We start from the raw sequence: 54645 nt of genomic DNA, 5'->3' as shown, positions 1-54645 counted from the left end.
CCGCCGCCCCGTCTGCGCCCTCTCCCCCCCCCCCCCGTCCCGCCCCCCCCCCCCCCCCCCCCCCCCCCCCCCCCCCCCGACCCAGCACGTAGAAATACCGAGCCATGACCCGCTGTTGCTGTTGCTGTTGCTGTTGCTGTTGCTGTTGCTGTTGCTGTTGATCTTGATGTTGATCTGTAAGCAGTCGCGGCCGCAGGCCGCGCGGACACCTCACAGGTGCCGCAACTCCTGCTTCAGCGTCGCCACGCAGCGGCGGCTGACTTCCAGCGGTTGCTTGCCATGGCGCAACATCGCCTGCACCTGCCCACCCGTGCCACGACGCAGCTCCACCAGCTCATGGCGCGCCACCAGGCAGTTGCGATGGATGCGGATGAAGCGGCTGGCGAACTCTTCCTCCAGCGACTTCAACGATTCCTCGATCAGGTCCTCGCCGCGCGCGTGGTGCACCACCACGTACTTCTCTTCGGCCTGCAGGTAATGGATGTCGTCCAACGGAATCAAGCGCAGGCTGCCGCGCAGGCGCGCGCACAGCATGCTGCGCGCCTGCTGCCCGCGGTGGTCCTGTGGCTGGCCATCGCGGCCGGCCAGGAACGTGCGCGCGCGCGCGATGGCCGCGGCCAGACGCTCGGCACGTACCGGCTTCATCAGGTAATCAATCGCGGCCGCCTCGAACGCCGACAGCGCATGCGCATCGTAAGCGGTGCAGAACACCACCGCCGGCCGTGGCTCGAAGCTGGCCAGGTGGCGGGCGGCTTCCAGGCCATCCAGCCCGGGCATGGCGATATCCAGCAGGACCAGGTCCGGCTGCAGCTCCGCGCACGCGTGCAGGGCCTGCTCGCCGTTGCCGGCTTCGGCCACCACATCCACGCCGTCCTGCGCGGCCAACAGGCTGCGCAGGCGCTCACGCGCCAGCGGTTCGTCATCGGCGATGACTACCCTCACGATCGCTCCCTCACTGGATCGGCACTGTCACCTGGCAGGCATAGTAGCCCTCGCTCCAGCCAGCCGTCATCCGCGCGGCGCTGCCGAAGCGCCAGGCCAGCCGATGGCCGATGCTGTGCTGGGCATGGCCGGCACCGCGCGCCAGGGCCAGCCCGGGGGCCTGCGGGTCGGGCGCCGGATTGCGCACGCAGATCTGCAGTTCATTGCCCTGGCGCATCAGCTGCAGCTCGATGGTGCCACCCTCGGGCAGCCGCGAGATGCCATGCAGCACGGCGTTCTCCACCAGTGGCTGCAGTACCAGGCGAGGCAGGGGAAGATCCCAGGGCAGCGGTTCGTCGCGCTGCCAGCGCACCTGCAGGCGCTCGCCCAGGCGCAGTGATTCGATCGACAGGTAGCGCTCGGCCAGCTCGCATTCGTCACGCAGGGTGGAATCACCCTCGCCCGCCCCCAGCGCGGCACGGAACAGATCGGACAGGTCCAGCACCGCACGCTCGGCCACGACCGGGTCGCGATGCAGCAGGCTGGCGATCAGGTTCATGCTGTTGAACAGGAAATGCGGGCGGATCCGCGCCTGCAGGGCATCGGCCTGTGCGCGTGCGTTGGCCTGTACCTGCGCGGCCCAGCGATCACTCACATAGAAGTAGCGCAGGGCCAAGGCTGTGATCAGCGCCGTCGTCGCCGCGCTGCCCAGCGTGAAGCGCCAGAAGCTGATGCCGCGGGCGAAGCTGTCGCCAAGCACCGCGTACAGGGCATGCACGATGCCCGCGCAGACCACCGCGATCAGTGTCGCCAATGCAATCGCCGCTGCCGCGCCCAGCATCTGCGGCAGCTTCGACAGCGCCTGCCGCAGCAGGCACAGGCTGGCCGTTACGGCCAGCGCCAGCCACAACGCGAAACCACTGGCCGACAGCAGTTCGCCCACGGTCCAGTGGCGGCTGCCATCCGGGGCCAGGGCCAGCACCACCACCACCAGTTCGGCCAGGCCGAGTATCGCCGCCAGCCGCGGCAGGCGGCACAGTTCCGGCATCCAGGGCGGGGCGCTGGCCGGCGGCATGGGTCAGGCAGCGCCCAGGCGTTCCTGCAACCAGTCACCGAGCGCCTGGATCTCTTCGGCGCAGACCTGGTGGGCCATCGGGTAACTGTGCCATTCCACCTCCAGGCCCAGCGCCTGCAGTGCCTGCGCACTGTGTGCGGCCACCGCCTGCGGAATCACCGGATCGCTGCTGCCATGGGCCATGAACACCGGCACCTGCACGGCGCCTTCAGCGCGCTTTGCGCCGTCGGCTTCGGGCAGGTAGGTGGACAGCGCGATCAGGCCGGCCAGCGGCGCAGTGCGTGACAGCGCGGCGGTCAGAATGATCGCGCCCCCCTGCGAGAAACCGGCCAGGAAGATCTTCTCCGGCGCGATGCCACGCTCGATCTCGCGCGCGATCAGCGCATCCAGCTGCACCACCGATTCCTGCACGCCCACCATGTCGGCGCGCGATCGGAAATCCATGCCGACGATGTCGTACCAGCCGCGCATCGGCACGCCGTTGTTGATCGTGATCGGCCGCACCGGTGCATGCGGGAACACGAAGCGCAGCGCCGGCCAATGCGGACGCACCAGCTCCGGCACGATCGGCGCGAAGTCGTGGCCATCGGCACCGAGGCCGTGCAGCCAGATCACCGACCACTGCGGCGAGGCGCCGGTCTCCTGTTCCACCGTTTGCAGCATGATGCGGCTCCTTCAAGTTCGAGCCGCATTATGCCGCTGCCGCGGGACGATCAGTACAGCGGCGGTTGTTCGGCCGCTTCCCGGCGCAGCTGCGCGGCGCGTACCAGCACCGGCGGCGGGATGTTCTCCTCGGGGATATCAAGCAGGCCAAGACGGTGCAGGAAGGCACCGGGGCCACGCGAAGACGTCAGTGCCACCACCGGTACCGCCAGCACCATGCCGATCACCACCGGCGCCATCCACGCGGCCAGCGATGGCGACACCGCCCAGGCCAGCATGCCCATGAAGGCGCCGAACACCCCCAGCCCACCGTAGCCACGGATCAGCGCCAGCCACGAAATGCCACCATCGTCACGCTGCTGCGCGTCCCACCCCGAATCGCGGCCGGACAGCACTTCGGCCACGCCGCGCGACTGCACGTACATCACCACCGGCGCCATCAGCGCGGCCAATACGGTTTCCACCAGCATCGAGACGAACGCGCGCAGGGCACCGCCACACCCCCGGCGGTCGACCGGGTCCAGCAGCATCGCCAGGTAACCCAGCACCTTGGGCAGCAGCAGCACCGCCATGGTCGCCGCGAACAGGCGCACCACCTGTTCCTCGTCCTGGGCCCGCCAGTACACGCTGGGCGACAGGTGCAGCAGCGCGTTGAAATCGATGCCTTCCTGGAACAGCGGGATGGCGATGCCGATCAGCATCAGCATCGCCCACATCGGCGCGGTGAAGTAATGACCGATGCCGATCAGCATGTGCATGCGGCTGATCCAGTGCAGGCCACGGCTGCCGACCACCTTGCCGTGCTGCAGGTTGCCCTGGCACCAGCGGCGGTCGCGCACCAGCAGGTCGGTCAGGGTCGGCGGACCTTCTTCATAGCTGCCGCCCAGGTACGGCACCATGTGCGCGGCCCAGCCCCCCCGACGCATCAGCGCCGCTTCGACGAAGTCATGACTGAGCACGTGGCCACCGAACGGCTTGCGCCCCGGCAGCGCCGGCAGCCCGGCCTGATCGGCGAAGGCGCGGGTGCGGATGATGGCATTGTGGCCCCAGTAATTGCTCTCGGCACCGTGCCACCAGGCCACGCCACGGGCGATCACCGGACCGTACACACGGCCGCCGAACTGCTGCATGCGCGCGAACAGGGTGCGCCCGCCGATCACCGACGGCAGGGTCTGGATCAGGCCGACGTCGGCGTTGTGCTCCATGCCCGCGACCAGGCGCACGATGCTGTCGCCGGTCATCAGGCTGTCGGCGTCGAGGATCAGCATCTGCGGGTAGGCGCCGCCGAAGCGGCGGACCCAGTCGGCGATGTTGCCGGCCTTGCGCCCGCTGTTGTCGCCACGGCGGCGGTAGAACAGCCGCGCCTGGCCATCGGGCACGCGCTCGCGCAGTTCGGCGAACACCTGCTCCTCGGCCCGCGCGATGTCTTCGCGCCGGGTATCACTGAGCACGAAGAAGTCGAACCGGTCGAGCTGGCCGGTGGCGGCCACCGACTCGTAGATCGCCTGCAGGCCGGCCAGCAGCCGGCGCGGATCTTCGTTGTAGGTCGGCATCAGCAGCGCGGTGCGGCTGTGCACCGTCGGCAGTGGCTTGTCCGGGTCGATGCCGAGGCGATACCCCCGGTCGAACACGGCAGTCAGGAAGCCGGCCACGGCGCTGGCGAAAGACAGCGCGATCCAGGCGAACAGGCCGACAAACAGCACCAGCAGGCAGGCCTCGAGCACGCTGATGCCATTGGCCGACAGCACCCGCCACATCATCCGGGTAGCGATGGCGGTCATCGCCAGCGTGCCGCCGAAGATATAGAACCGGCGCAGGCCGATCAGCCGCGGCGAGGTGCGGTGGCGGCGAACCTTCAGCTGGCCTTCGCGCAGGGTCTGCTCAGGCATCTGCAACGGCGATTCGGCCGGCAGCAGCGTCCAGCCGGCATCAAGCCGGGACGTATCTGCTTCCGCATGGATGGTCTGCACCTCCATTGCCGCCTACTCCGCGCAGTCGGCACGGCCGGCCATCCCGGCCGGGCTGCATGCACCAAGGTTCCCGGCGCGCTTTCCCGGCGCCCGCACTTGTCCTGGCTGCGTCGGCGTCACGCCACGCAGTCGCTGTCTGTCACTACCGGAACCCACACGATCTCCAACGGGGCGGAATCGAAAATGCGGCTCAGTCTAGGGCGCCGGATGTAAGCCGAGTGCGAAGGTCTACGCCGGGATTTATCCCCATTCAGCAAACAGCAGGCGAGTGCCGGGGCAGGGGAACGGATGTCACTTGGTCGCCCCAGGTACTGGATCGTAACAAACGCGAACGGTTATCATTTCATTAACCAGGCAGGTCACCGTCTTCCGCACGGCCGAGACCCACCCAGCTGCGCCGGTTCCAACCCAGCGCCCAACGACCCATGGAAGGGGGCTGCCTGCTGTCTGCGTGCGCCTGCTGCTTCCACCGGGTCCCCCTCCTCCGATGGAAGCCGTCATGTCCCTGTCGTTCCGTACCCCTTCCGCGCGCCTGCCGCGCACCCGCCTGGCCTGCGCTCTGGCCACCGCCTGCCTGCTGGCCCTGCCCGGCCTGGCCGCCGCAGAGGCCAGCGCCGATGCCTCCACCAAGGATCTGGATACCGTGGTGGTCACCGCCTCGGGCAACCAGCAATGGATCAAGGATGCACCGGCCAGCATCAGCGTGATCAGCCGCGAGGACATCGAGCGCCAGCCGGTGCACGACCTGGCCACCCTGCTCAGCCGCGTGCCGGGCGTGACCGGTGGCCTCAGCGCGGTCGGCGAGCAGTCCAAGATCAAGCTGCGTGGCATGCCGTCCAATTACACGCTGGTGCTGGTGGACGGCAAGCGCATGGGCAGCTCGGCCTCGACCAACTACCGGCCCGACCTCGGCCGCCAGGATCTGAACTGGATCTCGCCCGACCAGATCGAACGGATCGAGGTGGTGCGCGGACCAATGTCGTCGCTGTACGGCTCCGACGCCATGGGCGGCGTGATCAACATCATCACCAAGCGCATCGGTGATGACTGGAACGGCAGCGCCACCCACAGCTATACCCGCCCGGGTGATGGCAAGCGCGGTGATACCCAGCAGATCGGTGCGACGTTCTCCGGTCCGCTCGGCGAGCGCTTCGGCCTGCGCATCGGTGCCAACAGCATGCGCCGCGACTCCGACCGCTCCAACGGTGGTGTCTATGGCAATGCCTACGCCGGCGAGAAGGACCGCAATGTCGACGCGCTGCTGCAGTGGAAGCTCAGCGATGCGCAGGAACTGTCGCTGGAAGCCGGCCACGGCGTGCAGCAGGCCTTCATCGACGCGTCGCTGGAAAAGCAGGACGAAGGCGCCTGGGGTGCCAGCGAACTCAAGCGCAGCTCGCTGGCGCTCAACCACGATGGCAAGTGGAGCTTCGGCAACTCGAAGCTCAGCGCCTACTGGACCGAGTACAAGAACGACATCGGCGCCACCGGCCGCTCCGAGGCGACCGATACCATCATCGAAGGCAGCCTGACCACGCCGTTCACCCTGGGCGTTGAACACCAGTTCGCCGTCGGTGGCCAGTGGAAGCGCCAGGAACTGACCAATACCGATACCATCGGCCGCGCGCCGATCGACTATGCCGGCAATGCCGTCAGCGGCTCCAACCTGGAAGTGGATACCTGGGCACTGTTCGTTGAGGACGAACTGAAGCTGCACCGCACGCTGGCGCTGACCCTGGGCGCACGCCTGGACCACCATGAGAAGTTCGGCAGCCACGTCAGCCCGCGTGCGTACCTGGTCTGGCACCCGGCCGAACAGTGGACGATCCGCGGTGGCGTCTCCAAGGGCTTCCGCGCGCCCAGCCTGACCGAGAATTCGGCCACCGCGGCCACCCAGTCCGGCGGCCGCGGCTGCACCTCGCTGATTCCGCTGGGCTATACCCGTGGCGGCTGCTACATGGCCGGCAACCCGGACCTGGACCCGGAAACCAGCACCAACCGCGAGATCGGCATCAGCTTCGACAACGACCTGCTCGATGCCGGCCTGACCTACTTCCATACCGACTTCAAGAACAAGATCGAATACGCGCCGCTGGGCGAGTTCAACGGCATCTGGTGGACGCGCATGAGCAACGTGCAGCGCGCACGTACCAGCGGCATGGAAGGCAACCTGAACTTCCGCTTCGGCGAGCAGTGGCGCTGGCGCACCTCGGCCACCTGGATGAAGGAAGCCAAGAACCTGACCACCGGCAGGAACCTGATCGATACGCCGGAGTTTTCCGGCTATTCGTCGCTGGACTGGACGCCCAACACGGTGTTTTCCAGCAGCCTGTCGGCGCAGTACACCGGCAAGCAGACCGGTACGGCCACGACCTTCCTCAAGGCCTACACCCTGTATGACCTGACCGCTGCCTGGAACGTCAACGAGGTACTGACCCTGCGCGGCGGCGTCAGCAACCTGGCCGACAAGAAGCTGTATGCCGAAGGCTCCACCGACTATTTCGTGGCCGGGCGCAGCTACTTCATGAGCATGACCGCGCGGTTCTGACCGGCGGCGCGCGCCGCCATCGCGCTGGCAGCACGCCAGCGCGATCGGCGGTGTTGCGGATTACTCGCTTTCCAGCGCGGCCGCGGCCGCGTTCTGCGTAGCGGCCGTGCGTGCACGGTCCATCGCTACCGCCAGTTGCTGGCGTGCGAGCAGTTGTTGTGCCTGCACCACTTCAGGTGTCGGCAGGAGCACCGGTCCCGGTGCGTTTTCCGGTATAGCAGGTGTGGTCATGCAACCTCCATGGACATCCCACCGCCGCCCGGGTTCAGCTGGGGCGGCAGCGGAACTGCGCACCCTATCCTAAAAACAAGGCGGATGGGTGACGGTGCGGCGCCCCGCCGCAGGCCTGCACATGCCGGGCGCGTCACATTTTTGACGGTTGAGGGTAGTTTCCTGAACCGTAGGCCTCGTATCATGTAACCGTTTTCCTACAAGGACGTAATCGTCAATGAACGCCGTCGACCTCTCCCGCTTCAGCCCGAAGTGGCAGTTCCGCTTCAATTTCTTCCAGCAGCACGGCGCTCCGAAGGAGCCGCGCTTCAAGGAAGCCTGGAAGGCGCTGTCCTTCGGCGACCGCCTCAAGATCAACATCAACTTCTTCGCCTTCTTCTTCGGCTTCATCTACCTGTTCATTCTGGGCATGTGGCGCAAGGCGCTGGTGGTGATCGGCATCGGCCTCGTGCTGGGCATCGTGTCCCTGTTCCTGCCGGACATCATCGCGCGCCCGCTGTTCATCGCCATGAACTTCCTGGTTGCCGCCAGCACCAACTACAGCTACTACCTGGAGCAGGTGAAGGGCAAAGCCAGCTGGAATCCCTTCGAAGGCATGTTCTGACGCGATGCTGCCGCCGCACTCCGGCCTGGCATAGCATCAAGCAGACATGAAGACGCCCGGCCTTGGCCGGGCGTCTTCATGTGCGCGCAACAGGATCAGGCCGCGCGGCGGACCGTAGCCACCGGCTCGGCCTGCAGGCGGAAGCGCGAGACCGCCACCGCCAGCTGCTCGGCCTGTTCTTCCATTGCGCGCGCAGCGGCACTGGCTTCTTCCACCAGCGCGGCGTTCTGCTGGGTGGTCTCGTCCATCTGCACCACGGTCTGGTTGACCTGCTCGATGCCCGCCGACTGCTCGCGCGAGGCTGCCGAGATCTCGGCCATGATTTCGTTCACTCGGCCGACCTGGCCGACGATTTCCTGCATGGTGCGGCCCGCGCCGTGCACCAGCTGCGCACCGGCACCGACCTGCGCCACCGAGGCGTCGATCAGCTCCTTGATCTCCTTGGCCGCGCCTGCCGAGCGCTGGGCCAGCGCACGCACTTCGCTGGCGACCACGGCGAATCCGCGGCCCTGTTCGCCGGCACGCGCCGCTTCCACCGCCGCGTTCAGCGCCAGGATGTTGGTCTGGAACGCGATGCCATCGATTACCGAAATGATCTCGGCAATGCGCTGCGAGGAGGCCTCGATCTGTTCCATGGTCTGCACCACCTGGCTGACCACCTGCCCGCCTTCGCTGGCCACGCCCGCTGCGGAGCCGGCCAGGGTGTTGGCCTGCAGCGCGTGGTCGGCATTCTGGCGCACCGTGGAGGTCAGCTCTTCCATCGAGGCCGCGGTCTCTTCCAGGTTCGCCGCCTGCTGCTCGGTGCGGCGCGACAGGTCACTGTTGCCTGCGGCGATCTCACCCGCCGCCAGGCGGATGCTGGCGGCCGACTGCTGGATCTGGCCAACGATCTGGGTCAGCTGCTGCACGGTGCTGTTGGCATCGTCGCGCATCACCGCGAACACGCCGTGGAAGTCGCCCTGCATGCGCGCGCTGAGGTCGCCTGCGGCAATCGCGCGCAGCAGCGTCGACAGCTCGGCCAGGTTGTGGTCGCTGACCTGCATCATGGTGTTGAGGGTTTCCACCATGCGGCGGAAGTCGTGGTCGAAGCGCAGCGTGTCGCCGCGCACCGCGAAATCGCCGGCCGCTGCGGCGGCGGCCAGCTGCTGGATCTGATCGTTGATCGCCGCCAGGTTGCTCTTGGTGGTGGCCATTGCAGCGGTGAACACTGCCTTCTCGCCCGGCAGCGCTTCCATGTCCACGCTCAGGTCACCCACCGCATAGCGCTGCATCACGTCGACCAGGCGCTGGGTGACGGCGTTGCTGGAGGCCACCAGCTGGTTGCTGTCAGCCACCATCCGGCCGTACTCACCCGGGAACGCCGAGGCGTCCATGCGGTAGCTGATTTCACCGGCGTCATGGCGACGCGCCATTTCCGCCTGCGCCGCCATCACCGACTGCAGCTGCCCCCGCATGCCCTGCATCGCGTCCAGCAGGCGGCCCACTTCGTCGTTGCTGCGTGCCGGCAGGGTGCTGTCCAGCTTGCCCGCGGCGACGTCGCCGGCCACGCGCACGGCTTCGGCCAGTGGGCGGATCGCCAACCGGCGCAGCAGCACATAGACACCGGCACTCAGCGTCAGCGCGGCCACCACACCAACCAGCAGGGTCAGCCACAGCAGCTGGCGCGCCTCGGCCACGATCACCGCGTGCGGCATCACCACACCCAGTGCAAAGCGCTGCGGCGCATCGCCCACACGCAGCGGCACGTATACGCGCACGTTGCCGGCGGCATCCGGAGTGAAGGCTTCGAACCGGCGGTCGGCGGCGATGTCTGCCAGCATGCTGCGGGTCAATGCGTCGCCACGCGGCTTGCCGATTTCGGCGGCATTGGCCGAGGCCAGCACCACGCCATTTGGCGAGAGCAGTTCGACGCGCCCGGCGCCCATCGGCTTCAGCGTGGCCAGGTGCTTCTGCAGCGCCGCCAGCGAGAAGTCCACAGTGAATACACCGAGGAACCGGCCGTTTTCGATGATCGGCGTGCTCAGCGTGCTCATCAGCACCTGCTGGCCACCGATGTCGTAGGCGTAGGGCTCGCTTACCTTCGCCAGCTTGTCGCGGCTGGGCACCATGTACCAGTCACCGGAGCCACTGGCCGTCTCGGTGTAGTCGGTCATCGTCGACTGCTGCGGCTTGCCATCGTGCCAGGCCCAGTAGCTCATGTAACGACCGGTGGCATCGTGCGCTTCGGTGTTGACGAACTCGGCATCCTTGCCATCGAAGGCGTCGGCCTCCCACATGGTGCTCTTGCCCAGCCACTCGGGGTGGGTGCGCAGCTGCTCGCCCAGCACGGCAGCCAGGCTGGCACGGTCCGGAACATCGCCGCGCGCGCGCTGGGCGAGCACGGCCTCGACCATGGCGTCGTTGCTGGCAAAGGCGGTGCCCAGATCGGCCGCGACCTGGCGGGCTTCGGCGGTGGCTTCGCTGGCCATGGTCTGGCGCGAGGCGTCGATCAGGCTGGCGCTGGCCTGGCGGTAGATCAGGAACGCAGTCAGGCCGAAGCACAGCAGCGCGATCGCAGCGGTGCCCAGCATCAGCTTGTGGGCGATGCTGCCCGGGCGGCGGGCAGCGGCGGAACGGGGAGAAGGCATGGAAGGGTCCGCATGGCAGTTCAGGACGACCGGCACCGCGAGGGCACCGCGCAGGTGCGCGATCCGTCGCGCAGGCCACCGGCCGCCGGGACACGCCCGGCGCTGGAAGCGCACCGGGTTAGCGGCCGCCTGCGAACGAGGTTGAGGCGGTCCATCTGCACATTCCTGAACCTGCTCAGGGTCGGGTCAGGAACCCGCCCCGCTGCCGCCCTATTCGGCCACGCGGTCCTTGATCCATTCCGCCCGCGGCAGCACCTCGATGCTGCCAACCGCGTACTGCTGCAGCACGTCGTCCGGGCCGAAGCGCGGCTGCCAGCCCAGTGTGCTGCGCATCAGTGCACTGTCGTAGACGCGGTCAATGCTCAGCGGCAGCGGCCAGCCACGGCGCTCGAACTCGGCCAGCAACTGCGGGGCGCGGCGGGCCAGCACCCTGCGGGGCTGGGTCGCCAGTTCCAGGCAATCCTCACGCAGGAACGGCGTCGGTGCGCAGGCAATGTAGCGTGCGAAGGCAGCGCCCTCATCGTGCAGCAGCGCGGCATGTGCGCTGGCCACGTCGCGCGCGTCGATGCCGCGGTGCAGGCGGAACATCGCCATCCGCTCCGGTGGCTCGGGGAAACAGCGGGCCATGCGCAGCACGCGCACGCTGAAGCCCGGCGCCGCAGCGGCTTCAGCCAACGCCTCGGCCTGCAGCTTGCTGCGATGATAGATGGTGCGTGGCAGCGGCTCGGTATCTTCATCGATCCAGCGGCAACCGCCCGCCACCACCGCATGGCCATACAGCGCCGTGGTGCTGGTCAGCACGAAGCGGCGTGCACCGGCCTCGCGGGCAGCCTGCAACAGGTGTGCGGTCGCCTCCACATTGATCTGCTGGAATACCGCATCCGGCACCAGGCCGACATGGGGTGCGTGCAGGGCGGCGGTATGGATCACCGCGTCGACGCCCTGCACTGCCCGGATCACGGCCTGACGATCGGTGACATCGGCAATGATGCGGGTGGTGGCGAATGGGCTGCGATCCAGCCCCACCACTTCGTGGGCCGCCGCCAGCGCGCCGAAGATCGCACGCCCGATCCGCCCGGAACTGCCGGTCAACAGAATCTTCATTGAGTCCATTCACTCGAAGCGCCCGGGAACTACCGGGATGCATCGATTCTAGGCACGCTGCATGTCGTCTGCGATAGGGCGCGGTTGCAATTGTGCGTTCATTCTGGCGATGCCGATCGGGCGAGCAGCTGCCGGGCGACGAACAGCGGATCGTCACCGCCTGCTGCATCAGGCGTGACGCCGGTGCGTTCCCAGTTGGTTCCGGTACGGAGGTTGATCGGCTGCCGGTCGGGAATGCTGATCTGATAGCCATCCGGCAGCAGCACAGGATCATCGAACATATGTGCCGCGCCGCCACTTCGACTACCAACGACACGTGCCCGCCCCTGCGCCTGCAGCGAGTACGCGACGAATTCGGCGGCCGACCCGGTGCGGCGGTCGATCAGCACCACCAGCGGCTTCAGGTACAGCCCCAGGCTCGCCGGTGGCAACGGTACCGGACTGCGCTGGCCACGGCGTTGCAGTGACTGCACCTGGGTGATCTCCGGCGCCAGCAGGGTCCGCACCAGCAGGTCCGCACTGCCGTCATCGCCACCACCGTTCTGGCGCAGGTCCAGCACCAGGCCATCGGTGTCGGCCAGCAGGGTGAAGGCAGCAGCCAGCTTCGGCCGGGCCAGATCGAGCGGATAGAAGGTGCTCAGGCGCAGGTAACCGATGTTGCCTTCCAGCACCCGCACCTCGCGCACGCCCGCACCATTGCTGCGCGCATCCGCGCGCCAGGCCATCAGCCAGTCGTCCTGGCCGGCGCGGGCATCCACCCGCTCGACATGGAAGTGGCCATCGAACACGTCCAGATCCTGGTTCAAGCGTGCGCTGAACGCCTTGGGGTCCGCGCAGCTGTCCACATAGCGCTGCTGGGTGGACCAGCCGCGCACGGCCTCGGCAATGTGCGCGCCTTCGGCCACGTCCAGGTACTGCGCCTGTATCGCCGTGGCCGCCGCCTGCAGCACCGCGTCCTGGGCCGGGCAGGACGCCGCCAGCAGCGCGCCCAGGATCCACGAAACCGCCATGACCGCACCCCATGTTGATGATATGTAAGCGCTTATATATCATCGCCACCATGGATCTCCAACATGCCACCCTGGGAACACTGCTGCGGGCCCTGCTCGACCAGCTGGACCCGGCGGTCGAGCAGGCCTACCGCGACCTGAAACTGGACTACCGGCCGCGCTACACCCCGGTGCTGCGCACGCTGATGGCGCAGGGACCCTGCCGCATCAAGGATCTCGCACTGGCCTGCGGGCTCAGCCATTCGGCGCTCAGCCAGACGGTTTCAGCTATGGTGCGCGACGGCTGGCTGCACGCTGCGGTCGGTGAAGACAGCCGCGAGCGCATCCTGCAGCTGAGCCCGCGCGCGTTGCAGGCGTTGCCGGCGCTGCAGGCGCAGTGGCAGGCCACGGCACGCGCGGCGCGCAGCCTCGATGCCGATCTTGGACAGTCATTGGAGCAGGTGCTGCGCGACGCACTGCAGGCACTTGAACAGCGGCCGTTCGCGCAGCGACTGCGCGGCACGCCCCAACGCTGAGGCGCTTACTGCTCGGCCGCCATCTCGATTTCGCTGAGGAACGTCCAGCTGCCATTGGCCAACCGCAGCTCCAGCGTGCGGCACTGCGCGGCCAGCGGCGCGGCGTTGCCCAGCACGTATTCCTCTTCGGTCGAACCGCTCAGTCCGGCCTGGGTGAATGGCGCCGACAGCACACCGATCTTCACCGCAGCGGCGCCCGGCTCGGCACACATCACCTCCACAGCTGTCGGCGTGACGATGCCCCACGCCGGGCGGGTCATCGTATGCAGGCCGATCCAGTCCACCCGCCGGCGCTGGCCCAGGTCGATGGTGATGCTGGCGTTGCCATGCACGCCTACCCAGCCTGCATCCATCGGGTTGCGCGGATCCCCCACCCGACGATCGAACAGTTCATGCCCGGTGCTGTCGGGATAGTTCGCATCCGGCGTCACGCTGTAGCTGTAGGTGGTCTGCACCGGATCGACGAGGTAGGACGCGCCGAGCCCATACAGCCCGCGATAGGTGTTCATCATCCGCGACGATTCGGCATAGCCCTGGCCGGGGCCGACCACCTCGGACATGTGGTACTGGTTGAGCCAGGCAACGCGCTTGCCGGCCGAACGCGCGCTCCACAACTGCTGGTTGATACGCTGCACCGACGCGGAGCGATAGGCACCGGACAATCCGTTGCCGGTTTCCAGGAACAAGGGACTGCCATGGTTGAACAGTTCGATGTCGGCCCACAGGCCGCTGGCCCCCAGCGCCGCCGACAGCGCCTCGTAATACGCCTCGGTGGAATGACCCGGGCGATCCCACTGGAACAGGCGTGCATGCGAGGCGGCGCCGATGCCGTCCTGCCAGATCTGCACATCCACGCCGGTGGCCGTACGGAACTGTGCAGCAGCCCGGCCCACGCTGGCCGGATCCACGCTGGATGACGCCAGGTAGGGGGCCACCATCACCGGCTGCGAGGGTGTACTGCCTTTGAGCGCCGTCACGATCGCACGGTAGAACGGCGCGCGATCAGCCGGCACCTGTGCTGGCTCGTCGGTGATGTACCAGCCAGCGAACGCCGGATGCGATCCGTACTGTTGGCCCAGCTGGGCCAGCGACTGCGCCGCATCCTGTGCCACGGCCGTTGCGTTCTGCCCCTGCCAGAAGGTGGCGCACTGCCCCGAGCTGTAGGTGGTGCCGACCACGACCTTCATGCCGCGCGCGGCCGCCGCATCGAGCACGGTGCCGAGCTTGCCGGGAAAGCCGGCAATCCATTCGAAATCCTGCACGCCGCTGGCGCAGCCGACGCCGGCACGGGTGGCACGCACCTGACCGAGGATGATCGTGTCGTTGCCCAGGTCCTGCAGTTCATCCAGGAACAGCGGCAACTGCGCAGCCGGCAGTTGTTCGTCGCTGCCCGAGTAGCCAACGTGGACGAAGCTGCCGGACAACAGAGGGCTGGCTGCGTGGACGGGAGCGGTACAGGCCAGCACTGCGATCAATCCAACCCTGTTCATGTTCTACGTCCCTGTCGTGGCCAGGCGAGTGGCGTTGTTGCGCATCCTATCAACAGCAACGGTGGCCCCATCATGATCACCGGTGGATGCACGTGTGCTTCTACGCAACACTCCATCCTCACTGTCTTCCTGCGGCCCTGCTGCCGCAGTTGAGCGAGATCGCCGCAGCGAAGGCAGCGCCCGCCTGAATGGCTGCCTGATCAGCCCCGTGCGCAGGGCGCGTGAAAACCGGGGCGAAGATGGCGACCTGGACTTAGCGTGCGATGGCCAAGCATGGATGCCGTCGTCTACGAAGGCGACGCCCATACCGCAGGAGATTTCACATGACTGAGCAGAACCCGCGCAGCTCCAACCGGGGTTTCGCATCAATGGACCAGGAAAAGCAGCGCGCGATCGCGGCCAAGGGCGGGCGCGCCGCACATGCCTCCGGCAACGCGCATGAATTCAGTCCGGCCGAGGCACGTGTCGCAGGCCGCAAGGGCGGCGAGGCGATCAGCCGCAACCGCCAGCACATGGCCGAGATCGGTCGTGAAGGTGGACACGCTCGCCACGCCAATGCGCGCCAGCAGCAACAACAGCCTCAGGAGATCGAACGCACGGCAGCGGGTCCGCAACGCCAGCAGGGCTGAATGCAGCGCGTCAGGCCGGTGCGCGCTGCCGATACAGCCCGAGCGCCGCAAGCAGGGCCAGCGCACCGGCCACAGCCATCGCCCATCCGAAACCACTGGCCATCGCACTGCGATACCACGTCAGCATCTGCGGCGTGGCGTGCATCGAGCCCGGTTGCAGGATCAGTTCGCGCGCCTGTGCCGCCAGCTCCCGCTGCCCGGCCGCCTGCGCGGACGCGGCGAACTGCTGCACGGCGCGCTGGCCCATCAGGCTGCCCAGCAGCGCGATGCCCAGGCTCATGCCTGCCTGACGTAACGCGTTCATCGTGGCTGAGGCAATACCCGCGCGCTCGACCGGCGCGCTGGCCATGACCGCCATGCCGGTCGCCGGCACTGCCAGCCCCATTCCAATGCCAAGCAGCACCAGCACAGCACTGGAATAGGCGTGCGAAGTAGCCGGTTCGAACGTGGCCATCGCGCACAGCGCCGCCCCGGCCAGGGCATAGCCCAGCACCAGCGCGGCGTGCAGCCCGAGGTGGGCGACCAGACGCCCGAACAACAGCGAGACGGCACCCATCAACAGGAACTGCGAGGCCAACTGGGAGCCTGCCAGCGCAGCGTTGTGCCCCTGCGCCTGCTGGAAGAACAGCGACAGGAAGAACAGGCTGGCATAGGCAGTGAAGCCCAGCACGAACGAGGCCAGGTTGAACATGCCGAAGCGGCGGTCGGCAAACAGGTCCAGCGGCAGCAATGGGCGTGCCACCCGGCGTTCGACGATGCCGAACAGGATCAACCCGGCAGCTGCCACGCCCAGCGCCAGCAGCGTCACTGGGGCCAGCAGGCCATGCGCGCCGATCGCGATCAGGCCATAGCTCAGCGCACCCAGCGCGACGACGCTGAGCAGCTGCCCGGCAGGGTCCAGCGCAGCGTGCTGCGGATGCCGCCGCTCCGGAATTCCCCAGGCGCCCAGCGCCAGTGCGAGCAGGCCCAACGGCAGGTTGATCAGGAAGATGCTGGGCCATCCGACGCGCTGTACCAGCACGCCGCCCAGCAGCGGGCCAAGCACCAGGGCCAGCGCACTGAACGCCGACCAGCCACCGATCGCACGTGCACGTTGGCGCGCGTCGGGAAACGCGTGGCTGAGGATCGGCATTGCGGCGGGAATCAACAAAGCGCCCGCGATGCCCTGCACTGCACGCCCGGCTACCAAGGTCGCAAGATTGCCGGCACAGGCGCACAGCAGCGACCCCAGCGTGAAGGTGGCGACGCTGAGCAGCCACATCCGCCGATGACCGTAACGGTCCCCAAGCGGCCCCGCCGACAGCATCAACGCCGACAGCGCGATTGCATACGCATTGATCACCCACTGCAGGCCGGCCATGTCGGTATTCAACGCCTGCTGCAGGGTCGGCAGGGCGACGTTGACGATGCTGATGTCCAGCGAGGCGAGGAATGTGCCGAGGTAGGCCGCCAGCACCAGGGCCGGCCGCTGGAAACGTCGCATGTACGGCTCCCGGGGGAAGGATGTGTGCGCATCCTAGCCATTGACTGACCGTCGGTCAATGACTGACGGTCAGTCGGTGCCACAGGCCAGCTAGAATGGTTCCCGTCGCACCCGGATCCCTCCCACATGCAGACCCCAGCTGTCGCCAGGCCACGCACCAAACCTGCGGAAACCCGCCAGGAAGAACTGATGGACGCCGCGCAGGCGCTGTTCCTGTCAAAGGGAGTGGATGCCACCACCATCAGCGACATCGTCGCCGCAGCCGACGTTGCCAAGGGCACCTTCTATACCTATTTCGCCTCGCGCACCGAGATTCTGCAGGCGCTGGCGCAGCGCTATACCCGGCGTTTCATGGAAGACGTCGACCGCGCCGTGCAGCATTACCCGGCCAGCGATGGCGTAGCGCGCCTGCGCGCCTGGATCCGCGCCAACATCGAACTTTATGTGCGCACCCATGCACTGCACGACGTGGTGTACGCCAACCATCATCACCACCAGCGTGGCAACGCCGAACGCAATGCGATCCAGCAGCAACTGCTGGGCATCCTCGAAGCAGGCAATGCCGCAGCTCTGTGGCAGCTTCCAGCGCCCAAAGTCACCGCCTCGTTGATCTATGCCGGCGTGCACGGCGCCACCGACGACCTGATCGCCACACCCGCACAGAATGCCGATGCCTTCATCGCCGCCGTGGTGGATGATTGCCTGCGCATGGTCGGCGTGCCACCGACCAGTGCCAAACGGCGCTGACGGACGTTCTGCCGCTCAGGTGTGGGCGAGGATGTTCAACAACCGCCCGAACGGGTCACGGACGAAGAAGCGGCGCACGCCCCAGGGCTCATCGGCCGGGCCATATTCCAGCGGGATGCCGGCCGCGCGCATGCGCTCCAGTACCTGTTGCAGATTGTCCACTTCGATCGACAGGTCCGGCACTGCGGTGCCGGAACCCCCTTCACTGGCAAAACTGACCTGCGCCAGCGCGCTGCCCTCGCCGCCATGGGTGATGATCCAGCCGTGGTCCATCACCACCGGCATGCCCAGCAGCTCGCCATAAAACGCTGCGGCACGCGCAGGGTCAGGCGTGGCGATGTTGGCGACGACACGTTTGACGGCCATGTGCGGCGGCTCCGATGCGATTCCCCATCCTCGCCGCTGCGTGCATGGCCTGCAAGCGGGCGGCGCTGAAACAGAAGAGCCCCGTCAGGGACGGGGCTCGTCATCAATCCTGCATTGCCACTGCTTACACAGCGCCGCAGCGATCCATGATGCAACGATCGTATTCGTACTGGCATTCCATCGCATCAACGCCACCGGACAGACACGCCTGGTAAGCCTTCCAACAGGGAAGATCGCATGGCGGAATCGGCCCAGCCACAGCAACCGAACCGCTGCAGGCCAAGGCGAACACCGCACCCGCGATCATTTTCCTGAAAGTACGCATCGACATCACTCCTTGATAAGCCTGGTGAGCCCAGGCCGGGCCACGGTAGCGAGGCCTCCGGGAGATGGAGTGAACGCCAGCGTCACGCCCAATTAACGTGTTCATAAAATTCCTGCCACATAGCTGGGGGGTATCGCCGTGCCTTGGCGTTAACGGTTTTGTAGTCCGTCATCCAAGGAAGTTGTCCGATGAATCACCCGCTGCACGGCCGTTCGTCCCACTCCCGTTCTCCGATGCATAGCCGCCTCGCACTGGCTGTAGCCAGTTCCCTGCTGCTGGCTGCTACGCCCGCCATCGCCAGCGAATCACTCGACACCTGGCAGCAACAGCGACAATTGCAGGCGGCCTGGGCGCAACCTGCCACGTCGGCGCCCTCTTCCACGCCCCTTCAGTTGCCGGTTGCAGCAGCCGCAGCAGCAGCCAGCACCACTTCGATTCTCGGTAAGCCGGGTGACCCGGCCAGCTGGCGCACGGACGAATTCAATGCCGACTGGGGTCTGGGTGCAATGAATGCCCAATTTGCGTACGCGCGGGGGCTGACCGCCACTGGCGTCCGGCTGGGGGTGTTCGACAGCGGCACCGGCTTGGATCACCCGGAATTCGCCGGCAAGAATCATCGCAGCATCACTATTGCTGATCTGTTGAGCGATGGCAGCCGGTGTACGAACAGGACTGCATTGACGGGTCCGGATGCATGCTTCTCCAGTGCTGGCGATGAGGTGCAGGTTCAGCGGTATACGCTTGATCCCAAGATGCCCAAGTTCATTGCCGATCTGATTCTGCGCGACCCGCAGATTAGCGAGCTCCTGCGAAACGCATCCTATGAGGATCATGGCACCCATGTGGGTGGCACCATCGCTGCCAATCGGGATGGCGCAGGCATGCATGGCGTGGGATTCGGTGCAGATCTGACCGTCGCCAGATTGTTCTTTAACAGCGTCACCGAGATCTATCTCAAAGGACTCGGTCTTGATACGCGGGTTAAGTCCACAGGGCCAGAGAATTCGGCGCTTGTCGATCTATACGATCAGATGAATACCCAGGGCGTGCGTGCGATCAATCACAGCTGGGGATTGGCTGAAGAGCCCAAGTCAGCAGCTGAATTTGATAGCCGATACAGCGATCCCGAATGGCTTGAGAGACTCTCCATCTTCGCGGACGGCGCACGCGCCAGGGGCATGATTCAGGTCTGGGCAGCCGGCAATACTGATGTGGAAATTCCCACGCCTGAGGAAAGTCCGATTGCCGGCATATATGCAACCTTGCCGCGAGCCCTTCCCGACATCGAGCGGTACTGGCTCAGCGTGGTCAACGTCCAGGAGGACTTGACGCTGAGCAATCGATCAAACAAATGTGGCCTGAGCGCCAACTGGTGCATTGCGGCGCCTGGGACAGACATCAACTCAACTACCTACGACCCCTCTGCCCCGCCAACGGCAGATATTCGCACCGATGCGAATGGCAACATCTCGCTTGACGTAACTCAGCGCGTGCCGACGCACGGCTATGGAGAGAAGAGCGGAACGTCCATGGCGGCCCCGCACATTACCGGTGCTCTCGGGCTGCTTTTTGAGCGCTTCCCCTATCTCGATAGCGCACAGGTCCGCGACGTGCTGCTGACCACCGCCCGCGATCTGGGCGATCCGGGCGTCGATGAGATCTACGGCTGGGGCATGGTCGACCTGCGCAAGGCCATCGAAGGCTACGGCTCGCTGCGCGTGGACACCAACGTGGTAATGAACCAGAAGGCCGGTGGCCTGAAGGTGTGGGAAGGCGATGCCTGGGATGACTGGACCAACGACATCGGCGGCCCCGGCAAGCTGACCAAGTCCGGCATCGGCTGGCTGCGCCTGAGTGGTGGCAACACTTTCAACGGCGCAGTGCTGCAGGACGGCACGCTGGAATTGAACGGCACCAACACACTCACGTCAGCGGTCGAGGTCCAGGGTGGCCAGTTCCTGCTCAACGGCTCGCTGGTCTCCACCGCCCTGAACACCACCGGAGGCGTGAGCACGGTCAGCAGCAGCGGCCTGCTGAAGGACAGCAACCTGACGGTCAACGGTGGCGTGGTGTCCTTCAACGGCACGCAGACCGGCGGCACCACCACGGTCGGTGCCAACGGCCTGCTGAAGGGCATCGGCACGCTGGGCAACACCCGTGTGGACGGCATCATCGCGCCCGGCAATTCGATCGGCACGCTGACCATCAACGGCAACTACGTGCAGGGCGCAACCGGCGTCTATGCCGCCGAACTTGCCCCGGGCGGCCGCAGTGACCAGTTGCACGTAACCGGCACCGCCACTCTCGGCGGCACCCTGGTCGCACTGCCGGAGCCGGGTACCTACTACCTCGGCGAGCAGTTCAATTTCATCCGCGCCGACGGCGGTGTCAGCGGCCAGTTCGCGAAAACCGACTTCAGCGCGTTCTCGCCGTTCCTGCAGTTCAGCCTGGCCTACGGCGCCAATGGCACCCGCATCGACGTGACCCGGGGTGCCTCGCTCGCCAGCGCCGCCACCACGCCGAACCAGCGTGCGGCCGCGGCGGTGGCCGATGGACTGGCGATCAACCAGGGCCTGCCCAAGCCGCTGACCCAACTGTTCCCGCAACAGGTGGGTGGCGTGCTCGATGGCCTCAGCGGCGAGCTGCATCCGGCCACGGCGCTGGCCCTGGTCGAGGGCAGCCGCTATGTGCGCGATGCCGCACTGTCACGTCGTGCCGGTGCCACCGCACCCGGTGCCGATGCGGGTGATGCCACCGGCGCCTGGGTGCAGGCACTGGGCGGCAACAGCAAGCTGGATGGCAACAGCAACACCGCGCGCACCGACGCCAACAGCAACGGCCTGCTGGTCGGCATCGACCGCGAGTTCGGTGGCTGGCAGATCGGCGTGCTGGCCGGTACAGGCCGCACCGACGTGAAGCAGCAGGAGCGTCGTGCCAAGTCGAAGATCGACAACACGCACTTCGGCGCCTATGCCAGCCACACCTGGGGCGGGTTCGGCCTGCGTGGTGGCGTGGCATGGAGCCGCAACGAAGTGAAGAGCACGCGTGATGTTGCCTTCGCCGGCTTCAGCGACAGCCTCAGCGCGCGCTACAACGCACGTACGCGCCAGGCCTTCATCGAAGCGGGCTACCGCTTCGGCAATGCGGAAGGCGGGCTGGAGCCGTACCTGCAGGTCGCCCGCGTGGAAGTGGACCTGAAGCAGATCAACGAGCGTGGCGGCGCGGCCGCACTGCACGGCAAGGTGGACGACACCGGCACCACCATCGCCACCGCTGGCCTGCGCTTCGACAAGGGCCTGAAGGCCTCGTTCCAGCAGGACAGCTGGCTGCACCTGCGCGGTGGCGTGGGCTATCGCCGCGCCTCTGGCGACCGCAGCCAGGTGGCCAACCTGGCTTTCGCCAACAGCAGCAGCACCTTCGCGGTCGAGGGCGCACCAATTGCCGACAACGCCGTGGTGGCCGAGCTGGGCCTGTCGGCATGGCTGACCCCGCGGCAGCAGCTGGAGCTGGGCTACAGCGGCCAGTTCGGCAGTGAAAGCCGCGACCATGGCGCCACCGCACGCTGGTCTGTGCGCTTCTAAACACGTGCTCTCTTGACGGGTTGGGGCGGCCTTGCGGCCGCCCCCTTTTTTGCCCGCCACCCAGCGTTATGCGCGATGCCGCAGCGCGGCGGCACCTGCCAGGCTGGCAAGTGGCAACAGCAACCCATAGGCCACCAGCGGCCACACGGTGTCGCCGGGCAGCACGAGGGTAACCAGCGTGCCGATGCCTGCCACGATCAGGCTCTGCACGGCGTAGTACAGGGCCACCGCCGTACCTGACGCATCGGCGAAATCACGCAGCGCGCCGCTTGCAGCCACCGAAACCACCATCACCAGCCCCACCGCGATGCCCCACATGGGCAGCACCACTCCGACGAACGAGGGAGGCCACGCTGCGGCCAACGCCATCAGCAGTACGCCGGCCACCATCACCCACAGGCCACGCAGGAAGGTACCGCGCACGTTCCAGCGGGCAATGCACACGTTCGCCATCCACGCCGTGACGATCATCACCAGCGCCACCGTGGCGAAGGCCAGGCTGAACGACAGCGGCGAGTACTGCATGCGCCCGACCAGCAGCCGGGGCGCGACCGAGAAGAACACGAAGAACGTGCCCATGCCCGCACTGAAGCCCAGTGTGTAGACCCAGAACGCGCCGTTGCCGAGGATGCGTCGTAGCGCGGGTCGCGACGCGTCCCGGCACTGCGGGCGGGTTTCCTGCCAATGCCGTACCGCGCGCATACCGGCGATCATGCCCAGTACGCCAAGCAGAACGAAGATCGCGCGCCAGCCGAAGGCGCCTGCCAGCAGGGCGCCGAGGATCGGTCCCAGCGCCGGCACGAAGGCCAGCATCGAGGCAAACAGCCCGTACAGCGACGCGCCTTCGGCTGTATCAGCATACACATCACGCACTGTGGCAAAGGTCGCCACCAGTGCCGCCGACGCCCCCACCGCCTGTACGGTTCGCCAGGCCAGGAATGCCGCGCCACTGCTGGACATGGCCAGCGCGAACGACGAAAGCGCGAACAGCAACGCCCCCAGCAACAGGACCGGCCGCCGCCCGATGCGGTCGGACAACGGACCGAACAGCAACTGGCCCAGGCCGAGCACCAGCAGATAGATGCTCAGCGTGAGCTGCACCACCGCTGGTGATGTCTGCAATGCCTGCGGCATCACCGGTACCACGGGAAGATAGATATCCATGGCCAGCGAGGCCAGGAGGTCGAACGGCGCCATCAGCGCAATGGCCGATGGCAGGGTATGGGCCCAACGCGGGGCCTGACGATTGAACATGGGGAGTCTCCGCCCAGAGTGAATCCGGCGGTGATCCATCCAATTCGCGTGCATCGCAGGGATGATCACCGCAACAACGTCTGCATCGTTGTTGCGGCTCAGCGAACTGTCTGCGGACCGTTCCCGTTGTTCATGGTGTCCATCAAATGCGAATGCAGGTGGCACCAGTGTAGCAATCGTCCACCTGCCGCGCGGCGCTCAGGCCAGGGGCAACATGTCGATGCGCCTGCACGGTGTCTCCTTCACCTGCTCGATCAGCCGCCGCACCACTGGCGAAGTCTCTGCCCGCCGGTACTGCACAGCGATGGTCGAGACGATGGTGGGGCCCGCCAGTGGCAGATAGATCATTCCGGGCAGCACCAGCGTGCGTTGCAGTACCGATGGCACGATCGCCACCGAACCAACGCCGACCGACACCTCGGCCAACACCGCCGCCAGATGCCCGGGCTGGGAACGGATACGTGGAATGAACCCGCCGCGGCGCCCGACTTCCATTGCGCCCACCGGCTGCTCCGGCATGACGAAACCCTCCCGGGCCAATGACGCCGGCTGCACCGGCGACCGGGCCTGCGCCAGCGGATGGGTTTCCGGCAGGGCCACGCAGAACTGGTCTTCGACCAGGGTGTGTTCGCCGAAACTGTCGGGCACATCCATCGGAGGCCGGCAGAACACCACATCCACCCGTCCTTCCTGCAGCAGCTGCGGGAGCTCGCCCATCGGCCATTCGCTCACCTGCAGTTCCACGCCCGGGTAGCGGCTGCGGAACCGGCTGAGCTGATCCTGCAATGCTCCGGCATACAGCGCCGAGCCGACGTAGCCGATCTCGATCTTGCCGATCTCACCCCGCCCCGCGCGCCGGCCCAGGGTTTCGGCCTGTTCGAACCGGCGCAGCACATCGCGGGCTTCCGCGAGGAACACCTCGCCTGCCGAGGTCAGCAGCACCTCGCGCCGGCCGCGGTCGAACAGGCGCGTGCCGAGCCGACGCTCGATGTCTTGGATCTGCACGCTCAGCGTGGGAGTGGCAATTCCCAGGCGCAGGGCCGCACGACCGAAGTGCAGCTCCTCGGCCAGAGTGACGAAGTACTCCAGGTGACGGCGTTCCATGGGCGGCATTTCGTTAGGTTCAAGCTAACGTAACCAGAAAACACCGAGAATGAAACAAACACCGATCATTGATGGAATGGCCGTCCTCCCCTTCCTGCGAGTGACCGGTGCCGCCCTCTCCTCCCCCTTCGCCTGCACGGCACACGCTGCCTGACGCGGTCCTGCTGGTGGCCTCGCTGGGCTGCACGATGACCGTGCTGGAGACCAATGCCGTCGCGGTCGCATTGCCCAGCATCGCACGTGACCTGCACGCCGGATTCGCGGATATCGAGTGGGTGATCAGTGCCTACATCCTGTCCTTCACCTCACTTCTGCTGCCCGCCGGTGCGGTCGCCGACCGCTACGGCCGCCGCCGGGTGCTGCTGATCGGCATCAGCCTGTTCGCCCTCACCTCTCTGCTCTGCGCACTGGCGCCCGGTGCTGCCCTGCTCTACCTGGCGCGGGCTCTGCAGGGCATTGGTGCAGCCTTTCTGCTGGCACCCTCGCTGTCGATCATCGGCCACACGTACCACGAGGGGGCCGCCAAGGACACTGCATGGGCGTTCTGGGGCACAGCCATGGGCGTGATGATGGTGCTCTCACCGCTGATCGGCGGCGTGCTGTCCGCACTCTGGGGCTGGCGCGCGGTGTTCGTCGCGATCCTGCCGTTCCTGGGCCTGCTCGGCTACGGCACGCTGCGCTGGATACCCGAGTCGTCAGACAGCGTGGTCCGCCCGCTCGATCCGCCCGGCATCATCACGTTCAGCGCTGCCATCTTCGGCATCGTGTTCTTCCTGGTGGAAGGACTGGCAGAAGGATGGACATCGGCCCCGGCGCTGATTGGGCTGGGCCTGGCCATCATCATGGCTGTTGCCTTCGTCATCGTTGAACGGGCACGGTCACATCCCATGGTCGATCTCGGGCTGCTGGCCAGTCCGCGTTTCGTCGGCGCACTCATTGCCATGGTCGGCTATTCGGTCAGCGCACAGGTGATGGCATCGATGCTGCCGCAGTACCTGCAGAACGGCATCGGCCTGAGCGTACTGGCTGCCGGTGCTGGCATGCTTCCGTTCGCTGCGGCGATGCTGCTGTTTCCCAGCGTGGGCCGGCGGCTCGGTCGCCATCTGACCAGTCCGGCGGTGCTGGCGATCGGGCTGTCGGTCACCGCCGCGGGCAATGCCGTGGCCGGACTGGCCGCGTGGCAGCACCTGCCTTGGCTGGCACTCGTCGCAATGGTGGTGATCGGTGCCGGCGGCGGCATCCTCAATGGCGAGACATCCAAAGCCATCATCGGCGCGGCGCCGCGCGAGCGCGCCGGCATGGCCTCCGGCATCAGCGCGACCACGCGCTTTGTCGGCATCCTGCTCGGATTCACCGTACTGTCCAGTGCCTTGAGCCTGGGCATCCGCAGCGCACTGTCCGCGGCGGTTCCCGCGCGCAACGTACTGCCCATGGCCGATGCGATCGCTACCGGCACCTTCGCCGATGCGCGCACCGCCGCCTTCGCACAGGCGATCTACAGCCATGGATTTGCCAGTGCACTGTGGACGTCGGCCATCGCCGCGCTGCTGGCCAGCCTTGCGGTGTTGCTGCTGGGCCGTAGCACCACGCGGCGATGATGTTGGAGCGCTGGTTGCAAAGATGGCCGGGGCAGCCACGCTGCCCCGACCGTGGCGGCCCCGGGGAGAAGGCCGCCGATGATCGTCAGGCCGCCTTCATGGCGTGCTTGCGCGCACGCATCACGTTATGGCACTCCTGCACTTCAGGCAGAAGCTGGGTGACTTCCTGGCGCACGGCCGGCGGCAGTTCGTTATCCTTCAGCACGTCCTTGAACGCGCCAAGCAGCCGGTCTTCGGACTCTTCCAGCTCGGCCACGTAACCATAGTTGGTGTCGCCGAATGCAGCGCGGACCTTGCCATAGAACTGCTGCATCGAACCGACCACGGTGCCGTGCTCGGCCGGCTTGCCACCGCTGGCAGCAACGGAGCCACTCAGTGCGGCGACGATGCGGCCCTTGACGCCGGCAATACGAGTGAACAGGGCCGACAGTTCGGCATCCTTCACCTTGGTCGCAGCTTCCTCGTAGAACGACTTTCCGTCGCGGGCGATCTCGATCAGGTCGTTGAGGCGGTGTTCGATGGTGGACTGGGTGCTCATGGAATCGCTCCTGTGTGCTCGATGGTCTATGGAGAATGACAGCGCGAGTGCGTTGCCTTCGGGACCACTGTGGAGGTTTGAATGTGCCGAGTGGGTGAGTACGAATTGATGCATGCATCACCACCCTCAACGCGCCCTGACTCCTTCATCCCGTCGCATTTCCGCGTTCACGGTACCTGAGCAGAACGCCGACGATTCACCATGGCGCGATGACGATGATCAGCGTCACCAACAGTGCGATGGCAAGCACCAGCAACAGCACATGCCACTGCTTCCACGTGGGTCTTGGTTTGCCGGGGGTATTCATCGGATGTCTCCTGGAGTCTGTCATCAGCCCGCAGCCAGACTGAAGCAGAGCACCCTTGGTGCGCGTCGCGGTTTCGTGCATGGCCTGTGCATGAACGCTGTATCCGGCGCGCGACGATAACGCGTCCATAACGTAATCGAGTTGTAAACGGAGTGTTAGGTTCCTTCCGATTCCGCACAGCGGGATTTCAGATCGGTTTCCACGCAGCGATGCGGAAACCCATTCAACTGGATTTGGAGAGAGCCAAATGCACTACAAGTACACCCTGCTTTCCCTGGCAGTGGGCACGGCCTTGGCCGCTGCCTGGTCACCGGCCGCGCATGCGCAGGATGACAGCGATAAAACACCGAAGAACCTCGATCGCATCCAGGTTACCGGTTCGGCCATCCGCAGCGTGGATATCGAAACGCAGCAGCCGATCATCGCCATCACCCGCGCGATGATCGAGCAGCAGGGCTTCACCACCATCGCCGACCTGCTGCAGAACCTGACCTCCACCGGCGCGCCGACCATTTCGCGTGCGCGCGCGTTGGCGTCCGGCGAGAACGTTGGCGGCTACTACGTCAACATCCGCAATCTGGGTGCCACGCGCACCCTGGTTCTGGTCAACGGCAAGCGGCTCGGCGCCACCACCAGCGGCCTGCAGGATCTCAGCCAGATTCCGATGAGCGCGGTGGAACGCATCGACGTGCTGAAGGACGGCGCCTCCTCGCTGTACGGCTCGGATGCAATCGCTGGCGTGGTCAACATCATCACCCGCAAGAACTACGAAGGCCTGGAAGTGTCCATGCAGCGCGGGCAGTTCAGCCAGGGCGATGGCAAGGACAGCACGTTCTCGCTGGTCACCGGCGCCCGTGGGGAGCGTGGCGGGTACACGCTCGCACTGGAATACCAGAAGTCAGACCCGGTGTTTGCCCGCGACCGCGAGTTCTCCCGGTACGGTGGCGCCGGCCCCAACTACCCGGGCGCGGACTGGAGCAACATCAGCCAGAACGGTTCCTGGTGCGACCCGGCGCTCTACAAGTGCAATACCGGTGATGCCGTATTCAAGACCCTCAATCGTGGCGGCGATCCGAAGAACCCGAACGACTACCACCCGATCACGCCGGCCGAGTTCGCCAACGGCAACGACCAGATGCACCTGCAGACCGGCATCGAGCGCCGCTCGCTGTTCCTGAGCACGGACTACGCCCTGACCGACCAGATCAAGTTCACTGCCGACATCGGCTACAACGAGCGCACCACCGACCAGCAGATCGCGGGCTACCCGTACCAGTCGACCAAGTTCGGCACGCCCCTGGACGCGGCCAGCGTATTCAACCCGCTCGACCACGGCATCGCGTTCAATCGCCGCCTGTGGGAAGTGCCGCGCACGACCGAAAGCAAGCTGAAGTCGCTGCGGGTTGCACCCAGTCTGTCCGGCTACTTCGAGCTGGGGACCAAGACGTACGACTGGGAAGTCGGCGCGTTGTTCAACCGCAATGAAGTTACAAAAACAGGCCGTGGCGACATGAGCCTGATCGCTTCCCGGCAGGCATTGGGGCCCTCCTACCTCGATGCCAACGGTGTGGCCCGGTGTGGCACGGCGGCATCGCCGGTCTCGGGTTGCCTGGCCTGGAATCCTTTGCTGCCGTTCGGGGTCGCGGGGGCTGGCTCTCTCTCCGATCCCGAACTGCAGCGCTTCTTGTTCCCGACGTTCAACGATACCGGCATCACCAAGACCCGCAGCTACTTCGCCAACATCTCCGGCCCGGTGATCGAACTGCCTGCCGGTGACCTGTCCGTCGCCCTGGGGTATCAGTACCGCAAGGAAGAAGGCCGCTTCGTGCCCGATGCCTTCGCCCAGTCGCGCCAGAGCACTGCACTGGGCGCATCCACCACCGCCGGCGACTACAGCCTCAACGAGTTCTTCGCCGAAGTGAACGTGCCGATCCTGCGCGACCTGCCGTTCGCCAAGGAACTGACCGTGAACCTGGCTACGCGCTACTCCGACTACAGCAACTTCGGCAGCACCACCAACTCCAAGGCGAGCTTCGCCTGGCGTCCGATCGAAGAGCTCATGATCCGTGGCACCTTCGCCGAAGGCTTCCGCGCACCGAGCATCTCCGATCTGTATGGCGGCCTGGGCACCAGCTTCGAAACCTATGTCGACCCGTGCGGCATCGGCGCCACCAACAGCGTCAACGGCAATGCCGCCTGCAACGCCGCCGGCGTCCCGCTGGGCTACCAGCAGCTGAACCAGAGCCTGAAGCCCTGCGCCAGCTATCCGTGCGCCACGCCTGACGAGTTCACCACCGGCTCCGATCCGAAGCTGCGCCCGGAAGAGTCCAAGAGCAAGACCGTGGGCGTGGTCTGGAGCCCGCGCTGGGTGGACGGGCTGGACATCAACCTCGACTGGTACAGCTACAAGATCACCAACATGATCATCCAGGACAGCGTCGATCGCATCCTGCGTGACTGCTACGTGCTCGGCAACGCTTCGCGTTGTGGCAGCGTCAAGCGCGCTGGCGATGGCCACATCACCAGCATGTTCTACGGTCTGGCCAATCTGGGCTCTATGGAAACCGAAGGCTGGGACCTGGGTATCCGCTACCGCCTGCCCGAGTTCTCGTTCGGCCGCTTCACCATCGACCTGCAGAACAGCTATGTCTCCAAGTACGACGAGGAGAACCAGAACTCGGCCGGCGATACGATCATGATGGGCCGGATCGGCCAGCCGGGAATTTCCCGCCTGCGCTCGAACCTGGGTGTGAACTGGCAGCTCGGCAACTTCAGCACGCAGTACACCGTGCGCTACTACTCCGGCATGGTTGAAAACTGCGTACCGAACCGTCCGTGCACCCTGCCCGACCGCTACGCCTACGGTGAGCCGGATGCCCTGCGCAAGGTCGGTTCCAATGCCTTCCACGATATCCAGGTCAGCTACAAGCTGCCGTGGGACGGCACCGTGGCGCTGGGTTCGAACAACGTGTTCAACCACCAGGGCCCGATCATGTTCTCCAAGCCGTCCAGCTCCTTCCCCTATTACGGCGGCTTCGATATCGGCCGCACCGTGTACGTGAAGTACTCGCAGCGCTTCTGACGGGCAGGTCCGTGCTCGTGGCCGGCGGAAGGGGAGTCCGCCGGCCACGATGCACACCGCCTCCACCCAATCTCCATCGTTTTTCGACGGAATCTCCAAGGTTCCCGGCAACACTTGATGTCATGACGGCTAAGGAGCAGGACCGCATGGATCGCCACGCGCCCCGACACTGCACACCCGTCTCCAGGTTCACCACTGAATGTGACGGTGTGGCCGGGTTCCGATCTTCCGGACATGCCGCCGCAAGGGAAGTACGAGATGACGACGGCAGTTCGCACCGGCCTGACCGACCTGGTCGCTGACGCGCAGCGGTACCTGCGCAGGATTCTTCCCGGGCTCGCCTCGGCAGTGCATCCACTTGCTTCATTGCATGCCATTCCCCACGCGATGGCATCGCGCTACCACCTCGCCGGGCTGATGCTGTACGGGGAAACCCCCGCCATGCTCGCCGTGGCCCGCGAGCCGGGCGAATCCAGCACCCGTGTGATCCAGGATGTGCGCTGCCTGCGCTCTGCAGCGAATGCACTGGTGCTGTACGTCTCGCCCTATCTCACGCCGACCCAGCGCCGCTTCCTGGTCGAGAACCACATCGACTTCGTGGTCCCGCACACCCAGTTGTTCGCGCCGAGCCTGGCCATTGAGTTCCGCGACGACCCCGATCATGAGAAGAAAGCCATCTCGCTGCTGCCTTCGGCGCAGGCCGTACTGATCCACGTGCTGCTGAGTGGCCAGACGCGCTGGTGGTCACCGCGCGAGATCAGCGGCGTCGCCGGCTACACCTCGATGACGGCGTCGCGCCTGTCTGCCGAACTGGTCGGTCGCGGCCTGGTCGAGCGCTCCACCGGGGGCCGCGAACGCTTCCTGAAGCTGGCCGGCAACCGCGACGAGGTCTGGGCCAGGGCACAGCCGTTCCTGCGTTCCCCCATCCTGAAGGAAGTGGATGTCTGCTGGGGCCCGACCGCCGAGGCACTCCGCGATGCGGGGCATCCGGCGCCGACGGCCGGCCTCGATGCGCTTGCTGAAACGTCACCGCCCCCGATCGGTGGCACCCGCGCACTGCACATCGATGCGTGGCGGTTGCTGGGCGCACTTCCCATGCCCGGCCCGGACTGCCTTCAGAGCGCACGGCTGCAGATCTGGGCCTATCCGCCGGCATTCACCAGTATTGGCGATGTGGTGGACCCGTTTTCGCTGTATCTCAGCCTGCAGGGCAAACGCGGCCATGATGCAGACGCGCTGCAACAGCGGGTGGAACAGGCGCTGAGTGGAGACACGTATCCCGCATGACCGAAGCCCTATGCGGGCTGCTCGCTCGGCACTGCGGCGGCGCGCCTGGCGCTGTACTCAGCGAACACCACGCCGGACACCGCCAGCAGGCCACCGCCCAGTACCCAGCCACTGAGCGATTCTCCCAGCAGCAGTACAGCCAGCGCGGCGGTCACGATCGGCACCAGGTTGAAGAAGCCAGAGACGCGCGCAGCGCCCAGGCGTGACAGTCCGGTCATCCAGGTCAGCGGCGCCAGGATCGAAGCGCACACGGCGGCGAAGCCGATGCAGCCGACCGCCGTGAGGTTGTTCACCCCGGTGCCGACCAGCAGCTGTACCGGCAACAGGATCAGCGATGCAGCGGTGGCCTGCAGGAACAGCGACTCCAGCACCGACAGCGGAATCTTCCAGCGCTGCATCAGCACGTTGTAGGCGGCGAACGCCAATGCACCGATCAGCATGATCGCGTCGCCGCGGTTCAGGCCCTGCGCTGCCAACCGCGCCAGGTCGCCCTGCGAGACCACCGCCACCACACCGGCAGTGGAGATCACCGCGCCAAGAATGGAAGTGCCTCGCACCGGATGGCCCATGAACACGCGCGACAGCGCCAGCGCGATCAACGGAATCAGCGCCTGGATCACCCCCATGTTGGTGGCCGAGGTGAAGTGCGCCGCATAGTAGGCCAGGCACTGGTACATCACCCCACCCAGGCAGCCCAGCACCAGGAAGCGCCCGAGATTGGCGCGCACGGTCGGCAGGTTTTCGCGCAGACGTGGCAGCGCCAACGGCAGCAGGACCACCGCCGCGACCAGCCAGCGGAAGAAGCCGATGTCGATGGGACCGACCGAGCCCGAAGCAAGCTTGGTAACGATGGTGTTCGCGCCCCACAGCAGGCAGGCGAGGATCGGGAAAAGATAGTTCACGGAACGCGGGTGTACGTGGGGGATTGCCCAGCGTACGCTTGGCGCATATCGAGGACATCCCGAAAATGCGCCACACCGACCCCGGCTTGCGGCAACCGATGGAGCCAATCCCCACCTTCCGCCAGCTGCCCGGTCCGATCTACTTCCGGCAGGGTGCGATGGAGCCCACGGACTGGGGGACGCACAGCCATCCGTGGGGCCAGTTCAACTTCGTCGCGCAGGGTGTGATGGAGATGAAGATCGACGGCGAATGGATGGTGTCCCCGCCGCACTACGCGATCTGGATTCCACCGGGAATGGCCCACTATTCGCGCAACCGCTCGCAGCTGGCCTACCGCTCGGCCTATCTGTCGCCGGCCTTGTCACGCCGCTTGCCTGATCGCTGCCGTGCACTGGAAGTCAGCCCGCTGCTGCGCGAGCTGCTGCACGAACTGGCACGGCAGGGCGTGACCGATCCGCAGACCCCGGCCCAGCGGCGTATGGCCGCCGTGGTCATCGACCAGATCGTCAATGCGGCCGTTCTGCCCAGCTTCCTGCCGATCGCCAGCAGCGATGCACTGAAGCAGGTGATGGCGTACATGGAGAAACACCTGTCGGTGGCCGAATCGGTTGCCGAAATCGCGCAGCGGCACCATATGAGCGTGCGCAAGCTGGAGCGCATGGCACGCAGCGAGCTGGGCATGTCGCTCGGCGACTGGCGTGGACGGGTGAAGTTCGTGCGCGCCACCGAGGCGCTGTGCACCCGCCGGCCGATCAGCCGGATCGCCGAGGAGCTGGGCTATTCCGGCGTCAGCGCCTTCGCCGAGATGTTCAAGCGGCACGCGCAGTGCACGCCGGATCAGTACCGGAAGCTGCATCGGGCGGGGTGAGGCCGGCCTAGAGAGCGATCAGCAGGTCCACAAGCAGCCTCGGCAGGAACAAGGCGGCCAGAACGCAGGCAAACAGGATGAGAATGACCTTTGCCGTCAATGGGCGACGGCGGGGATTGCTGAAATAGAGGTGCAGATCGCGCAGTTCATCTTCCAGTCCCCTCCGCACGCCTGCGTTCTGTGTACCGGGTTCGAGCAGCTGTCGCTCAAGCGCCTTCAGGCGCTTCATCAGCTCACGCGGCGGTGTAGCCCGCAGGATCAGCTGATTGAGCTCCTGAAGCCGGCGCGCCTGCGGCATCAGCGCTGCCACGAGATCATCCGGCGGAAGCTGTGAGACCCATCGCTGGGCGTCCGCATCCATCTCAGCCTGCAGCACATCGCGTTGCTGCTGCAGTTCGGCCAGGGAAGTGCGGCGCTGCCACATGAGGAGGCACAGGTGTGGTGGGTGGCGGGCAGTGTATCGCCCGCCGTCCCGGGAAGGGTGTCGATTTCCCGCCCCGTGGTTCGTCGGAACAGGAAAGGCAGGCCCTTCGACCTGCAGGAGTGCCACGATGTGCCCGATCCTCACCGCCTTCGCCACTTCCCCGGACCGCGGCCAGGGCCTGGCCCGTGACATGCGCGTACGCTGGGCGCTGGAGGAGCTGGCCGTGCCCTACAACGTGCAGCTGCTCGGCTTTGCCGAGCTGAAGCAGCCCGCGCACCTGGCCCGCAACCCCTTCGGGCAGATCCCCACCTGGCAGGACGGCGGCCAGGTCCTGTTCGAATCCGGCGCGATCGTGCTGTACCTGGCCGAGCAGCATGCCGGCCTGCTTCCTGCTGATCCAGATGCACGCATGCGCGCGATCATGTGGGTGTTCGCTGCATTGAATACGGTGGAGCCGCCCATCGTCGAGCGCTCGATGGCCTGGGTGCTGGAGCACGAGCAGCCCTGGTATGCGCAGCGCCTGCCGATGCTCGATGAGCGTGTGCGTATGCGGCTGGCGCAGCTGTCCGCCTGGTTGGGATCGGCGTTGTGGCTGGAGGGCGAGTTCAGCGCCGGCGACCTGATGATGGTTTCGGTGCTGCTGCGCCTGAAGAGCAGCGGCCTCCTCGATGAGTACCCGCAGGTGGTGGCCTATGTGGGCCGTGCAACGCAGCGCCCCGCCTACCAGCGTGCGTTTGCTGCGCAGCTGGCGGTGTTCCAGAACGCCTGACGCTACGCCCGTGGGCAGGCTTCAGTGCAGACTACGCCGACATGCGGCCTGCACCAGCATCAGCTGCGCCACCAGGATCAGCATCGCGCAACCTGACAGCAGCCACGGGTCGATATACCACTGCGCGTTGAAGCTGAAATCTCCGGCGGAAATACGCTTCCAGCCGTTGAAGTGCTGCATCGCCGCGACCACGAATGCGAAGCCGCCCGCGGTATACGACAACCACGGCACGATGAGGCCGCCCGGCCGCGCAAACAGCGTCAGCACACCCAGCACGCCGATGACCGTGCGCTGCACGCGGCAGTACGGGCAGACATAGGCCATCCCGCTCCATTCCACCGCCCAGGCCAGCAGGCTGACCAGCACCGCCGCGCCTGCCGCGATGTAGAGGACTCTGGGTGAGATCGTCATGCTGCCATCGTGTGCCATCCCGTGTTCCTTCGTTCAAAGACCCCGGCAGGGTAGCAGCGCGGCAGGTTCAATCCTTCTTGAAAACCGTGCGCTTGCCGATCGGGCTGCTCTTGCGCGCCGTCGGCCGGGCCAGGCCGGGAATCAGGAAGTCGGTCACCTTGTGGCCCTTCTGCACCTTGGACGCCAGCCAGCGCGGCATGCGCCCGCGGCCGGACCAGGTCAGGCGCTTGTACTCCGGGTCACGGTACTTGGCAGCCACTTTCCCGGTTCTGCGCCGTGCCGGTTTCCGGCGCGGTGCGGCCTCTTCGTTCGCCTCTCCGCCGAACAACTCTTCGAGGGTATACCCCGCTTCTGCTGCTGCGGCCTTCAACATCCGCCGTACCGCACTGGCCGGACGGCGGCTGGATATCAGCTGTTTCCGCTGTTCAGCGGCAACCACCAAGGCGCCCAGCTCCCGAAGGCTGAGCGATTCAATATCAATCGTCATGGGAGAAAGGTCTCCTGCGGACGGCCAGCTGTCAAGGCGCCTTGCCCTTGGCGTAGACACGGGCTTCACTGCCGGTGGGCTCCGATCGCCTTCGCCGGCCATCTCCGAGGACACCGACGTGAGCCACTCATCCCATTCGCTCGCTTACCTGCTTGCACGCATCCTGCTGATGGCGCTGTTCCTCATCTCCGGCCTGGGCAAGCTCGGTGATCTCAGCGGCACCCAGGGCTACATGGAAGCGATGGGCGTGCCCGGCATCCTGCTCTGGCCGACCATCGCCTTCGAGATCGGCAGCGGACTGTGCATCCTGCTTGGCTTCCAGACCCGGCTGGTGTCGATCGTGCTGGTGGGTTTCAGCCTGGTCACCGCTTTCATCTTCCATCACAACTTCGCCGACCAGACCCAACAGATCATGTTCCTGAAGAACCTGGGGCTGGCCGGTGGCTTCCTGCTGCTGGCCTGCACCGGGGCCGGGCGGTACAGCATTGATGGCAGAGGGCGGCGCGGGTAAGCGCCGATCGGCGCCCCCCACGCGCTAGCGCCGAAGCTCAGCCTCCGGCGCCAATGTGTGGATCACCTTGCCCTGCGCATCGAGGAACTCGATCGCACCGTAGCCTTCCGCAGTGACAGTCAGGCGCAGTCGCGTGCGGTCTGCCTTGTCGTTCAAGGCGATGGCCGGCGTGCCGTCAGGCCCGACCACCAGACTGATGCGGGTCGGTGCTTGCACCCCAGGAATCAGCTTGTTGCCCAGCGCAGGCTCGCGGATCAGCTTCGGCGCCTGGTTGATCGAAAAACTCACCGCGCCGTCCGGCGATACCCGCCAGCCGATCGCATCCATCGCCGGATGGTCCAGCGCAAGCACCGCCATGCCGCCGTCGACATCGGCGGTGCCCAAGCCACCGCGTTCGCTGCCCTTGTCGTCGTACAGCACCATGCCGGCCACGTTGAAGGCGCGCTTGTACTGCAGGCCATCGATGATCGGTGCCGGTGTCTTTCCGGACAGCGTCATGCGGATCACCCCCGTGTCATCGACGATATCGATGCGCCGTGCGGTGATGCGCTCGTGGTCCGGTGTTGCTACGCGCGTCTGCGGTGCCTTGTCGACGATCAGGCGTTGCAGGGTGTCAACCGACGGGCGCCTGGGTGAGTCGGACGGCTCGGCAGCGGCAGGCAGTGCCGCAAGGGTAGTCAGGGCGACGAACATACGGGCACTGCGCTTCATGCGGGCTCCTTGTCGTACGGATCGGCGGAAGCCGCATCATGCCACCCTTGCAGCGCCCTCTCATGAGGGAGGCGGAATTTCCGGCAGCTGGAGCCCCTGTGCCAGGGCGAATGCACGTGACGCGCGCCAGTACGCCTCAGGCGGCCTCTGCAGTTCGGGCCGGCTCCAGTAGTCATTGATGTGCAGTACGCTCATCACGTCGACCCATGCAGCGCGCGCATCGTGGACGCACATGCGCCAGCGATGATGCGGCGGAAAGTACGCGTAGTACTCAAGCGCCTGCCGCTGTGCCTGCTCTTCGTCAATCCCTGCCTGATGGATCAACGTCCACGCATGCATATGGCGCGCGTGCGCAAGCGCACCGAGATACTCATCCTCATCCAGCAAGGGAATCGGCTCGCCGCGCGCCAGGCACAGCGCGTCCGATTCGGTGTCGTACTCCAGCGACGGCTGCAACAGTTCCGGGTTCTGGTGCCAGTACCCTTCGCCCAGCACATGCAGCATCGCCCAATGCCAGGGCTCGTCGTGGAAGAGCAGTTCGTGCTCGTATTCGTGGCCGGCGGCCTGGTCCGGATAGCGTTCGCGTGCCTGTTCGATTGCCAGCGCTTCGGGAATCTGGCCGTAGCGCACCAGGCACCAGGCGAACAGATGCCGGCTGTCTTCGATTTCAGTGGTGAAGTCTTCCACCGGGGCGCGGGTGTCGGGCATGTTCGATCCTTGCGTGTGGATCAGATGTTGCCTTGAAGGCAGTGCGCGGGGAAGAAGAGAGCAGCTGTTCCCGCAGGCATAAGTTGTCCGCGCGCAGCAATCATAAAGTGTCCGCAGAACTGCGGCCTCAAGGCGTTCTCCCCCTAAATGGCTCGGTCGAGCACTCCAGACGATACTTGAGGTCGACCGAGCCTACGCGCCCACCGCCAATCAGCCTTCTACAACCTCATCAGCTACAGGCTCGAACTCGGCAACAGCCGCCGATAACGCAGCTTCATCGTCCCACTCCAAAACGCCGGCCGGACAGTCATCCGAGCTCCTGACAAGGAACTCCAGCAGATCAAACACTCTTTTCCGGGCAAGTGCATCCTCTCGAACTCTCAGCCAGGATGCGTAAGGCTTCTCTCCGGATACGAGTTCACCAAACATTGCTACCTCGAATGTGTGCAGAGAGGCAACAAGACGAACATCGGACGGAGAGTTCTTTACCTCTTCGAGAATTTTCCCGTTGGCTACCCATGCACTGTTTGCGACCAGCTGGCCTTTCCTATTCTTTGCTCTCTGCAAATCAGCATCGTGAAGCACGGAATAGGAACACTTGAACTGATTCAAGATCTTACAGAGCGCAACAATGGTGTACTTCCCGCGCGCCCGCACGATGTGCACATCGTGGAATTTCGCCGGATCATCGGCGATAACCTCCCGAAATGCCGCGTACTCAGTATCCCCCTCCACGATCACCGTCCGACCACCGAAGAAGAACTCGGCAACATAGGGGTCATACATATTCAGGAGCTTCAGCCGCTCCTTGTCTTCATCGCCTAGCCTGGCCCGATCAGGACGGAAGATTGTTGTGCCTGAGACGGTTCCGGCCTGAGATCGCTCTACTCTTACAATGGAAGTATTGTTACGCGAGAGATCGATGAAAGCGGGTGAGTGAGTAGTCACCATCACCTGCCATGTTTTTCCGCCGGGAAGCGAGTAGAGCACGTTGCAAGCATCACGCACTGCGGCAGGGTGCAGGCACAGCTCCGGCTCATCCAGTAGCAGCACATGGGGCCTTTCCGTTCCTTTCGCTCCCGCTTTGTGGTCCGCGATGATCCTGAGCGCGTTCCACATAAGTGTTCGCCTGGCTCCACTGCCCTGTCGCTCCAGATCCGATTGGTGCCCATCTGCGGGCCCCATTCTGAGAACTGGCGGGGCCTTGAAGAAGGATATGCTCCTGCTTAGATCGTCCTCTGGACGAGCATCCAACGTAATACTGTAGCCTGGAAAGACATCGGCCATCGCCCTCACCAGTTCTAGACGCACCTCGTTGATCGCCTCCATGGCCTCGGTTGCGACTGCCTTTTGGAGTTCCGCGACTCCTGCAAGGAGCTTTGCGTAAGCACCTTCCTTGCCCTCTTCTTCGATAAGCGCCTTGACCCGCTGCTTCGTCGCCTCCTCCAGAAGGGAAATGATGCTATCGGCTTGCTTCTTGGGATCGTCGAAGGCTTCAATCCGATGCATCTCGGGCCTATTGGACTGAGCAACGGATGCGGTTCCCCAAGGGCCATGGTTAGCATCCCAAGCATTGAGCTCGACGTTGAAGCCCCTTTTCTTAGGCTTACCAGGGCAACTCCAAGTCCAACGCTCCCTTACATGTCGATCTCCATTGGGTCGAACATCAATCCATTTATCAGCTGGCGGCTTACTATCAGCGAAGAGGACGGTCTCTAGCTCGATACTCGGCATGTCCTCGTCTTTCAACTCTGCACCCGTGACGTAGCCTCCAGGAAAATCCTCTGCCAGCAGGTCCCCCTTCGCGCCCGACTCCATCACAAGCTGGTACGCGCGAAGGATGGAGCTCTTCCCGGTGTTGTTCGCACCTACCAGGACAACAATGTCGTCTAGCTCGATTTCAACAGCCTGCCTGCCTATTGCCCGAAAATTCTTAATTACTAGCTTGTGCATTCGAGCCCGCGGTGCTGCCTGATCCTCGGCCACAAGCTTTTTCTCTGCGACCTTCTTTTTTACAGTTGCCATTGCGCCCCCTGTTTTTCCAACCGCCATATTGCGGTCGCACCAATACTCGCCTCGATAGATGCATCCTGTCTGTCAGATTACCCCTATACGGATAGCTTACCGACGCCCACCGCCTGAACCATGGCGTACATGGTGAACGGCGGAAGGGATCGCGCGCATCAGTCACGGAATGGAACGAGGAGATGATCGAGGCATGGGAGGCGCTGGTCACTCGACGTAACGCGATCTGGAACCGCAAGGGTCGCAACGTCCCTGTGCCCATCAGGGCGGAGCAGCGCGTCCTCTTGGTGGAACAGGCAGGCAACCCCATCGCCCGGTCTTCAATGTCCAGTGCCTGGCAACGCTTCATTCGCATGGCAATGAGCGAGGGAGTGATTGAGGAAGACGAGCGGTTCTCGATGCACGGTCTCAAGCACCGGGGCATTACCGACACCGAGGGCAACCGTGGCGACAAGCAGGACGCGGCCGGGCACAAATCACCGACCACGACGGGCCGCTACGATCACGATATGCCAATCGTGAAACCACCGCGCAAGCGCTGAATTTTCCCGACAATTTTCCCGGCGGCACAAAAAAGGCACTTGGGCAGCAGCCTAAGTGCCTGATTTTTTTATGGTGGGCCCATCAGGACTGATATACCGCACGTTATTCATTGCTCTGCAATGCTTTCGTGATTAGCCTTCACTCCTGTTACCGCCAAAGTTACCGCCATCAAGAGTTCCTTTAGGAGACGACAATGCGGGCCCGTGAACAGGGGAGTATGAGCACACAAGTGCTGACATTCGAGGATCTACGCAAACTGTGCGCGCCTAATGGTCCGTCGCCACGATTGTCTACGGTGGAGCGTTGGGCCCATTCACAAGGCATTCGGTACAAGTACGATGGCCAAGGTGGGATATGGACAACCATCGACGCTCTGAATGCTGCATTGGGTCTGCACGCAGCAAGAGAAGACGAACAGTATCTAATCGACCTCATCTGATGCACTTACAGCATGTGCGATTTGGTGAAGCCCACCGATGTGACTCGGCCGTGGCACGGAGCTTTGGCCGACACGAACGATATGACCAGCAAGCCGACCTGGTTGATGCGCGAGGGGAGGATCTGCAACGCGGGCGGATCTTGAATCCGTTCGCTGGCTCGGGCACGCCCCTGGTAGCTACCTAGATGGGAGGCGGGCTTGGATGGCGCGCAAGCCACCGCATCAGAAGCTGAGCCGCTCCTGAGCCATAAATTGTTCCAAGTTGATGCAGGGAACACTGAAATGCTGGCAAACGTTAGGAATTTTCGCGGAGTTGGGCTTGAAGTGCTCCTCCGTCACCACTGTGAAGCTGCGGACGGCGCCAGCCGCGATTACAAAAGGATCGGCAACAGGAGTACCGGTTAGACGCTGCTGCTCACCGATGATGCTCTGAAAGTGAGGAATAGCGAGGATCCTAGCGACGAACTGAAGCTCCCCCGCACTCGGTGTCGTAAACATCTGAGCGTTGGCATCAAGCCACTCCGTGACGTATGGCACAGGAGACCCATTGCCCAACTCCCGTCGCACCTCGCGGGTAGAGACTATAGAGCCACTTTGAGCGAGAGCCCCAAGGTGGCGCCACAATGACCCAAAAACCTGCGGGTAGTAGTGTTTTAGCTTGCTATAAGAGCCTGTATCGAAGACATACATCAGTTGCGCGTCCTATGCAAAACCAGGTCTTCCAGACCAGGCAGGTTCGCGGGCTTCACTCCAAGATACTCAGCGGCACGCTCAGAAGAGAGCTGTCCTCGCAGGCGCCGAGCAAAGACCTCTTGCAGAAGCGTATCGCTAAGGTACGCTCCTTTACTGGCATACCAGCTGCCCCCGCCCCCGTCACGTTCAACCATCTGATCCGTCCACTCCCTGGCCTTGCTCTCGTAAAAATTCCGCGTTGCTCGTCCCGCATCCAAGAAGCGTCGCAAGATGGCCTCACGACTCACACCAAAATGCCGAGCTACACCAGAAAAGTAGGCATCGTCCAATGCGTCTACATTGGAAGGAACGCCAGCGGTTACACGCGAGAACTCGTCAAATGGGATCAGCACCTCAGCAGCCACTGCGTTGCAGAACACTTCCAACTCTTGCTCTCGGACTGGCAATTCCCTGATGTAAGAGGTGTCGAACTTTGAAATGCCACTCACGTCGAAAAGAATATGCGCAAGCTCATGTAGCAGCGAGAAGATTTGACGGGTCTTCGTGGTGCTGTTGTTGATATAGATCAGTGGAAACTCGTGATCTCGCAGGCAGAACCCAGAGATGGTTTTCTGTTTAAAGCTGTCCTTGAAAACGAATACACCCATCCTCTCTATCGCCGATCGCCAAGCCTTCAAGGCTTGATCGTCGCCCCCCCACTGCGCCTGGGTTGGGCTATCTATTCCGAGTTCGCGACGAATGTTCATAGCCTGAGCGGCAACGTCCTGGTTACGCTGCAGCGACACGTGATGCCAGATCTTCCTCGGAGCAGGATTGGTCTCGCTGTACAGGTCTTCCAGACCTACCTGATAGGCGCGCGCCTTTCGTAGGTGCAGATATGTATCCCGCGACAGACTCGCCAGCTCCTCGGCCGGCAGAGTACGAAACTGTTGCCTTGGGCTGACCTCCTGCGGCGGCTCTGGCAGGAAGAACACGGCCAACGGCCTTTTGTAAAGCTCATAGGCAAGCCGCTCAAGCTGCGGGTAAGTGGGCGCACCGTCGCCGGACTCCCACGACTCCACCTCGGCCAGCTGCCGCTTGAGCCTGGTCGCCACATCATCCACTGACATTCCGGCGCTCTCTCGAGCCCAGCGCATCACGCTGGGCTGGATGCCCACAACTGGCTCGCCTCTCATTGTTACTCCTTCCTAGCGGGCGAAGTATCGCGGCTCTGGGTACGCTGCGCCAGTGCCTCCCCAGGGCCTTCTCGGACGATTTTGCCAGACCGCGCCAGCCAAGGACCGGGCCGATGCGGGCCACTCAGACTGCCTCCCGGCTGCGCTAGCATGCCCGGAGGGGGCAGTGATGGGAGCCGCCCCAGCTCCCCCGGCGAGCGCACTTGTCTCCCCGCCACACCTGCACACTTCATAGGGCGGTTTTTCTGCACTACCTGCACACGGGCCCATGACAGGCCCAATAAGGCTGTCCGGGGCATCGAGAGGCAATGTCACTACCTGCGAATCCCTGCGCAGAAGGGTCGCCTAGCGGAGCGTTGAGCGGCGAGAGGGAAGCCAGACTTAGGCAGCCAGGTAGGAGATAAAAAGTAGGCGTCCAATAGCGTCCAAGAAGAACAATCCACTACTTACAGTGTTTCAGTAAGGCTATGAAAAGGGGGTGTGGCACACTTTTTTGGTTACAGGTCTCGTGCAGGCACCGCTGTCTCACTTTCCCTATGCCCCCCTTGTCTCCCAAGGGTTTCGCCGGTCCAACTGCTGTCTTGCCGCCTCCCATTCTCCATGTGATATTCCTTGCCAACAGTATTTGCTGGTTACATTGGTACGATGGCTACACCATCCGTGCACACCTTGGCTATCAATGACTTACGATTACCACTGACTCGTACCAGCCCGTGGACACGACTGGTTACACTGGTTACAGCCAGTGCCGCAGAGAAGCGCGTGGGTTATAGAGCAAGGAAGACACGATGATCACTAGAGCTCCGATTCTGACGAGACTGGCCATATGGGCAGTCCCGTTCTTCAGCGCCACTCTGGCTGCACCCCTTAGCGCGCAGAATCCCGTTGGGATCCAACTCATGAACGATTTGGCCTGGCATGGCGTGTCTGATCGTGTCCAAGTTCATCAGCCATCTATGCAAGGAAAACCTCCCCACATCGACGTGTGGGAACGAATTGCCATAGGGAATACATACGGCAACTGGGCTTACGTGAAGAACCTCATCGATTGCCAGCAGTGGACTCAAGTTCCGTTCTACACGATCGACCGGAATGGCTACTTTGTCCTATGGTCGGAGGCCCCTAGCTCCGCAAAGGCAGCTTGGGACGCGCACGGCCAAGGCAATGAGACGGTAATTGCAGGGGTCTGTGCACTTTACGGATTCAGGAAGCCGCTTCCAAACACGGCTGCACCAGACAAAAGCGGGAACTTCGTAGAGCGCTAGCAGCAATGTGGGGGGCGGGGGCATCCCATCGATGATGGGGCCGCGTCAGCGGCCCGCTGTGGCCGCTGTGGGGCTATCCCGCTGTCCAGCACACGGTGGTCGCGACAATCGCACCTGCAGTCCCTGTGCTCCCGCTCTTTGCAGCCGGCATCAGCGCAACAGACAGAGCATCAGCCTGTCAGGAGCGCTCGCTCAGTCGTACACATCAGCATGAAGGCATCTCCTACTGATCTATTGACACGTACGATGTCGCGGAGCGGGAAAGCTTCGGGCCCATCTTCTAAAATCAGACCGATGTCGAGTTTAAGTACGGTCGGCATAGATATCTCGTCGCCGTTCTTGATTTCCGTTGCCCACACACCCGGTGCGCCGTCTATGTCCTCGACAATGGCGCCTGTATTGGTGGCCTCATCGATCGCAATCTTCATGGGCATCTGCCTAACGGCTACTGGTAGCAGAAGCCTGTGCTTGTCCTGATTGCTCATGCGCATGAGCAGATGAAGGTCAGTACCATACGCAGCTCGAATCTCTTCTATTCGAGCAATGGCTTGCCCTCCTAGCCCGCCGATTCTCCTGCGTTCCTTCGAGTTGAGGGATTGCCCAAAACGACCGAACGGGAACTGGATATCTTTTAGGTCAGCCCTGGGATCAGCGACTTCAATCATTCCGCACGTCGCGTAGTCCAAGCAGCCACGAAGGTTGTGGACCAGGTCGCCGACGACGAGGCTCCAGTCGATAGTCGGCTCGCGCAAGAGCTCGATGCGAACCTTGCCTCGGGGCTCCTCATCCACTTTCTCTGGCCGCCACCAGCTCTCCTGGTGCAATTCATTAAAAAGTCCGACGAGCGTTGCTAGGTGGGTCTGAGCATGGGTGTACTTTAAATATGCGTCTTGGAAACGACCGAGAAATTTGAATTCCATGCCCGCCTGCCCGCTCATGCTTCGACCCCTGTCTTGCCCGCTTCTGATACGTAATTGCGATCAACCATCAGTCTTCACAATAGAGAGCTAAAGACCCTCGGTGCTTCGCGCCATTGTAGACCCCCGGCAGCACAGGTCGGCGGCCTAGACCTTCTGAACGTGCCTCGTTCATTGCGACTATCTGGACTGAATTCCCATAGCTGCTAAGGCCGGCATCACCACGAGCGAGTGAGCATCAGGCCACTCAGGGGTTCAGGTCAAACGAGGTGAAGGCAATTACCTCCTCGCCGATCCACTCGTTCACCATGGCCATGCGCGATTGCAGGGGTGCCAGTTCCATAGACGCCCACACGGTGGCCGCATCCCGAATCGATCCGAATCCACCCGCATTCTGAGGCACGATGCCCAGCAGCTGCGGGGGGATGCGCAGCGCCGCCAGAATGTCATCGCGGGTCACTCGCTTGATTCCAGTGAACTCATCCTTTGCGGCCACTTCGCTGATCGGGATCAGCTGCAACCCGTCCTTCTTGCCATTGGGCGAATGCACGAACAGGTTGCGGAAATTACCTGGCCCACGCGAGTCTCGCAGCGCCTGGCGGAGGGCGTCCACGTCCATGCCCTCCGGCTGCGGGTCGGTCATGTAGAGGATGAACCCAGCATGCGAGCCGTTGGTGTAGTACCTGCGGCGGAACAATGTGGCCGATTCGTTGAGCAGCGCCGACTGCACAACGGCCAGCCATTCCGGCAACCCGTAGATTTCCTGATCGGTATCGGCCTCGCGCAGCTGGTGCACCGAGCCAGGTGCAAATTCACGCTCGGCCCGTCCGGCTCGCACCTGAAAGAACTCACCGGGTTGCACACCGCGACGCATGTACTGCGCCATCAGCGGGTGCAGCTCCAACAGCCGCCCGGCGTGCGAGATTTGCCGCCTTAAGTAGGCCATGCCGAACACCAGGTAATCCAAGGCCATCTGCGAGAACGCGGTGCGGTCCAGCAGTCGATGCGGCACAAAGGTCCGCACTAGCATGTTGCGCTTAAAGATCAGACCGCTGTGCAGGAACGGATTGGAGCGCGTGGTGCGCGACAGACCACTGAGGGTGATCGGAGGTTCGTAGTAGCGACCGTTGCGCCAGCACTCCAGGTAGTCGAACAACCCGCGCGAGTCCAACACGGGCATTGGATCGCCAAAGGAAAAGGTTGTGACAGCTCCGGCAGTGCCCACGCTACGCGCGGGCACGACCTCACCGATAGCAGCATCGGCAGGGGGATGCATCACGCTGCCTCCCCAGCACTGATCTTCTCTCGCAACTGTGAAAAACGAATCGGGCTACGCACCAGCTGCATATCCACCGCGCTCAGGTCCATCGACGGCAGCGCCAACACTTGCGTCACTTGGTCCGTCACTGCGGCATCGTCCAGGCGACGGCGCACCTCATTGCCGAGGCGGTCAAAGAACCGGCTTGCCAGTGCGCCTTTATCGCCGGAGCCCTCCGCTCTCGAGAACAAAGCAAAGGCGAAGACCAGGCTATCCCCAGCCTGTAGCAGCAACTGCTCGTAGGCCTGATCGGCCACTTCCCTGGTGACGCTGCTTCTTGCGTTGAGACAGTGGCCCGCCACCTCAGCCAATTCCAGCTCCAGGCGCGGCAGCTCGACCGCAATCTCACCCTCCATCGCCTCATATTCCTCAGCCAGCGACAGCGCCGAGCGCTCATTCGCGCGAAGCTTCTGAATGTCGCGGGTCAGCGTGCCATCGCTCTCGCGCAGCTTGGCCCCCCACTGCTGGCGGGCAGCAGCGGCATCGCCCTGTGCAGCCTGCTTGGCGCGCTGCATCGTATCGACCTTACCCACCAAGGCGCGCTTGCGCTGCACCGCGCTGGCCAGCTGCTGCGCCAGCTCGTTCAGCCGCTGCCTGTTCTCCGATACCGGCCCAGCCTCGCTCCCTTCGCAGGATTGAATAGCCAGGTCGGCGGTGGTGGTGTTGATGCTCCGGTTTTCGCTCATGTTGAATCTCCATTGAAAAGATTTGGCGGGGGTAGGCTCGCCCGACACTGTGTCGGCTAGCTGTATGAAAGACAGCACTGCTCACAGGCCGCTGTCGTGAACCTTGCGGGGGTCGAAGACGAAGACGCGGATGGCGCCCAAGCCTGGGACACGTACGGTTTGGGAGGGCCTGCCGTCAGCGCTACGCTTAAGCCATCCGGTCTCAGCCAGCGTGCGTGCGGCCAAGCGCACATCGAAGCCCGCACATAGCTCCCGTCTGAATGCTTCCTGCAGCACCAGGTATTCCGTCAATCCAACTTCATCGAAGCGCCGGAAACCTACGCGATCGCGCACTGGCACAGTGCCTTCAGGGCTGCGCAGCGGCTCAAGACGGCTTTCGCCGTGGGCCTCAAAGAACGCACGCACACGCGAGAGCAGTTCGTCGGTGTCGGCGCTGCCGGAACCGCCCCTACGTTGCAGCCAAGCCTGGAAGCACGCGGCGACGCCGCGTGTGGCCTCCCCCTTGGGCCAGCCGGTAATGCGGTGGCGACAACTACTGGCCAACTCCCCGGCAAAGGCGACAACAGCAAAGCGCTCGGCCACCCGGCGCACCTCCCCGGAGGCATCTTCGGGTACGTAGGTGGCTAGGAATCGGTCGGTGGATTCGCGCAGCTGGGCGGTCAGCGTCGGGCTGTCCTGCTGGGTCAGGTAGCCCATCCAGAGCGGCCATGGTGCGCCGTATGTTCGTGCGGCGGCGTCCTTAAGTAGAGCCGACAGCGCCGCTCCGTCGCTGGCATCGTGTAGGCGCTCAAACACGCCGTGCCCACCCTCGGCCTCGGCTGGTACGTCGGCCAAACGCACGGACTGGCCCGCCCGTGCCTGTTTGCCCGCCTCGGCCATGTGCTGGGCCAGTCCGACCTCGCCAGCCGACAGGATCAGCACCCGCCAGCGTGCTGCCGCACGGGCCTCACCGGCCCGGTTGGCGCGGCTCTTGCCATTGCCGTTGGCCAGCAGGTAGGCGGCATCACCGGCCTGCTTGGGATCGATCTGCGCCAGTTCATCCAGAATGAGCGTCGCATCGTTGTGCAACACCGCCACGCCTTCCAGACCATTGGCCGTGCTGCGCCACTCGCGGGCATATTCCGGGGGACCGACCACGCTGGCCGCCACGCGTAGCGCGGTGCTCTTGCCGCTGCTGCTGCCGCCGACCAGGTGGAACCCGCCGCCCGTTGCGCCGGTGAAGTGCAGCAGCGGCCCGGCGAACATGGCTGACACAGCCAGCACCAGACGCGAGTTGTCCTGACATCGTCGGGCCACGTCGCGTCGCCAGTCATCCAGCGAGCCAACGGCCGCATAGTGATGCTGCAATCCACCGCTGTGCTGATAGACCAGCCGCTCCACGCCATTGCCGTAGCTTTCGCCATTGGGCAGTACGTAGCGGCCCTCATGCCAGCCCGGCACGGCGACGTTGCGCGCGCGGGTGTCGATGCGCTCCTGAATGATGTAGGCCAGCAGCCGCTGCATCGTGTTGCGGTGGGCTGACATTTCCACACCACCTGCGGCCAGCTGGCGCACGAACTCGCGCGGATCGCCCACCAACATTTCCGCAGGTGCCGCCCACTGGTGAGGATGGCCATCGGCGTCGGTCCAGGTCAGCAACCTCCCCCATTCCTCGCTCTGGCTGTTACGAGTCTTGGCCTCGACCTTCAACGGCGAGCAGACAAACACGGGCTCGGCCAAGTCACCATCCTCGGTGACCCCGACGTAGTACACGCCGCTCTCGTTGAGCTGGTAGTGCGCTCGCGCCGCACCGCCACTGGCACTGCCACTGGTGCAGTCAGCGGCGTCCTTGTTGCTCTTGGTCTTGCCCTTGGCGCCCTTGCGCACGGCGCGCTGAATCGAGCCGCGTACGGCGCTGGTACCGGCGTCCTTGGCGGCATCATTGAAATCGACAGAGGTGACGTTGCTCATGCACGGGGCTCCGGTGCCGCGTCGGCGCGCTGCGCCTTCGGGATAAAGAGAGGGATCATCAGGAAGTGGCCTCATGGCGTGGCCGCGGCGGCATGGCCACGACCCCGCCCACGGCATCGGCGGCGCGCTGGGCGTTGGCTACGCCCGGATTGATGCCCAGCCGCGCGGCGGTGGCCGCATCGTCATCGGCGCACACCACGATCACCGCAGAGGGGAACTTGGCACGCAGGGCGCAGGCCACTGGCTCAAGGTTCCCAGCATCAAAGGCCACGGCGGTGGGGTGGCCAGTGGCCTCATGGATGCTGGCGGCGGTGGCATAGCCTTCGGCGATGCACACCACGTCGCTGACCGTGCGTCCCACGGCGTGGTAGAGCCCGCGTTTACGGCCACCGGCGAGGAAGCGCTTGCTGCCATCGGCGGCGATGGTTTGCAGGCTCCACAGCCGCCCCTGTGCATCGCGCAAGGGCACCAGCAGCAAGCCATCCAGCTGTCGCAGGCCGTGCACGCCCACGCCCTTGGCCACCAGGTAGGAATGATCGGGCGTAGCAGCGCTGGCGCGCTGCCAGCGCTCACGCGCCTGCTGCCGGGCCACCGCCTGGCGCTGAGCGCGCTCGGCCTGCTGCTGGCGCTGCGCGCGCATAACGGCCTCGTGCAGCATCGCGCGGTCGGCCTCGCTCAGCGCCTCAGTTCCGCCCTCGCACCAGGACTCATTGAGCCCGGTCTTCCAGTTGCCGTAGGCACCGGCCTGCGGCGGGCCTGCGTGCAGCACATACCAACCACTGCGCTGGCCGCTACCATCGCCCTCGGTGCGTATGCGTCGCAGACGGCCATCGGCCACCGACACATCCAGCATCAGCCCCGCTGCGCGCAGGGTGGTCAGAAATCCGTCAGCCCTCGTCATCGTCGGCCTCCAGCTGGCTGCTGTGCCGGGCGCTGGCTACCACAGCGGCCAGATCCTCATGCACGTAAGCAGCGCTGAACGCTACAGCGTCGAAGGGCACCGCCATGCGCTCATCGACGCTGGCCAGCAACAGCGCCGCCGAACGTGCACGCTCCACGCGATTGAAGCTGTCCTCGCTGATCCAGTAGCCGTAGGGCATGTGTCCAATGCGGGGCGCGACCTGCTGCGGCGGCTCGGCAGCAGGCTGCTCGGCTTGCAGGTCCGCCAGCTGCAAGGCCATACCTCGATCAAACTGCTCCTGCGATTGCGCAGGTGCGAACAAGGAGAGGCGCACACGCACCCGCGCCGCAACGGTTGCCAGCTCCGAGCAATCGCGCTCTAGCGGCCACAGCAGGCGCTCGCGCAGGCGGTCTTCCAATGGGTGGCCTTCCAGCGCCTCATCCAATTCGTCACTGAGCATGGCCAGACGGCGCGAGGCCTTGTTGTGGAGGCGCTCGACGCGACGGGCCTCCTCGACAACATGGGCGGTACGCTCGGCACCGAACCAGGTATCGGTGATGGTGGCGCTGACTACGCCATCGGCTACGCCCGGCACGCCGGACACGCTCACGGTTTCGGTACTCATGCAGCCACCTCCGCTTCGCGGACCATCGCCAGCAGCTGGCCTACAGATAGGTCTTCCAGTGCACCAGGGTGGCGCTCGAGTGCGGCTACCAGCTGCGACAGCGCAGCCATCGGCATCGTGCGGATGCGCTGCAACAGGCGCACAGCGCTGAACAGGTCATGCGTGGTGGCATCGTCGTTGGCCGCAGCGGCATTCAATGCAGAGACGTTCATCGCGCTGCCTCCTGGACCGTGGCGACAATGGCGTGCTGCACCTCCCCCAGCGTCAGCGCATCAGGCGCTTTGCCGGTGGCCTCCAGCCGCGCAGTCAGCACCAGCCAGCGGCAATGGTCCCAATCGAGGGTGTCGGCGATTTCGCCAAGATGGTGGGCAATACGGGTGGCAAAGCGCGTCGGCGCGGCCAAAGCGTCGTGAGACATGGCTGATTCCTTGTGTAAGTTGGAATCCGCCGCCCCAACGCCAATTGGGGTGACGGACGGTACGCGGTTGGCGTGCCGGCACAAGGACCGGTGGGGCCGAAGCCCCCCGCGCACCGCCCGCCATAGAACTGGCAAGCAATCGCCCGCGACAACACAGCGAGCAATAAAAAAGCGCCATGCATCGGTCGATGGGCGCTGGTGCGCCTTGTGATTCGGGACGCCAATCCCGGTCGCCGATTGTGCGGCGACGGGGCAATGCTGCACCGGTTGAGCTGGTGCTGTCAACATGCGCGTCATCGCCGTGCGCTGCGCTTGGCGCGCGGTGCTTCAGTGGCGTTCTCACTGAGCGCGCGGCGTTCTGCGGAGTCGCTGAGCGGGAGGCAAATCTCGGCGCTCGGACAGACGCTTGGCACATGTGTGCGCACGATTTCGGTGTAGGCCGAGAACGTGTGACCGCACAGCGCATTGCGGCACTGGAGCACGGATTCGCGCAGCAGTTTGGAATGCAGCACGCTGGTGCGCACGATGGCAGGCGTATCGCAATGCGGGCAGCGCAGGAAGGCTCTTGAACTGGTCATCACAATGCCTCAGCAGTCAGTGGTGGAACGGCTACCCGCGACACCACGCGAGAGTGCAATGCGGCCACCTTGCGCAGTCCGGCTCTGGGAGAAATTCAGCGCGAGATTCGGCTGTGCCACAGCCGTTCGCAGATGCTCAGCCAGGAACTTGGCTTCTGCCGGGCTGAGGCTGAATTTCTGGTTGGAGATGGTCAGGATGAGGGTGTCTTTCATGGCTGCACTCGCAGGTGGGTGTCGGGAATGTGGGTGGCAATCCACGCGTCCACGTCCGACTCCAACCAGACAGTTACGCGCGGGGAAAGGGGGATCGATGCGGGGAACCGGCCGCGCTTCATCAGCCAGTACAGGTGCGAGCGGGAAATGCCGGTACGACTGAGCACCTCGCGCTTGCGCAGGAAGCGTTCACCGCGTGCGGCATCGGGCCGAGAATGATCGGCAGGCTGACCAGGTGCGGTCGCCTGAGGGGCTGGGGAACCAAGCATGTGAGAGGTCGCGGGGCTGACGTTTCGTCAACCGCCGCCCTGTGTTGTGGGCTTGGTTAGAAGGCTAAAGGCAGCTGCCGCTCAACTCACGCAGCTCGATGTGTAGGGAAAATTTTTACAGTATTTTGTAAAATTACACATGACGAATTCCCCTTGACGGTGCAACCTTGCGACGTTCCATCCAACTGGCGGGAGCTGACAAGCGAGCGCAGCAGTCAGGCCGCCCGACTGGTTGCGCAGGACAAACGGACGCGCCTGGCAACCTGCTGCTCCAGGCCAACGGCGCAAAATGTGCGGCGAGCGAACCATCGATTACCGGCGGGTTCGGTTTGGTCATCGGCCGTCATGGCGACAACTCGGCGGCCTTCAAAGCCACCCGCTGGCCGGAAAGAGGCTGCGGCAGAGCCATTCAATCGGCGCGCGCCATCGATCCGCATACGTCCAATGTGGATCGATGGGGCGCCGCTGTAACCAGCGTAACCAGCTGTAACCAGTGAATGCGGCGCTCCGACAATGGACGCAACCCACTGATGCATAGGACGTTTCGCGGCGGTGTAACCAGAGTTACCACTGTAACCAGCAAAAACAGTAAGTCAGAAATGAAAGATGGAAGAACGGGAGGTCAGCTGGAGGCTCTCAGGCCGTCTAGATAGTCCGCCCACGCCTGCATCATTTTTGCCCGCTCAACCAGGTGAGCCGTACGGTTGTATGCCCGTCCGTTGGGGTCACGCACAGCGTGTGCAAGCTGGTGCTCGATGTAGTCCGGACGGAAGCCCAGCACCTCATCCAGCACAGTGCGTGCCATCGCGCGGAAGCCATGCCCGGTCATAGTGTCGGAGTCGTAGCCGAGGCGACGTAGCGCTGCGTTGATCGTGTTCTCGCTCATGGGTCGCCCCTTGCCACGCACACTGGGGAACACGAACTCCTTCCGTCCAGTCAGCGGGTGCACAGACCTAAGAATCGCCACAGACTGCGAAGCCAATGGAACAACGTGCGATTGGCCGGTCTTGCTTGCCGTGAACCGCCATTCGCCATTGTCCAGGTCGATGTCCGACCATCGTGCACGACGAAGCTCGCCAGGGCGAACGAACACCAGCGGCGCTAGGCACAGGGCCGCCATGACAATCGGTGATCCTTGATAGCCGTGTATTGAGCGCAGCAGTTCTGCGATCTGCTTGGGCTCAGTCATGCTGGCGAAGTGACGACCTTCGGGCGAAGTGAGCGCTCCTTTCAGATCCTCTGCCACGTTCCTGTCTGCACGTCCTGTCGCTATCGCGTATCGAAGAACCTGGCTGACCAGCATCCGCGCCCGATGTGCAGTTTCGACCGCGCCGCGCCCCTCGATCTTGCGCAGCGTCTCCAACAGTTCACGTGCTGTGATCGCTGCAATGGGTCGTTGCCCGATGTACGGCGTCAGATCTTTCTCGATCAAACGTGTCTCTCGTTTCACCGACCCGGCAGACAGCTTCTTGGCTCTCATCGCCAAGTGTTCGCGCGCCAGCGCCTCGAATGTGTTGGTGGCCAGTTCCAAGCTGGCCACTTTCTGCGCCTTGCGCTGCTCGCCCGGATCAACACCTTCGGCCAACAGCTTTCGCGCAGCAGCATGGCGCTCGCGCACGGACGCCAGGCTCACCTCTGGATAGGTACCAAGCGACAGCGTGTTGCGCTTGCCGGTCACAGGACGCCGATAGTCCCAGCGCCACCATCTGGCGCCATCAGGCTTCAGCAGCAGGTACAGGCCACCACCGTCTCGCAGCTTCTGCACGGCAGCGGTGGGCTTGGTTCTGCGAATGGCGGTATCGGTCAATGACATGGTGGCGGCAACTGATTTGGCGGTAACAGGTGTAGAGCGGGTGGAGGTTACCGCCAAAGATACCGCCAGAGAAGTCTGGATTCTGCTGGATCACATAGGACGCAATCAGACACAAAAAAGGCCGAAACCCCTGTTTTTTCAGGATATTTCAGCCTTCATAGGACGACATAGGATCATCAATTGGTGGGCCCACCAGGATTCGAACCTGGAACCAAGGGATTATGAGTCCCCTGCTCTAACCGTTGAGCTATAGGCCCTGCGCAGCTTTACAGTGTAGTGGAGCCTGCGCTCAACCGGCTACCCGCCGGCGCCAAGACACACTGAAAAACCCTCAGCCATCGCTGCGCAACGCCACGCGCCCAGGCTTGCGCAACAGCTGGCTCACCCAAACCGCGCGCCCATCTCCCGCACCCGCTCGGCGTTCGCCCCCGCCAACGACCGCATTGCCGGCGACTGGATCCGCCCGTCAACAGCCACGCACTGCCAGAATGCTTCAGCCACCGGTGCCGCCCAGCGCAGATGCTGCAGATCACCACTGCCCAGCGGCGCGACCGGCGACAGCGGCTCGTCCGCGCGCAACACGCCCAGCTTTGACGGCGCCAGCGACATCGGCAGCATGTCGTAGACCGGCGCCAGCGGCAGCGGGCCGCGATCAATGAAGTGGAAGGCGATGTTGCCGTGGTGCATGTCGCTGTTGCCGATCAGCCGCCCGAACGCATGGCGTCGGCCCATCGCCTGCACGGTGTCGGCCGTCAGCCAGCCTTGATCACGCAGTTCGGCGCCTGCAACCGGCCACGCTGGGGTGACCTCGCCGGTGAACGCAGACGATAGCGACAGCAGCGAGACCAGGCCTCGCCGCCCCAGCAGATCGGGCGTGCGGTCGAAGCGCTCGATTTCCAGGAAGGTGTGCGTGGGCGACTGCAGCAGTTCGCTGGACGCCGCGGCTTGTCCGGACTCGCGCAGGGCCTCAAGCGCCAGATGTTCGCAGACCAGCAGATCGCTCCAGCGCTGGGCCGCGGCGCCTTCATCGGGCTGCGCGAACTTGACCAGGACCGAGCGGCGCCTGCCGTAGGCCTCTACGGTGGCGGTGAACTTGGGTTGCTCGCCACCCGGCGAGCAGCCCACGTCCTCTCCGTCCAGCGCAGCACGCGCACGCTCGCGATACTGTGCAAGACGATCGTCGGCCGCAACCCGATCGATCGGCACCTGCAACCTCTCCATCGCCGCCTCCACGGCGGCGGTACCGAGCAGCAGATCGCCCGCTTCAGTCCCGCCAGCGGTTACCAGGGCCATCAACACATCGTCCGGTTGCCAGCTCTTGAGGTCCTTCGGCAGGCCGAGCGCCTGCGCACGGCCATGGGCGAAGCTGCGACCAAGAAATCCCTGCGGTCGCAGGTCATCCAGGTACCACGGCAAGTCAGGAAAGAAGGCGGCAACGTCACCTTCGGGCGCGCGTCGCAGGTTCGGGCAGTCAGGCCCGGCATCGACGTGGAAGCCGCCTCCTACCAGCGCAATTACCCGCCCCAGCTCCTCCAGCGTCGCATCTTCGCGCAGCCGGTACAGCGGCCATTCGCTGCCGGCCCGGGTGGGCCGCCGCAGCGCATAGGCGGTTGCCCGGGTGCTGCCCATGCGCACCACCTGCGGGCCACTGGCGGCCACCAGCCGGCTGAGCGCCATCCGGTCCACCCCCAGACGCTCGGCCAGCGCCGCGGCAGGTAGCGGCTGGCCGGGGGCCAGCTGAGCGATCAGATCCAGTACCTGTGGGCGTTGAGCGCGTGGCATGTGCATTACGTAATACGAAATTTGTTACGTAATTAGCATCAAAAAAGCGGGACTGCAAGCGCGGCCATGCACCTATGAGCTTGAAAATAATGGACATATTCACGAAGAGCCAGCTTCGACGCGGGTCTTTCGTTACATTACTTGTTACGTAATCATAAGCCTCAGCCGAGCATGGGCTGGGCTTTGC

Annotated in this window: 51 protein-coding genes and 1 tRNA gene; 14 read left to right on the top strand and 38 right to left on the bottom strand. The window is 64.4% G+C overall.

All coding sequences use genetic code 11. The annotated features are described in order from the left end of the window. Nucleotides 1-210: 210 nt before the first annotated feature. From V3B48_RS05655 to mdoH, 4 genes are read right to left on the bottom strand one after another with little or no spacing between them, the layout of a single operon-like run. Nucleotides 211-942 carry a LytTR family DNA-binding domain-containing protein gene (locus tag V3B48_RS05655; protein WP_010481294.1) on the bottom strand — a complete coding sequence of 244 codons (732 nt, stop codon included), beginning with the start codon at nt 940-942 and terminating at the stop codon, nt 211-213. 10 nt (nt 943-952) lie between these two features. Beyond that, nucleotides 953-1996 (bottom strand): sensor histidine kinase, encoded by a 1044-nt coding sequence (locus V3B48_RS05650; RefSeq protein ID WP_329893367.1) that lies wholly within the window; start codon nt 1994-1996, stop codon nt 953-955. Between the two features lie 3 nt (nt 1997-1999). Then, nucleotides 2000-2659, bottom strand: coding sequence for an alpha/beta hydrolase (locus tag V3B48_RS05645; RefSeq protein ID WP_080291776.1), 660 nt, complete (start codon nt 2657-2659; stop codon nt 2000-2002). Nucleotides 2660-2709: 50 nt separating this feature from the next. Beyond that, the gene (mdoH, locus tag V3B48_RS05640) at nt 2710-4635 is read right to left on the bottom strand and encodes a glucans biosynthesis glucosyltransferase MdoH (protein ID WP_032128590.1); all 1926 of its coding nucleotides are present in this window, start codon (nt 4633-4635) and stop codon (nt 2710-2712) included. A 493-nt stretch (nt 4636-5128) separates the two neighbouring features. On the opposite strand from mdoH, the gene V3B48_RS05635 reads away from it, so the two are divergent. Continuing rightward, nucleotides 5129-7174, top strand: a complete 2046-nt coding sequence (locus V3B48_RS05635) for a TonB-dependent receptor (protein ID WP_329893366.1) — start codon at nt 5129-5131, stop codon at nt 7172-7174. A 60-nt stretch (nt 7175-7234) separates the two neighbouring features. On the opposite strand, the gene V3B48_RS05630 is transcribed toward V3B48_RS05635, so the two are convergent. Then, nucleotides 7235-7405: a hypothetical protein gene (locus V3B48_RS05630; protein ID WP_165929944.1), complete on the bottom strand. Its 171-nt coding sequence runs from the start codon at nt 7403-7405 to the stop codon at nt 7235-7237. A gap of 217 nt (nt 7406-7622) precedes the next feature. On the opposite strand from V3B48_RS05630, the gene V3B48_RS05625 reads away from it, so the two are divergent. Beyond that, nucleotides 7623-8009 carry a DUF2628 domain-containing protein gene (locus V3B48_RS05625; RefSeq protein ID WP_071227807.1) on the top strand — a complete coding sequence of 129 codons (387 nt, stop codon included), beginning with the start codon at nt 7623-7625 and terminating at the stop codon, nt 8007-8009. Between the two features lie 95 nt (nt 8010-8104). Here the strand turns inward: V3B48_RS05625 and V3B48_RS05620 are convergent, their stop codons facing one another. From V3B48_RS05620 to V3B48_RS05610, 3 genes are all read right to left on the bottom strand, one after another. After that, nucleotides 8105-10636, bottom strand: a complete 2532-nt coding sequence (locus tag V3B48_RS05620) for a methyl-accepting chemotaxis protein (protein WP_032128587.1) — start codon at nt 10634-10636, stop codon at nt 8105-8107. Nucleotides 10637-10846: 210 nt separating this feature from the next. After that, a complete protein-coding gene (locus V3B48_RS05615) occupies nt 10847-11740 on the bottom strand; it encodes an NAD(P)-dependent oxidoreductase (protein ID WP_164080613.1) in 894 nt (297 codons plus the stop codon). Between the two features lie 98 nt (nt 11741-11838). Next, nucleotides 11839-12750, bottom strand: coding sequence for a S41 family peptidase (locus V3B48_RS05610; protein WP_164080614.1), 912 nt, complete (start codon nt 12748-12750; stop codon nt 11839-11841). 50 nt (nt 12751-12800) lie between these two features. On the opposite strand from V3B48_RS05610, the gene V3B48_RS05605 reads away from it, so the two are divergent. Further along, nucleotides 12801-13265, top strand: coding sequence for a MarR family transcriptional regulator (locus tag V3B48_RS05605; RefSeq protein ID WP_032128584.1), 465 nt, complete (start codon nt 12801-12803; stop codon nt 13263-13265). A 5-nt stretch (nt 13266-13270) separates the two neighbouring features. On the opposite strand, the gene V3B48_RS05600 is transcribed toward V3B48_RS05605, so the two are convergent. Further along, nucleotides 13271-14755: a DUF4434 domain-containing protein gene (locus tag V3B48_RS05600; RefSeq protein ID WP_329893365.1), complete on the bottom strand. Its 1485-nt coding sequence runs from the start codon at nt 14753-14755 to the stop codon at nt 13271-13273. 323 nt (nt 14756-15078) lie between these two features. On the opposite strand from V3B48_RS05600, the gene V3B48_RS05595 reads away from it, so the two are divergent. Then, entirely contained in the window at nt 15079-15384 is a 306-nt protein-coding gene (locus V3B48_RS05595; protein ID WP_032128582.1) for a KGG domain-containing protein, read from the top strand. Between the two features lie 10 nt (nt 15385-15394). Here the strand turns inward: V3B48_RS05595 and V3B48_RS05590 are convergent, their stop codons facing one another. Further along, nucleotides 15395-16867, bottom strand: coding sequence for an MFS transporter (locus V3B48_RS05590; RefSeq protein WP_329893364.1), 1473 nt, complete (start codon nt 16865-16867; stop codon nt 15395-15397). Between the two features lie 126 nt (nt 16868-16993). On the opposite strand from V3B48_RS05590, the gene V3B48_RS05585 reads away from it, so the two are divergent. Next, nucleotides 16994-17614, top strand: coding sequence for a TetR/AcrR family transcriptional regulator (locus V3B48_RS05585; RefSeq protein WP_329893363.1), 621 nt, complete (start codon nt 16994-16996; stop codon nt 17612-17614). Nucleotides 17615-17629: 15 nt separating this feature from the next. Here V3B48_RS05585 and V3B48_RS05580 read toward each other — a convergent pair whose 3' ends face one another. Continuing rightward, nucleotides 17630-17980: a VOC family protein gene (locus V3B48_RS05580; RefSeq protein ID WP_182266744.1), complete on the bottom strand. Its 351-nt coding sequence runs from the start codon at nt 17978-17980 to the stop codon at nt 17630-17632. Between the two features lie 124 nt (nt 17981-18104). Beyond that, nucleotides 18105-18305 carry a hypothetical protein gene (locus tag V3B48_RS05575; RefSeq protein ID WP_080291777.1) on the bottom strand — a complete coding sequence of 67 codons (201 nt, stop codon included), beginning with the start codon at nt 18303-18305 and terminating at the stop codon, nt 18105-18107. 188 nt (nt 18306-18493) lie between these two features. Between V3B48_RS05575 and V3B48_RS05570 the strand changes: the two genes are divergently transcribed. After that, nucleotides 18494-21886: an autotransporter domain-containing protein gene (locus V3B48_RS05570; RefSeq protein WP_329893362.1), complete on the top strand. Its 3393-nt coding sequence runs from the start codon at nt 18494-18496 to the stop codon at nt 21884-21886. Between the two features lie 66 nt (nt 21887-21952). Here V3B48_RS05570 and cml read toward each other — a convergent pair whose 3' ends face one another. Further along, entirely contained in the window at nt 21953-23140 is a 1188-nt protein-coding gene (gene cml, locus V3B48_RS05565) for a CmlA/FloR family chloramphenicol efflux MFS transporter (RefSeq protein WP_329893361.1), read from the bottom strand. A gap of 198 nt (nt 23141-23338) precedes the next feature. Further along, complete coding sequence (locus V3B48_RS05560) at nt 23339-24244, bottom strand: LysR substrate-binding domain-containing protein (protein ID WP_032128595.1); 906 nt, start codon at nt 24242-24244, stop codon at nt 23339-23341. 107 nt (nt 24245-24351) lie between these two features. On the opposite strand from V3B48_RS05560, the gene V3B48_RS05555 reads away from it, so the two are divergent. Further along, nucleotides 24352-25842, top strand: coding sequence for an MFS transporter (locus V3B48_RS05555; protein WP_329893360.1), 1491 nt, complete (start codon nt 24352-24354; stop codon nt 25840-25842). 85 nt (nt 25843-25927) lie between these two features. Here V3B48_RS05555 and V3B48_RS05550 read toward each other — a convergent pair whose 3' ends face one another. Then, nucleotides 25928-26380, bottom strand: coding sequence for a PA2169 family four-helix-bundle protein (locus V3B48_RS05550; protein WP_005419568.1), 453 nt, complete (start codon nt 26378-26380; stop codon nt 25928-25930). A 554-nt stretch (nt 26381-26934) separates the two neighbouring features. Here V3B48_RS05550 and V3B48_RS05545 point away from each other — a divergent pair. Beyond that, the gene (locus V3B48_RS05545; RefSeq protein ID WP_329893359.1) at nt 26935-29769 is read left to right on the top strand and encodes a TonB-dependent receptor; all 2835 of its coding nucleotides are present in this window, start codon (nt 26935-26937) and stop codon (nt 29767-29769) included. Nucleotides 29770-30027: 258 nt separating this feature from the next. Then, entirely contained in the window at nt 30028-31056 is a 1029-nt protein-coding gene (locus V3B48_RS05540; RefSeq protein WP_329893358.1) for a hypothetical protein, read from the top strand. A gap of 8 nt (nt 31057-31064) precedes the next feature. Here V3B48_RS05540 and V3B48_RS05535 read toward each other — a convergent pair whose 3' ends face one another. After that, entirely contained in the window at nt 31065-31958 is an 894-nt protein-coding gene (locus V3B48_RS05535; RefSeq protein WP_107433274.1) for a DMT family transporter, read from the bottom strand. Between the two features lie 65 nt (nt 31959-32023). Between V3B48_RS05535 and V3B48_RS05530 the strand changes: the two genes are divergently transcribed. Continuing rightward, nucleotides 32024-32827: a helix-turn-helix transcriptional regulator gene (locus V3B48_RS05530; RefSeq protein WP_049401083.1), complete on the top strand. Its 804-nt coding sequence runs from the start codon at nt 32024-32026 to the stop codon at nt 32825-32827. Between the two features lie 7 nt (nt 32828-32834). On the opposite strand, the gene V3B48_RS05525 is transcribed toward V3B48_RS05530, so the two are convergent. Next, nucleotides 32835-33251: a hypothetical protein gene (locus tag V3B48_RS05525; RefSeq protein ID WP_032128572.1), complete on the bottom strand. Its 417-nt coding sequence runs from the start codon at nt 33249-33251 to the stop codon at nt 32835-32837. Between the two features lie 127 nt (nt 33252-33378). Here V3B48_RS05525 and V3B48_RS05520 point away from each other — a divergent pair, with 127 nt between their 5' ends. After that, entirely contained in the window at nt 33379-34020 is a 642-nt protein-coding gene (locus tag V3B48_RS05520; RefSeq protein ID WP_049423732.1) for a glutathione S-transferase family protein, read from the top strand. A gap of 21 nt (nt 34021-34041) precedes the next feature. Here the strand turns inward: V3B48_RS05520 and V3B48_RS05515 are convergent, their stop codons facing one another. Together V3B48_RS05515 and V3B48_RS05510 are read right to left on the bottom strand one after the other, a co-directional pair. After that, nucleotides 34042-34449 (bottom strand): hypothetical protein, encoded by a 408-nt coding sequence (locus V3B48_RS05515; RefSeq protein WP_197615586.1) that lies wholly within the window; start codon nt 34447-34449, stop codon nt 34042-34044. A 49-nt stretch (nt 34450-34498) separates the two neighbouring features. Beyond that, nucleotides 34499-34918 (bottom strand): H-NS histone family protein, encoded by a 420-nt coding sequence (locus tag V3B48_RS05510; RefSeq protein ID WP_012512202.1) that lies wholly within the window; start codon nt 34916-34918, stop codon nt 34499-34501. Between the two features lie 118 nt (nt 34919-35036). Here V3B48_RS05510 and V3B48_RS05505 point away from each other — a divergent pair, with 118 nt between their 5' ends. Then, nucleotides 35037-35429 carry a DoxX family protein gene (locus V3B48_RS05505; RefSeq protein WP_121504312.1) on the top strand — a complete coding sequence of 131 codons (393 nt, stop codon included), beginning with the start codon at nt 35037-35039 and terminating at the stop codon, nt 35427-35429. Between the two features lie 24 nt (nt 35430-35453). Here the strand turns inward: V3B48_RS05505 and V3B48_RS05500 are convergent, their stop codons facing one another. The 3 genes from V3B48_RS05500 to V3B48_RS05490 form a co-directional block, all read right to left on the bottom strand. Further along, nucleotides 35454-36140, bottom strand: coding sequence for a hypothetical protein (locus tag V3B48_RS05500; protein ID WP_329893357.1), 687 nt, complete (start codon nt 36138-36140; stop codon nt 35454-35456). 60 nt (nt 36141-36200) lie between these two features. Continuing rightward, nucleotides 36201-36848: a hypothetical protein gene (locus V3B48_RS05495; protein WP_132810840.1), complete on the bottom strand. Its 648-nt coding sequence runs from the start codon at nt 36846-36848 to the stop codon at nt 36201-36203. Nucleotides 36849-37058: 210 nt separating this feature from the next. After that, a complete protein-coding gene (locus tag V3B48_RS05490) occupies nt 37059-38873 on the bottom strand; it encodes an AAA family ATPase (protein WP_107433268.1) in 1815 nt (604 codons plus the stop codon). 182 nt (nt 38874-39055) lie between these two features. On the opposite strand from V3B48_RS05490, the gene V3B48_RS05485 reads away from it, so the two are divergent. Both V3B48_RS05485 and V3B48_RS05480 read left to right on the top strand, forming a co-directional pair. Beyond that, nucleotides 39056-39415, top strand: a complete 360-nt coding sequence (locus V3B48_RS05485) for an integrase (RefSeq protein ID WP_329893356.1) — start codon at nt 39056-39058, stop codon at nt 39413-39415. Between the two features lie 218 nt (nt 39416-39633). Further along, nucleotides 39634-39855 (top strand): hypothetical protein, encoded by a 222-nt coding sequence (locus tag V3B48_RS05480; RefSeq protein ID WP_329893380.1) that lies wholly within the window; start codon nt 39634-39636, stop codon nt 39853-39855. Nucleotides 39856-40077: 222 nt separating this feature from the next. Here V3B48_RS05480 and V3B48_RS05475 read toward each other — a convergent pair whose 3' ends face one another. The 16 genes from V3B48_RS05475 to yjjJ all read right to left on the bottom strand — a co-directional run bounded on the left by V3B48_RS05475 (nt 40078) and on the right by yjjJ (nt 54458). After that, the gene (locus V3B48_RS05475) at nt 40078-40545 is read right to left on the bottom strand and encodes a PIN domain-containing protein (protein WP_099539916.1); all 468 of its coding nucleotides are present in this window, start codon (nt 40543-40545) and stop codon (nt 40078-40080) included. Next, nucleotides 40545-41723: an ImmA/IrrE family metallo-endopeptidase gene (locus V3B48_RS05470; protein ID WP_099539917.1), complete on the bottom strand. Its 1179-nt coding sequence runs from the start codon at nt 41721-41723 to the stop codon at nt 40545-40547. The genes V3B48_RS05475 and V3B48_RS05470 overlap by 1 nt, the downstream gene beginning before the upstream one ends. Before the next feature lie 1435 nt (nt 41724-43158). After that, on the bottom strand, nt 43159-43926 hold the full coding sequence (locus V3B48_RS05465; RefSeq protein ID WP_329893355.1) for a hypothetical protein: 768 nt from the start codon (nt 43924-43926) through the stop codon (nt 43159-43161). Nucleotides 43927-44152: 226 nt separating this feature from the next. Further along, on the bottom strand, nt 44153-45181 hold the full coding sequence (locus tag V3B48_RS05460; RefSeq protein ID WP_329893354.1) for a phage portal protein: 1029 nt from the start codon (nt 45179-45181) through the stop codon (nt 44153-44155). Next, complete coding sequence (locus V3B48_RS05455) at nt 45181-45909, bottom strand: hypothetical protein (protein WP_329893353.1); 729 nt, start codon at nt 45907-45909, stop codon at nt 45181-45183. The genes V3B48_RS05460 and V3B48_RS05455 overlap by 1 nt, the downstream gene beginning before the upstream one ends. A gap of 81 nt (nt 45910-45990) precedes the next feature. Continuing rightward, nucleotides 45991-47859: a DUF927 domain-containing protein gene (locus tag V3B48_RS05450; protein WP_329893352.1), complete on the bottom strand. Its 1869-nt coding sequence runs from the start codon at nt 47857-47859 to the stop codon at nt 45991-45993. Between the two features lie 58 nt (nt 47860-47917). After that, nucleotides 47918-48760 (bottom strand): toprim domain-containing protein, encoded by an 843-nt coding sequence (locus V3B48_RS05445; protein WP_329893351.1) that lies wholly within the window; start codon nt 48758-48760, stop codon nt 47918-47920. After that, the gene (locus V3B48_RS05440; RefSeq protein ID WP_329893350.1) at nt 48747-49385 is read right to left on the bottom strand and encodes a hypothetical protein; all 639 of its coding nucleotides are present in this window, start codon (nt 49383-49385) and stop codon (nt 48747-48749) included. The genes V3B48_RS05445 and V3B48_RS05440 overlap by 14 nt, the downstream gene beginning before the upstream one ends. Then, nucleotides 49382-49597: a hypothetical protein gene (locus V3B48_RS05435; RefSeq protein ID WP_099539923.1), complete on the bottom strand. Its 216-nt coding sequence runs from the start codon at nt 49595-49597 to the stop codon at nt 49382-49384. The genes V3B48_RS05440 and V3B48_RS05435 overlap by 4 nt, the downstream gene beginning before the upstream one ends. Next, on the bottom strand, nt 49594-49803 hold the full coding sequence (locus tag V3B48_RS05430; protein ID WP_099539924.1) for a hypothetical protein: 210 nt from the start codon (nt 49801-49803) through the stop codon (nt 49594-49596). The genes V3B48_RS05435 and V3B48_RS05430 overlap by 4 nt, the downstream gene beginning before the upstream one ends. Nucleotides 49804-50096: 293 nt before the next feature. Continuing rightward, nucleotides 50097-50381, bottom strand: coding sequence for an ogr/Delta-like zinc finger family protein (locus V3B48_RS05425; RefSeq protein WP_099539925.1), 285 nt, complete (start codon nt 50379-50381; stop codon nt 50097-50099). Nucleotides 50382-50390: 9 nt separating this feature from the next. Continuing rightward, nucleotides 50391-50594, bottom strand: coding sequence for a hypothetical protein (locus tag V3B48_RS05420; protein ID WP_099539926.1), 204 nt, complete (start codon nt 50592-50594; stop codon nt 50391-50393). Next, nucleotides 50591-50863 carry an AlpA family transcriptional regulator gene (locus tag V3B48_RS05415; protein WP_099539927.1) on the bottom strand — a complete coding sequence of 91 codons (273 nt, stop codon included), beginning with the start codon at nt 50861-50863 and terminating at the stop codon, nt 50591-50593. The genes V3B48_RS05420 and V3B48_RS05415 overlap by 4 nt, the downstream gene beginning before the upstream one ends. A 622-nt stretch (nt 50864-51485) precedes the next feature. Next, nucleotides 51486-52676, bottom strand: a complete 1191-nt coding sequence (locus tag V3B48_RS05410; protein ID WP_099539928.1) for an integrase arm-type DNA-binding domain-containing protein — start codon at nt 52674-52676, stop codon at nt 51486-51488. Nucleotides 52677-52857: 181 nt separating this feature from the next. Continuing rightward, nucleotides 52858-52933 (bottom strand) — tRNA-Ile (locus tag V3B48_RS05405). Nucleotides 52934-53057: 124 nt separating this feature from the next. Continuing rightward, on the bottom strand, nt 53058-54458 hold the full coding sequence (yjjJ, locus tag V3B48_RS05400) for a type II toxin-antitoxin system HipA family toxin YjjJ (RefSeq protein WP_329893349.1): 1401 nt from the start codon (nt 54456-54458) through the stop codon (nt 53058-53060). Between the last annotated feature and the right edge of the window lie 187 nt (nt 54459-54645).

Source organism: Stenotrophomonas sp. SMYL20 (assembly GCF_036320045.1).
Classification (GTDB): Bacteria; Pseudomonadota; Gammaproteobacteria; order Xanthomonadales; family Xanthomonadaceae; genus Stenotrophomonas; species Stenotrophomonas maltophilia_A.
Note: the sequence above shows the minus strand (reverse complement) of the source record. Positions and strands in the feature narration are given on the sequence as shown.

Excerpts from the sequence above, each read along its gene's own strand:
- V3B48_RS05650 (WP_329893367.1), bottom strand. The coding sequence starts at position 1,996 with ATGCCGCCGGCCAGCGCCCCGCCCTGGATGCCGGAACTGTGCCGCCTG.
- V3B48_RS05645 (WP_080291776.1), bottom strand. The coding sequence starts at position 2,659 with ATGCTGCAAACGGTGGAACAGGAGACCGGCGCCTCGCCGCAGTGGTCG.
- mdoH (WP_032128590.1), bottom strand. The coding sequence starts at position 4,635 with ATGGAGGTGCAGACCATCCATGCGGAAGCAGATACGTCCCGGCTTGAT.
- V3B48_RS05635 (WP_329893366.1), top strand. The coding sequence starts at position 5,129 with ATGTCCCTGTCGTTCCGTACCCCTTCCGCGCGCCTGCCGCGCACCCGC.
- V3B48_RS05630 (WP_165929944.1), bottom strand. The coding sequence starts at position 7,405 with ATGACCACACCTGCTATACCGGAAAACGCACCGGGACCGGTGCTCCTG.
- V3B48_RS05625 (WP_071227807.1), top strand. The coding sequence starts at position 7,623 with ATGAACGCCGTCGACCTCTCCCGCTTCAGCCCGAAGTGGCAGTTCCGC.
- V3B48_RS05620 (WP_032128587.1), bottom strand. The coding sequence starts at position 10,636 with ATGCCTTCTCCCCGTTCCGCCGCTGCCCGCCGCCCGGGCAGCATCGCC.
- V3B48_RS05615 (WP_164080613.1), bottom strand. The coding sequence starts at position 11,740 with ATGAAGATTCTGTTGACCGGCAGTTCCGGGCGGATCGGGCGTGCGATC.
- V3B48_RS05610 (WP_164080614.1), bottom strand. The coding sequence starts at position 12,750 with ATGGCGGTTTCGTGGATCCTGGGCGCGCTGCTGGCGGCGTCCTGCCCG.
- V3B48_RS05605 (WP_032128584.1), top strand. The coding sequence starts at position 12,801 with ATGGATCTCCAACATGCCACCCTGGGAACACTGCTGCGGGCCCTGCTC.
- V3B48_RS05600 (WP_329893365.1), bottom strand. The coding sequence starts at position 14,755 with ATGAACAGGGTTGGATTGATCGCAGTGCTGGCCTGTACCGCTCCCGTC.
- V3B48_RS05595 (WP_032128582.1), top strand. The coding sequence starts at position 15,079 with ATGACTGAGCAGAACCCGCGCAGCTCCAACCGGGGTTTCGCATCAATG.
- V3B48_RS05590 (WP_329893364.1), bottom strand. The coding sequence starts at position 16,867 with ATGCGACGTTTCCAGCGGCCGGCCCTGGTGCTGGCGGCCTACCTCGGC.
- V3B48_RS05585 (WP_329893363.1), top strand. The coding sequence starts at position 16,994 with ATGCAGACCCCAGCTGTCGCCAGGCCACGCACCAAACCTGCGGAAACC.
- V3B48_RS05580 (WP_182266744.1), bottom strand. The coding sequence starts at position 17,980 with ATGGCCGTCAAACGTGTCGTCGCCAACATCGCCACGCCTGACCCTGCG.
- V3B48_RS05575 (WP_080291777.1), bottom strand. The coding sequence starts at position 18,305 with ATGCGTACTTTCAGGAAAATGATCGCGGGTGCGGTGTTCGCCTTGGCC.
- V3B48_RS05570 (WP_329893362.1), top strand. The coding sequence starts at position 18,494 with ATGAATCACCCGCTGCACGGCCGTTCGTCCCACTCCCGTTCTCCGATG.
- cml (WP_329893361.1), bottom strand. The coding sequence starts at position 23,140 with ATGTTCAATCGTCAGGCCCCGCGTTGGGCCCATACCCTGCCATCGGCC.
- V3B48_RS05560 (WP_032128595.1), bottom strand. The coding sequence starts at position 24,244 with ATGGAACGCCGTCACCTGGAGTACTTCGTCACTCTGGCCGAGGAGCTG.
- V3B48_RS05550 (WP_005419568.1), bottom strand. The coding sequence starts at position 26,380 with ATGAGCACCCAGTCCACCATCGAACACCGCCTCAACGACCTGATCGAG.
- V3B48_RS05545 (WP_329893359.1), top strand. The coding sequence starts at position 26,935 with ATGCACTACAAGTACACCCTGCTTTCCCTGGCAGTGGGCACGGCCTTG.
- V3B48_RS05540 (WP_329893358.1), top strand. The coding sequence starts at position 30,028 with ATGACGACGGCAGTTCGCACCGGCCTGACCGACCTGGTCGCTGACGCG.
- V3B48_RS05530 (WP_049401083.1), top strand. The coding sequence starts at position 32,024 with ATGCGCCACACCGACCCCGGCTTGCGGCAACCGATGGAGCCAATCCCC.
- V3B48_RS05525 (WP_032128572.1), bottom strand. The coding sequence starts at position 33,251 with ATGTGGCAGCGCCGCACTTCCCTGGCCGAACTGCAGCAGCAACGCGAT.
- V3B48_RS05520 (WP_049423732.1), top strand. The coding sequence starts at position 33,379 with ATGTGCCCGATCCTCACCGCCTTCGCCACTTCCCCGGACCGCGGCCAG.
- V3B48_RS05515 (WP_197615586.1), bottom strand. The coding sequence starts at position 34,449 with ATGGCACACGATGGCAGCATGACGATCTCACCCAGAGTCCTCTACATC.
- V3B48_RS05510 (WP_012512202.1), bottom strand. The coding sequence starts at position 34,918 with ATGACGATTGATATTGAATCGCTCAGCCTTCGGGAGCTGGGCGCCTTG.
- V3B48_RS05500 (WP_329893357.1), bottom strand. The coding sequence starts at position 36,140 with ATGAAGCGCAGTGCCCGTATGTTCGTCGCCCTGACTACCCTTGCGGCA.
- V3B48_RS05495 (WP_132810840.1), bottom strand. The coding sequence starts at position 36,848 with ATGCCCGACACCCGCGCCCCGGTGGAAGACTTCACCACTGAAATCGAA.
- V3B48_RS05490 (WP_107433268.1), bottom strand. The coding sequence starts at position 38,873 with ATGGCAACTGTAAAAAAGAAGGTCGCAGAGAAAAAGCTTGTGGCCGAG.
- V3B48_RS05485 (WP_329893356.1), top strand. The coding sequence starts at position 39,056 with ATGATCGAGGCATGGGAGGCGCTGGTCACTCGACGTAACGCGATCTGG.
- V3B48_RS05480 (WP_329893380.1), top strand. The coding sequence starts at position 39,634 with ATGAGCACACAAGTGCTGACATTCGAGGATCTACGCAAACTGTGCGCG.
- V3B48_RS05475 (WP_099539916.1), bottom strand. The coding sequence starts at position 40,545 with ATGTATGTCTTCGATACAGGCTCTTATAGCAAGCTAAAACACTACTAC.
- V3B48_RS05470 (WP_099539917.1), bottom strand. The coding sequence starts at position 41,723 with ATGAGAGGCGAGCCAGTTGTGGGCATCCAGCCCAGCGTGATGCGCTGG.
- V3B48_RS05465 (WP_329893355.1), bottom strand. The coding sequence starts at position 43,926 with ATGAGCGGGCAGGCGGGCATGGAATTCAAATTTCTCGGTCGTTTCCAA.
- V3B48_RS05460 (WP_329893354.1), bottom strand. The coding sequence starts at position 45,181 with ATGCATCCCCCTGCCGATGCTGCTATCGGTGAGGTCGTGCCCGCGCGT.
- V3B48_RS05455 (WP_329893353.1), bottom strand. The coding sequence starts at position 45,909 with ATGAGCGAAAACCGGAGCATCAACACCACCACCGCCGACCTGGCTATT.
- V3B48_RS05450 (WP_329893352.1), bottom strand. The coding sequence starts at position 47,859 with ATGAGCAACGTCACCTCTGTCGATTTCAATGATGCCGCCAAGGACGCC.
- V3B48_RS05445 (WP_329893351.1), bottom strand. The coding sequence starts at position 48,760 with ATGACGAGGGCTGACGGATTTCTGACCACCCTGCGCGCAGCGGGGCTG.
- V3B48_RS05440 (WP_329893350.1), bottom strand. The coding sequence starts at position 49,385 with ATGAGTACCGAAACCGTGAGCGTGTCCGGCGTGCCGGGCGTAGCCGAT.
- V3B48_RS05435 (WP_099539923.1), bottom strand. The coding sequence starts at position 49,597 with ATGAACGTCTCTGCATTGAATGCCGCTGCGGCCAACGACGATGCCACC.
- V3B48_RS05430 (WP_099539924.1), bottom strand. The coding sequence starts at position 49,803 with ATGTCTCACGACGCTTTGGCCGCGCCGACGCGCTTTGCCACCCGTATT.
- V3B48_RS05425 (WP_099539925.1), bottom strand. The coding sequence starts at position 50,381 with ATGACCAGTTCAAGAGCCTTCCTGCGCTGCCCGCATTGCGATACGCCT.
- V3B48_RS05420 (WP_099539926.1), bottom strand. The coding sequence starts at position 50,594 with ATGAAAGACACCCTCATCCTGACCATCTCCAACCAGAAATTCAGCCTC.
- V3B48_RS05415 (WP_099539927.1), bottom strand. The coding sequence starts at position 50,863 with ATGCTTGGTTCCCCAGCCCCTCAGGCGACCGCACCTGGTCAGCCTGCC.
- V3B48_RS05410 (WP_099539928.1), bottom strand. The coding sequence starts at position 52,676 with ATGTCATTGACCGATACCGCCATTCGCAGAACCAAGCCCACCGCTGCC.
- yjjJ (WP_329893349.1), bottom strand. The coding sequence starts at position 54,458 with ATGCCACGCGCTCAACGCCCACAGGTACTGGATCTGATCGCTCAGCTG.